Source organism: Saccharothrix sabaoui (assembly GCF_051756985.1).
GTDB lineage: Bacteria > Actinomycetota > Actinomycetes > Mycobacteriales > Pseudonocardiaceae > Actinosynnema.
This window is the reverse complement of the sequence record NZ_JBPKJK010000009.1, coordinates 1-57,671: the sequence shown is the minus strand read 5'-3', so window position 1 is coordinate 57,671 and position 57,671 is coordinate 1. Positions and strand designations below refer to the sequence as shown.

49 protein-coding genes, 1 tRNA gene and 1 pseudogene (1 of these 51 running past the window's edge) are annotated in these 57,671 nt (G+C 67.9%); 17 read left to right on the top strand and 34 right to left on the bottom strand.

Features of this window, described 5'->3' with window-relative positions:
• Window positions 1-160, top strand: the 3' portion of a protein-coding gene (locus tag ACR807_RS04725; protein ID WP_438919951.1) for an integrase core domain-containing protein. It extends 233 nt beyond the left edge of the window; 160 of the gene's 393 nt are visible here — the last part of the coding sequence; the start codon falls outside the window, past its left edge; the stop codon is at window positions 158-160.
• On the opposite strand, the gene ACR807_RS04720 is transcribed toward ACR807_RS04725, so the two are convergent.
• Window positions 157-390, bottom strand: a complete 234-nt coding sequence (locus ACR807_RS04720) for a hypothetical protein (RefSeq protein WP_438919950.1) — start codon at window positions 388-390, stop codon at window positions 157-159. The genes ACR807_RS04725 and ACR807_RS04720 overlap by 4 nt on opposite strands.
• A gap of 392 nt (window positions 391-782) precedes the next feature.
• Here ACR807_RS04720 and ACR807_RS04715 point away from each other — a divergent pair, with 392 nt between their 5' ends.
• The 6 genes from ACR807_RS04715 (at window position 783) to ACR807_RS04690 (ending at window position 6,186) form a co-directional block, all read left to right on the top strand.
• Complete coding sequence (locus tag ACR807_RS04715; protein ID WP_438919949.1) at window positions 783-1,103, top strand: hypothetical protein; 321 nt, start codon at window positions 783-785, stop codon at window positions 1,101-1,103.
• Window positions 1,100-1,732 carry a helix-turn-helix domain-containing protein gene (locus ACR807_RS04710; RefSeq protein ID WP_438919948.1) on the top strand — a complete coding sequence of 211 codons (633 nt, stop codon included), beginning with the start codon at window positions 1,100-1,102 and terminating at the stop codon, window positions 1,730-1,732. The genes ACR807_RS04715 and ACR807_RS04710 overlap by 4 nt, the downstream gene beginning before the upstream one ends.
• Window positions 1,729-1,935 carry a hypothetical protein gene (locus ACR807_RS04705; protein WP_438919947.1) on the top strand — a complete coding sequence of 69 codons (207 nt, stop codon included), beginning with the start codon at window positions 1,729-1,731 and terminating at the stop codon, window positions 1,933-1,935. The genes ACR807_RS04710 and ACR807_RS04705 overlap by 4 nt, the downstream gene beginning before the upstream one ends.
• Entirely contained in the window at window positions 1,932-2,921 is a 990-nt protein-coding gene (locus ACR807_RS04700) for a hypothetical protein (protein WP_438919946.1), read from the top strand. Before ACR807_RS04705 ends, ACR807_RS04700 begins: the two co-directional genes overlap by 4 nt.
• 806 nt (window positions 2,922-3,727) lie before the next feature.
• Window positions 3,728-4,906, top strand: a complete 1,179-nt coding sequence (locus tag ACR807_RS04695; protein WP_438919945.1) for a UPF0158 family protein — start codon at window positions 3,728-3,730, stop codon at window positions 4,904-4,906.
• A 665-nt stretch (window positions 4,907-5,571) separates the two neighbouring features.
• Window positions 5,572-6,186 (top strand): hypothetical protein, encoded by a 615-nt coding sequence (locus ACR807_RS04690; protein WP_438919944.1) that lies wholly within the window; start codon window positions 5,572-5,574, stop codon window positions 6,184-6,186.
• A 766-nt stretch (window positions 6,187-6,952) separates the two neighbouring features.
• On the opposite strand, the gene ACR807_RS04685 is transcribed toward ACR807_RS04690, so the two are convergent.
• From ACR807_RS04685 to ACR807_RS04625, 13 genes are all read right to left on the bottom strand, one after another.
• Window positions 6,953-9,868, bottom strand: coding sequence for a DUF499 family protein (locus ACR807_RS04685; RefSeq protein ID WP_438919943.1), 2,916 nt, complete (start codon window positions 9,866-9,868; stop codon window positions 6,953-6,955).
• The gene (locus ACR807_RS04680) at window positions 9,865-12,660 is read right to left on the bottom strand and encodes a hypothetical protein (protein ID WP_438919942.1); all 2,796 of its coding nucleotides are present in this window, start codon (window positions 12,658-12,660) and stop codon (window positions 9,865-9,867) included. Before ACR807_RS04680 ends, ACR807_RS04685 begins: the two co-directional genes overlap by 4 nt.
• Window positions 12,657-15,887, bottom strand: a complete 3,231-nt coding sequence (locus ACR807_RS04675) for a helicase-related protein (RefSeq protein WP_438919941.1) — start codon at window positions 15,885-15,887, stop codon at window positions 12,657-12,659. Before ACR807_RS04675 ends, ACR807_RS04680 begins: the two co-directional genes overlap by 4 nt.
• Window positions 15,888-16,400: 513 nt before the next feature.
• Entirely contained in the window at window positions 16,401-16,778 is a 378-nt protein-coding gene (locus tag ACR807_RS04670; RefSeq protein ID WP_438919940.1) for a hypothetical protein, read from the bottom strand.
• 78 nt (window positions 16,779-16,856) lie between these two features.
• Window positions 16,857-17,537, bottom strand: coding sequence for a hypothetical protein (locus tag ACR807_RS04665; RefSeq protein ID WP_438919939.1), 681 nt, complete (start codon window positions 17,535-17,537; stop codon window positions 16,857-16,859).
• 3 nt (window positions 17,538-17,540) lie between these two features.
• Entirely contained in the window at window positions 17,541-18,509 is a 969-nt protein-coding gene (locus ACR807_RS04660) for a thiopeptide-type bacteriocin biosynthesis protein (RefSeq protein WP_438919938.1), read from the bottom strand.
• Window positions 18,491-19,669, bottom strand: coding sequence for a lanthionine synthetase C family protein (locus ACR807_RS04655; RefSeq protein ID WP_438919937.1), 1,179 nt, complete (start codon window positions 19,667-19,669; stop codon window positions 18,491-18,493). The genes ACR807_RS04660 and ACR807_RS04655 overlap by 19 nt, the downstream gene beginning before the upstream one ends.
• Complete coding sequence (locus tag ACR807_RS04650; RefSeq protein ID WP_438919936.1) at window positions 19,666-22,761, bottom strand: lantibiotic dehydratase; 3,096 nt, start codon at window positions 22,759-22,761, stop codon at window positions 19,666-19,668. The genes ACR807_RS04655 and ACR807_RS04650 overlap by 4 nt, the downstream gene beginning before the upstream one ends.
• A gap of 81 nt (window positions 22,762-22,842) precedes the next feature.
• Window positions 22,843-23,034, bottom strand: coding sequence for an FxLD family lanthipeptide (locus tag ACR807_RS04645; RefSeq protein ID WP_233825285.1), 192 nt, complete (start codon window positions 23,032-23,034; stop codon window positions 22,843-22,845).
• Window positions 23,035-23,039: 5 nt separating this feature from the next.
• Window positions 23,040-24,344 (bottom strand): methyltransferase, FxLD system, encoded by a 1,305-nt coding sequence (fxlM, locus tag ACR807_RS04640; protein ID WP_438919935.1) that lies wholly within the window; start codon window positions 24,342-24,344, stop codon window positions 23,040-23,042.
• Between the two features lie 101 nt (window positions 24,345-24,445).
• Window positions 24,446-24,790, bottom strand: a complete 345-nt coding sequence (locus ACR807_RS04635; RefSeq protein ID WP_438919934.1) for a hypothetical protein — start codon at window positions 24,788-24,790, stop codon at window positions 24,446-24,448.
• The gene (locus ACR807_RS04630) at window positions 24,783-25,082 is read right to left on the bottom strand and encodes a hypothetical protein (protein ID WP_438919933.1); all 300 of its coding nucleotides are present in this window, start codon (window positions 25,080-25,082) and stop codon (window positions 24,783-24,785) included. The genes ACR807_RS04635 and ACR807_RS04630 overlap by 8 nt, the downstream gene beginning before the upstream one ends.
• 3 nt (window positions 25,083-25,085) lie before the next feature.
• On the bottom strand, window positions 25,086-25,643 hold the full coding sequence (locus ACR807_RS04625) for a DUF4254 domain-containing protein (protein ID WP_438919932.1): 558 nt from the start codon (window positions 25,641-25,643) through the stop codon (window positions 25,086-25,088).
• A 166-nt stretch (window positions 25,644-25,809) separates the two neighbouring features.
• Here ACR807_RS04625 and ACR807_RS04620 point away from each other — a divergent pair, with 166 nt between their 5' ends.
• Together ACR807_RS04620 and ACR807_RS04615 are read left to right on the top strand one after the other, a co-directional pair.
• Window positions 25,810-27,123: an NsdA family TPR-like regulatory protein gene (locus ACR807_RS04620; RefSeq protein ID WP_438919931.1), complete on the top strand. Its 1,314-nt coding sequence runs from the start codon at window positions 25,810-25,812 to the stop codon at window positions 27,121-27,123.
• Window positions 27,120-27,998, top strand: coding sequence for a phosphotransferase enzyme family protein (locus tag ACR807_RS04615; RefSeq protein WP_438919930.1), 879 nt, complete (start codon window positions 27,120-27,122; stop codon window positions 27,996-27,998). The genes ACR807_RS04620 and ACR807_RS04615 overlap by 4 nt, the downstream gene beginning before the upstream one ends.
• A gap of 33 nt (window positions 27,999-28,031) precedes the next feature.
• On the opposite strand, the gene ACR807_RS04610 is transcribed toward ACR807_RS04615, so the two are convergent.
• The 11 genes and pseudogenes from ACR807_RS04610 to ACR807_RS04560 all read right to left on the bottom strand — a co-directional run bounded on the left by ACR807_RS04610 (window position 28,032) and on the right by ACR807_RS04560 (window position 42,821).
• Entirely contained in the window at window positions 28,032-28,775 is a 744-nt protein-coding gene (locus tag ACR807_RS04610) for a hypothetical protein (protein ID WP_438919929.1), read from the bottom strand.
• A gap of 433 nt (window positions 28,776-29,208) precedes the next feature.
• The gene (locus ACR807_RS04605) at window positions 29,209-30,048 is read right to left on the bottom strand and encodes a hypothetical protein (RefSeq protein WP_438919928.1); all 840 of its coding nucleotides are present in this window, start codon (window positions 30,046-30,048) and stop codon (window positions 29,209-29,211) included.
• A gap of 23 nt (window positions 30,049-30,071) precedes the next feature.
• The gene (locus ACR807_RS04600; protein WP_438919927.1) at window positions 30,072-34,139 is read right to left on the bottom strand and encodes a PDDEXK-like endonuclease domain-containing protein; all 4,068 of its coding nucleotides are present in this window, start codon (window positions 34,137-34,139) and stop codon (window positions 30,072-30,074) included.
• Window positions 34,140-34,651: 512 nt separating this feature from the next.
• A pseudogene (locus tag ACR807_RS04595) lies at window positions 34,652-34,915 on the bottom strand (3'-5' exonuclease); the annotation flags it as partial.
• Between the two features lie 27 nt (window positions 34,916-34,942).
• Window positions 34,943-36,589 carry a UvrD-helicase domain-containing protein gene (locus ACR807_RS04590; RefSeq protein WP_438919926.1) on the bottom strand — a complete coding sequence of 549 codons (1,647 nt, stop codon included), beginning with the start codon at window positions 36,587-36,589 and terminating at the stop codon, window positions 34,943-34,945.
• Window positions 36,586-37,980 (bottom strand): ATP-dependent nuclease, encoded by a 1,395-nt coding sequence (locus ACR807_RS04585; RefSeq protein WP_438919925.1) that lies wholly within the window; start codon window positions 37,978-37,980, stop codon window positions 36,586-36,588. The genes ACR807_RS04590 and ACR807_RS04585 overlap by 4 nt, the downstream gene beginning before the upstream one ends.
• Window positions 37,910-38,590, bottom strand: coding sequence for an AAA family ATPase (locus tag ACR807_RS04580; protein ID WP_438919924.1), 681 nt, complete (start codon window positions 38,588-38,590; stop codon window positions 37,910-37,912). The genes ACR807_RS04585 and ACR807_RS04580 overlap by 71 nt, the downstream gene beginning before the upstream one ends.
• A gap of 390 nt (window positions 38,591-38,980) precedes the next feature.
• On the bottom strand, window positions 38,981-40,684 hold the full coding sequence (locus ACR807_RS04575) for a relaxase/mobilization nuclease domain-containing protein (RefSeq protein WP_438919923.1): 1,704 nt from the start codon (window positions 40,682-40,684) through the stop codon (window positions 38,981-38,983).
• Window positions 40,681-41,082 carry a hypothetical protein gene (locus tag ACR807_RS04570; RefSeq protein ID WP_438919922.1) on the bottom strand — a complete coding sequence of 134 codons (402 nt, stop codon included), beginning with the start codon at window positions 41,080-41,082 and terminating at the stop codon, window positions 40,681-40,683. The genes ACR807_RS04575 and ACR807_RS04570 overlap by 4 nt, the downstream gene beginning before the upstream one ends.
• A 1,258-nt stretch (window positions 41,083-42,340) precedes the next feature.
• Window positions 42,341-42,466, bottom strand: coding sequence for a hypothetical protein (locus ACR807_RS04565; protein ID WP_438919921.1), 126 nt, complete (start codon window positions 42,464-42,466; stop codon window positions 42,341-42,343).
• Between the two features lie 91 nt (window positions 42,467-42,557).
• Window positions 42,558-42,821, bottom strand: coding sequence for a helix-turn-helix domain-containing protein (locus tag ACR807_RS04560; RefSeq protein ID WP_438919988.1), 264 nt, complete (start codon window positions 42,819-42,821; stop codon window positions 42,558-42,560).
• A 103-nt stretch (window positions 42,822-42,924) separates the two neighbouring features.
• On the opposite strand from ACR807_RS04560, the gene ACR807_RS04555 reads away from it, so the two are divergent.
• Together ACR807_RS04555 and ACR807_RS04550 are read left to right on the top strand one after the other, a co-directional pair.
• On the top strand, window positions 42,925-43,512 hold the full coding sequence (locus ACR807_RS04555; RefSeq protein ID WP_438919920.1) for a hypothetical protein: 588 nt from the start codon (window positions 42,925-42,927) through the stop codon (window positions 43,510-43,512).
• Window positions 43,513-43,531: 19 nt separating this feature from the next.
• The gene (locus ACR807_RS04550) at window positions 43,532-44,701 is read left to right on the top strand and encodes a site-specific integrase (protein WP_498371966.1); all 1,170 of its coding nucleotides are present in this window, start codon (window positions 43,532-43,534) and stop codon (window positions 44,699-44,701) included.
• Between the two features lie 120 nt (window positions 44,702-44,821).
• Here ACR807_RS04550 and ACR807_RS04545 read toward each other — a convergent pair.
• The 7 genes from ACR807_RS04545 to ACR807_RS04515 form a co-directional block, all read right to left on the bottom strand.
• A tRNA-Pro gene (locus ACR807_RS04545) sits at window positions 44,822-44,895 on the bottom strand.
• A 180-nt stretch (window positions 44,896-45,075) separates the two neighbouring features.
• Window positions 45,076-46,194, bottom strand: coding sequence for a sensor histidine kinase (locus tag ACR807_RS04540; protein WP_438919918.1), 1,119 nt, complete (start codon window positions 46,192-46,194; stop codon window positions 45,076-45,078).
• Window positions 46,188-46,847 carry a response regulator gene (locus ACR807_RS04535; protein WP_438919917.1) on the bottom strand — a complete coding sequence of 220 codons (660 nt, stop codon included), beginning with the start codon at window positions 46,845-46,847 and terminating at the stop codon, window positions 46,188-46,190. Before ACR807_RS04535 ends, ACR807_RS04540 begins: the two co-directional genes overlap by 7 nt.
• A gap of 21 nt (window positions 46,848-46,868) precedes the next feature.
• Entirely contained in the window at window positions 46,869-48,278 is a 1,410-nt protein-coding gene (der, locus tag ACR807_RS04530) for a ribosome biogenesis GTPase Der (protein ID WP_438919916.1), read from the bottom strand.
• On the bottom strand, window positions 48,275-48,919 hold the full coding sequence (locus ACR807_RS04525) for a lysophospholipid acyltransferase family protein (RefSeq protein ID WP_438919915.1): 645 nt from the start codon (window positions 48,917-48,919) through the stop codon (window positions 48,275-48,277). The genes der and ACR807_RS04525 overlap by 4 nt, the downstream gene beginning before the upstream one ends.
• The gene (cmk, locus tag ACR807_RS04520; protein WP_438919914.1) at window positions 48,916-49,644 is read right to left on the bottom strand and encodes a (d)CMP kinase; all 729 of its coding nucleotides are present in this window, start codon (window positions 49,642-49,644) and stop codon (window positions 48,916-48,918) included. The genes ACR807_RS04525 and cmk overlap by 4 nt, the downstream gene beginning before the upstream one ends.
• Before the next feature lie 79 nt (window positions 49,645-49,723).
• Window positions 49,724-50,827 carry a DUF1015 family protein gene (locus ACR807_RS04515; protein ID WP_438919913.1) on the bottom strand — a complete coding sequence of 368 codons (1,104 nt, stop codon included), beginning with the start codon at window positions 50,825-50,827 and terminating at the stop codon, window positions 49,724-49,726.
• 18 nt (window positions 50,828-50,845) lie between these two features.
• Here ACR807_RS04515 and ACR807_RS04510 point away from each other — a divergent pair, with 18 nt between their 5' ends.
• The 4 genes from ACR807_RS04510 to ACR807_RS04495 all read left to right on the top strand — a co-directional run bounded on the left by ACR807_RS04510 (window position 50,846) and on the right by ACR807_RS04495 (window position 54,493).
• Window positions 50,846-51,328, top strand: a complete 483-nt coding sequence (locus tag ACR807_RS04510) for a cation:proton antiporter regulatory subunit (RefSeq protein ID WP_438919912.1) — start codon at window positions 50,846-50,848, stop codon at window positions 51,326-51,328.
• A 5-nt stretch (window positions 51,329-51,333) separates the two neighbouring features.
• A complete protein-coding gene (locus tag ACR807_RS04505; RefSeq protein WP_438919911.1) occupies window positions 51,334-52,515 on the top strand; it encodes a cation:proton antiporter in 1,182 nt (393 codons plus the stop codon).
• Between the two features lie 67 nt (window positions 52,516-52,582).
• The gene (locus tag ACR807_RS04500) at window positions 52,583-53,770 is read left to right on the top strand and encodes a S8 family serine peptidase (RefSeq protein ID WP_438919910.1); all 1,188 of its coding nucleotides are present in this window, start codon (window positions 52,583-52,585) and stop codon (window positions 53,768-53,770) included.
• 183 nt (window positions 53,771-53,953) lie between these two features.
• Window positions 53,954-54,493, top strand: a complete 540-nt coding sequence (locus tag ACR807_RS04495) for a DUF6319 family protein (protein ID WP_438919909.1) — start codon at window positions 53,954-53,956, stop codon at window positions 54,491-54,493.
• A gap of 73 nt (window positions 54,494-54,566) precedes the next feature.
• Here ACR807_RS04495 and ACR807_RS04490 read toward each other — a convergent pair whose 3' ends face one another.
• Together ACR807_RS04490 and ACR807_RS04485 are read right to left on the bottom strand one after the other, a co-directional pair.
• Window positions 54,567-55,523 (bottom strand): quinone oxidoreductase family protein, encoded by a 957-nt coding sequence (locus tag ACR807_RS04490; RefSeq protein WP_438919908.1) that lies wholly within the window; start codon window positions 55,521-55,523, stop codon window positions 54,567-54,569.
• Between the two features lie 5 nt (window positions 55,524-55,528).
• Window positions 55,529-56,332 carry an SDR family NAD(P)-dependent oxidoreductase gene (locus ACR807_RS04485; protein ID WP_438919907.1) on the bottom strand — a complete coding sequence of 268 codons (804 nt, stop codon included), beginning with the start codon at window positions 56,330-56,332 and terminating at the stop codon, window positions 55,529-55,531.
• A 127-nt stretch (window positions 56,333-56,459) separates the two neighbouring features.
• On the opposite strand from ACR807_RS04485, the gene fabG reads away from it, so the two are divergent.
• Together fabG and ACR807_RS04475 are read left to right on the top strand one after the other, a co-directional pair.
• Window positions 56,460-57,221 carry a 3-oxoacyl-ACP reductase FabG gene (gene fabG / locus ACR807_RS04480; protein WP_438919906.1) on the top strand — a complete coding sequence of 254 codons (762 nt, stop codon included), beginning with the start codon at window positions 56,460-56,462 and terminating at the stop codon, window positions 57,219-57,221.
• 1 nt (window position 57,222) lies between these two features.
• Window positions 57,223-57,671 (top strand): MaoC family dehydratase (locus ACR807_RS04475; protein WP_438919905.1); only part of this gene is annotated, 449 nt, incomplete at its 3' end.

Here is a 57,671-nt window from a genome sequence, read left to right as displayed (position 1 = left end):
CCGCTACGTCTCCCACTACAACCACCGCCGACCACACCAAGCCCTACAACTCACACCACCGCGACCAGACCGGCCGATCGCAGAGCCGGGCTACACCTCGACACGCCGCCGACCAGTCCTCGGCGGCCTGATCAACGAGTACGAACCCGCAGCCGCCTAACCGCAGGTCAGACCATATAGCCGACTTCTGGCACCCCACACGATCTGCCGCGCGATCGGACGTCCCGTCGGAATGCCGCCCATGATGGCCGCTACGCGCAGAACATCCACGCGGCCACCACCGGGCACCACCCGTGTTGACCGGTAGCGGCGTGCGCGCTGCTCGAAATCACCGACTGGAAGCACCCGGACAGCACCGCCGCGCACGTCGACCACGACCAGGAAGAACACCCGAACGGAGGACACGATTCGCTTTAGCCAACGCGACCCCATTTCGCCCCGCTCGATCCGATCCTCCCAAAATCCTCCCAAACCCCGCGTTACCGACCAGTACAGACCATTATGGACAGTCATCCCAAGATCGACACGAGCACGCGAAAAAGCCCGCTGACCTGGTCTTTCATCCAGATCGAGCGGGCTTCTTCAGACCGTCGGGACGACAGGATTTGAACCTGCGACCCCTTGACCCCCAGCGGGACAAGGGATGTCCACAGTGGCCCGTTCAGGTCCGTTGTGGCTGGTCGAGTCCGGCGGCAGTCCAGGTCAGGGCCTCCAGTCCGGCCTCGTCTAACAGGTTCGTGAGACGCCTGTGAGACGGGACCCGAGCACCAGAGGTCCTGTTCATGAGGAACACCATCCCTTTCAACGCGCCGAATCCGGCGTTCGTCGTGCCACTCCGACGTCCGCCGCGTCGCATCCGACCACCGTTCGATATGGACGGTCCTGGGCGCTTTGACGCCCCACAGGCGAGTGAGACTGCTGAGCAGTGGCGTGCTCGTCAGCACGCCGACCGAGTTGCCGCGCTCCTTGAGCCGCTGGACGGCATCGTTCTGGGCGAGCACGACCGGGACGTCGTCGAGTGGTTGGCCGACCGGGACACGTCGGTGGTCGGCACCGTCGCCAGCCTCTTCCACCGGGTCCGCGCCGTGGGCGGTGCTTGGTGAGCATCGAGGCGATCACCTGGGCGCTCAACCACGCCCCCATCCCCCGCGACCGACGCGACGCCTCATCGCTGGCCGTCGTCCTGCTGGGCCTGGCGAACCACGCCGACCCGTTCGGCCGCAACGCCTTCCCCGCCGTCTCCACGCTGGTGCGCTACACCCGACTGTCCGAGCGGTCGGTCCAGTACGCGCTGCGGGCGCTGGAGGAGCTGAAGTTGATCGACCCGTCCGACCCGACGATCGTCGCCGCATATGTGAAGCGCTCCGACCGCCGCCCGCGCGGATGGGACCTGGCCATGCACCGCGCCGAAAGGCCTGTGGACAACTCAGCGGACGAGGTGCAGAGTTTGCGCCCCGCTGACCAGCACAGGGTGCAAACGCGACCCCGCGGGGTGCAAGCAGCGACGGCACGAGGTGCAAACACTGCACCCGAACCGTCCTTTAACCGTACGAAGAACCGTCCTTCGCCGAGCGCGCCCGGTGGGCGCTCGGCGGTGCCGCCGGAGTGTGGGCAGTGCGACGCCCGCCCCGGTGACCCGGTCAGCGCCCGCGTGGTCTGGCAGGACGAGGACCGCACGCGGTCGGTGCCGTGCCCGCACTGCGCGCCGCGCCGGAGCGGGGGTGGCCGATGAGCCGCGTGCATCTCACCTACGCCGAGCCCGCCACCCTGGCGCACCCCTGCGGCTGGATCTCCCCGGCGCATTGCCTGGAGAACCGGGTGGCCGCCGAGCGGCTGCGTGATGCGACCAACCTGTTGTCCGGCCGCAACGCCGCCGCGCGCCGCATCTGGCGCATCGTGGACTGCCCCGGCGGGAACTGCGAGGTGCGGCGATGACCACCCTCATCCCCTTCCCCGAACCGGGCGACGACGACGTGCGGCGCGCCGTGACCGAACTGGAGAGGTACGTCGCCGGGCACGCCCCGGTCGTGTCCGATGCAGCCCCGGTCGTCGCGCCGCCGTCTGCCACCAGGCGGGTCCGGGAGTTGCGTGCCGAGGTGGACGAGGCGCACTCCCTGTTGGAGTTGCAGGCGGACGCCGCGCCGCTGCTGGTGGACACCGACCGGGTGCGCCGCAGCCGCAAACGCGCCGCCGAGGCCGCCCGACTGCACACGCTGGCCCAGGACCCGGCGGCACGGGCCTGGCAGGCCGCGCGGGTGCGCCTGGTACTGACCGTCGTGGCGTTGGTGGCGCTGGTCGGTGCGCTGGGCTGGTCGACCACGGGCGTGCACCACACCTTGACCCGGTCGATGACCGAGCGGGGCGCGGCGTGGTGGGGTGCGTGGGCGGTGGAGCCGGTGATCTCGGCGGTGCTGCTGGTGGTCGTCGGCGCACGGGCCTTCTTGGCGACTCGCGGCCGGGTGCTGCGGCACCGGCACCTGACGGTGGTCGAGTACGGGGCGCTGGCGGTGACGCTGACGTTGAACGTGTGGCCGTACCTGCCGTGGGTGTCGGTGCCGTGGGCGCGGTTCGACACGATGCAGCTCCTCGCACACGCCATCGGACCGCTGGTCGCGGTCGGCGCGGTGGCGGTACTGCCGGTGATCTGGTCCGCGTTCGCGGACCTGGACCACGGCCTCCCGGTAGGCCCTACCGCCGCACCTACCGGCCCGGGGTACAGGGAAAACGTCCTCGACACAGCAGCAGAACAACACGGCGCTACCGGGGATCGGGTGGCTCTACTGGTGAACCGTGCCCGGAGGTTGATCGCCTCTGGCCGGTTGCCCGCCGACCCGTCCGCGACCCGGCTGCGTGAGGCGCTGGGGTGCGGCACCGACACGGCCCGCGAGGTCCGCGACGCCCTGCGTAGGGGTGCCGCGTGAGCCTGACGCGGCAGGAAGACGACGTGGGTGGCGAGCTGATCCCGTTCCCGACACCGCCTCGCGCCCGGTGGGACGTAAGGCGGTGGGTTGACCATCGGGAACAAGCGATCACCTAACTGACCACGCGGGCGCATCGTGACCAGTCCGAACACACGTTCCGCCGCCTCTCCAGGGCCTTCGTGCTGCCACACCTTGACCACCAATCACCCAGCTGCGGTCACTCAGGCATCCGTGTCACGATCGCGCAACGCGACGCCTCGCAACTTCAGACGCGAGCACGCGCGGCGGGCTCGCGCGATTGACCTTTCACCGGACCAGGAGTTTCGGAAGCCGCCGTCGACGGATAGTGGCGATGCGGGCACCGCGCAACAGGATGACGACGCACCTGCGGCGATCCGTCCCAGGCGGGCACGCGACTGGCAGGTGCAAGAGTCAGAAGGTTGAGCGGGACAAAGGCTGAGTACGATCTTGAGAAGCAGAGGCTCGCAGCCTGCGGTTCGGGGTGTCCCCGCCTGCTTCGGACGGCAGCTTGCAGGGCCGCTGTGCAGCCCGTGGGCGATGAGCTTGACGTAACAGTCAACTATGCCTATCCTGACATCCGAGGACTGAGCGCCTACCCCTATCTGTAGGGTGGGCATACAGTACCTGCCGCATCAGTGCGAGCCGACCACTCTGGCAACGAGGGTGGCTGGCAGGGCCTGAGGTTCAAACGGCGGCAGGTTCGGACGGTTGTTCAGTTACTCCCACCAGGTCATGCCCCCAAGGCTTGATCTGCCATGCTCGCACGCGGAGCTGAGGAGTAGCGAGTGAACCCGGACGTCAACCCCGAGGGGCAGTCCAAAGCCAGCGGAGAGCCGGCAACCAGCGGTCCAGACGATCCGCTCGACAGCGTGCAAGCTCACCCAGTCAGTCCTGAGAGTGGCGAGGGCGTGCCCAACATCGGCACGTCTCTCGCCACCTCATCGGCGACTGTAACTTCTGGCGTCGAACTAAGCGGCATGCTGCCCAACTCTAACGACGACTCTACTGAGTCAACTCCCAAGCTGGTGGCCGACGCCACCGATGTCTTGCTCGATACTAACCCCGCTTTCGGCCTTGTCCAGTTGGCGGTGACGAACTTGCGTTCCCGCGGGAGAAGGACGACGGCTGCCGCAGTCAAGACTGAGATGCAAAGACTCTCTGCTGGGGGCTTTAGCGAGAGTGAATACGGCCACAAGAGCTTCCGACACTTTCTAGTGGCCGCAGAAAAGGCCGGGTTCATCGCGGTGCGCCTACCAGCTTACGGGAGCGGGCAGGATGCCGAAATAAGCATGCCGCAGGATGTGCAGCCGCCAGAGTCTTCGACTTCTTCGGTACGATCCATACGGCCGGACATATGGTCGACCTTTTTCGACTACCGTCCAGATATTACTCGCGTTTTCGATCTCCGAACTCATCGAGCGGCGAAGTTTCCGATTGATCCTACCTCACGTGAGTCGAGTGACGTGAGCGAACTTCGCACGCGATTCATGGATCACCCAAACGAATTCCTCGTTATCGAACCAGTTCAGATCGACGAGCAACTGGGCTGGATGAAGGCATTTGCGAGTGAAACGAGCGAACCTGAGCGCGCACTACTAGAGGATGCTCTAAAAAAAGAGAAGCCCCTCGCCGCATTCACGTCAATGGTTCGATCCAACACAAGCCTCACCGAACGTTGGAACCGCTTCAGGCTCGGACGAGTGACCGCTCGCGTCAAAGACTGGATGCAACAACACGGCCTTGAATTTGATCTTTACGATGTAGACTCTTTGACTGGGCGAAAACGCCAACGTGATCAAGGCGGAACCTTCGGTTCGGTGACAAGCAGAACCGATCGAACAACACCAAGGAGCGGCGTGGACTCCGAACAGGTGAGGGCACGCGTTCATCGTGCAGTAGCCCGCATGCCACTGTCCGAATTGCTACAATTGCGAATTCCAGTGGAGTACATACTGGAACCGTGAGCAGACTCATTGGATTTAGTCTGCGCAGTTTAGTTGCAGACTGCCGGATCCTGGACGCGGCACCTAGATTAGGTGGCCGCGAGCACCCCATTGGCTTGGGCATCAAGCTGAAGCACAAATGGGCTATCTCCGGTGAGTCGGATGTTCAACTACCTCGATCATCAGCGGGCCTGATGCGCGTCAAAGAGGCCATCAGAAGCCGACCTCTGGGCGTGGAGGACGATCTAAAAGAGGCCGCTTGGCGGGCACTTCTGGCAGACCCGGGCTTGGTCGTCCCTTTGCGGCCGCCTTCGCCGGAGGAGCTTCTTAACGCTGGAATCGTCCTACCGGAACCAAGTATCCGCCTTCGCCACATTGGATTAGCCACCGTCCTCTCCTCGGAACCAACTGCCGTGAGCCCTGCCGGCTTGGTAAGCGGAGCTCGAGTTGCAGTCGTGGCACGAGTAATCGTTATAGATGGCCCCCACAAGGGGGCATCGCCAGTAGACGCTTCGATAAGTGCACGTTGGGTCGACGAGACGTCTACATTCTCCGCAATTCTAGAGTCTCTGTGGCTTCGAGCCACACCTGCGGCCCAGCAACGTCTCCCTAGCGGAGTCGCACGCAAACGCATTGTAATTCTAATGTGCGACTCCGCGCCCTCCGATTTTAGTGAGGGATTGGTGGTGGACGGCTTGCGAGCCACATCTTCAGTGCTGGATTTCAACGCGCAGATTATCTTGAACCCTAGCAGCCAACGGCCGGAGCTGGCATTTCGCCTCCGCCACGAGCCGCCATCAGTTCTCGCAGTATGGAAGAATCGCGTTCATTCTGCCGAAGCATTTATATCTTCCTACCGGGAGGGCACCGCTCAGCCGCAGGTTGTCGAGCTTGAGGCGGATTCAGCGGCGGACTTTTCTCAAGAGCTACGCCGGGCATTGATCCGCATGCGGAGATTGAGTCCGGCGCTACTGCTACTCCAAGAGATTGACTCGGCTGAAGGCAACGCCGCAAAAGTGGTCGATCTCACGCTCGAAGATCCACCACTTCCTATAGATTCATGGACAAGCAAGAAGAAACACGACCGGTTCGGGCATTTCTATGAGTTCGATAAAGGCCCGCTGTGGTACTCAAAAGTCGTCGCAAGACAAGATCGACACGGCGGCTGCTACTTCAAGCTGCACCGAAGGGTTGGCGAGACGCTTGAGTGGGTGGCCAATCTTGGTCACGATGGGACTCCACTCCCCACTCACAAGGGCCCTGTAGGTAAGTCGATTCCTATGTCTGAACTCCACGGCTAGCGGGATAGCCTCGGCATGAGTTGAATAACCCAGCGGGCTTGCATGAGATGTGATGTCCGTTTTAGTGTGATGCACTGCCATCGGCTCCTCGACGATGATTAACTAGATGCCTGACAATGCTGCACCTGTCGACAACCTCGTCCGCGTAGGTGACGGACGGTTGCAGAGATGGTGTACGGAAGCGGTCGTGATCTCGAACAGTTGTCAATCAGCACGGCATGACGGTCGGCCTTGCTGCCCGACTGGCTTACCTGGGCGTGACCAACGCGTTCGGGTTGCTGGGCCTGCGGCCCATGAGCTATCGGGATAAGGACGCGGAGAGCCTCGCGCTGCGGCACCAGATCACGACCCGGGAGGGTTAAACGGGCAAGACTCGGCCGCGATTCTCCCCCGGCGACCGAGCGTTCTTCGCGATACCACTACCGGCTCTCAGTGGAAGCACTTCGTCGGTTCCGGGTGCCGGTAAAGCCCGGAGGCGGTGCTGCGCCAGCACCGGGACCTTCTCGCGCGCCGCCACGCAGCCAAGTCCTGGGGGTGTCAAAATACTGGACAATGCTGCTGAGCTGCGCCAACCGCGCACCATCCGCGCGTCAGGAACATGATCGTGAGGTGGGCGGCGAGCTGATCCCGTTCGGCGTACACCGCCTCGTGCCCCACAAGACACGAGACGGTGTACTCGGCCGCAGGGCGGATGCCGCACGATGCATCATCGAGTGGCTATCCAGCCAGGACTGGTATCACTTGTGGCTCGTCGCGCTCGTCCTGGTTAAAATTCGTCGTCCTCGACCGTAACCTGTGCGCCAAGCGTCTTGGCCTTCGCCTCGATGGCACCCTGCTCGCCTTCGGCAGTGACGAGGGTGAGGTCCAGGCTGAGCAATTGGTGATCGGCCTGGTTGGCTGGGTCGATGACCTTCCTCAATTCTTGGAGCAGCTGCCATGCCTGCTCACGGGCATCACCACTGGTTATGCTTTTGTTGGTCAAGCGCAGTCGGTACCGTTTATAGACGGTCGGACTGGGGGCGGGCGGCGTGGATTTCGGCTGCCGCCCGCCACTGGGCAACTGACCGCCACTACCTGGCAACTGACCACCGGTCCCAGGCTGCTGACCGCCCCTGGACCGCTCACCGCCACCAGAAGGCTGGGGTGGTGCCACCTGCTCGGCCTTGCGGCGGCGCAGCGTCTGGTTGATCGAGTTGATAGAGATTTGTGTGGAACCAGCTACGGCCAAGCGGTTGCCGTCAGCGTCGATCAGCTCCCAGTCGTCGCTGATCAGCTCATACAGGACGCGACGAATTTCGTCAGTGGAGGAAACCAACGGAAACGCCGGGTTCTTGTAGAACGACTGGACAATCTCGCGGAGGGTCAGTTCACGTCCGAAGTCGGCGAGCAGCGCGGCCAGGTAGCCCGCAGCCAGCCCGGTGGGCTGGGTCGCGCGTCCAGCGTCGACTAGCGCGGTCCAGACGTGGTCACCGTTGAGCGCCGTGCGACTGTCCTCGTCGAACCGCTTGAACTCCACATGCAGGTCACCAGCGCGCACCAGATAGGCGTAATGCTGGTAAGCCCGTTCGACGTCACGGCGCAGCTTTCCGATGGCCTCATCGTGCTTGCTGCGAGCCTCCCGCAGTTCGTCCTCTGTATCGTCGGTCAACTGCTTGATCACTTCACGCCATGCCAGCACCTCTGCGGCTCGCTTGAGCGCGACATCGCGCCGCTGAGTGTTCACGCAGGCGACAACACAGCTAGCGGCATTGTCCACGCGCAGAGGGTTGTCGCCGAGGCCGAGCAGGGCGGTGATGTCCTGCCGGCTGGCGGAGTCCTTACCGTTGAGCAACGTCCAGCGACGCGGGTCGAGCAGCACCAGCTGCGTCTGGGAGCTGTCGATGCCCTCGAACACCTTGTCCAAGGGTGCATCTTGGGCAGGCTTGTCAATGCGCACGAGGTCATCGAACCTGCCCTTGAAGGCCAGCTTGCGCGCTTGCTCCCAGACTAGGTCGCCGCGGGCATTCGGCGGAACGACCGCCATCGCCGCAGTGAAATACATGCGCAGGGTCTGCTTGATCGACAGGTGGTACCGGGCGGGTGCGTTACTCGGCGTAGTGACCTCGAGGGCACCAAGGCCGTCGTCGCCGGTGAGTTTGTTGAAGACCTCCTCGGCGGCAGGATACGGCGCGAGCGCGCCAGCCGGCCCGAAGATCGCCAACAGCAGCTCAGCCTTCGTGGCACCGCGGCGGGCCTGGCTGCGGCTTACGATCGAATAGCACAGCAGGGCAGTCGCCATTCGTACCGCAGGCGCTGGCTGGTCAACGGCGACGCCATCGCGACGTAATGCTGCATCGACGTTGACCGCGCGGCCGCTCCGGCCGTCAGTACTGGTGACATCGGTATTCGCCACGGCTCGGTAGCCCTGGATTGCGCGGTCGTTGCCGAGCAGCAGGCCGGAGGACAGCAACTGCTCGAGCGCGACAGTGAGCGGGATGTCCCCGACGCCGATCAGCGGCGGCGCCCACCGTCCACCCTTGTGCTCGCTGACCCAGTGCAGCGCGGTGCGAGCGAAGATGGCGACGGTGGAGCGGACCCGCTGGAAGCCGGAGACCTGCGACCACTCTTCGCGTACCAATCGCATCAACTCCGGGTGGAACGGGTAGCTAGCCGCCGCGCGCTCCTCGAAGCCCGGCAGCCCGCGATTGGCACCCAGTTTGTCGAACACCTGCTGACGCCAGGCCCCGTCGGCGGCGGCCGTGTACCGGCGAGTCAGGTCTCGAAGTGGCATCTCGCCGTCCGGCAGCTCGAACAGCCGGCGGCGAATGATCGCGGAAAAGTCCTGCGCCTCAGTGACGGCGACGGTCTGGCCGTTGCGCACTAGCCGGGCCCCGACGTAGTCGCGGAAGTCGACGGCCTGCGGCGGGTAACCGCGCTCGTCGAGTTCGGAGCGGATCATCACGACGACAAACGCCACCCAGGGAACGTCATCGCAAGCGTCCATCAGCGCATTAAGGAACGCCTTCTCACTCGGCATCGTGTCGATATGGGCGACGTCGGACAGCGCCAGGATATAGTCCATCAGCTCGTCGAGCAGGATCAGCACCGGCCGTCCAGTATCAGTCAGCGCCTGCTGCAAGGTTCCCTTGTTCGGCCCGCCGGCGATGTAACGCTGGTAGCGGTCCATGTCGCCGCTCACCAGAGCCCAGATGAACCGCTCAAACAGATTGGTCGCCGGGCCGAACACCTCGTTGGTGGCTCTAGGGCTGAAGTAGTCCGCAGTGAGCGTTACGGTGACCGCGTTGGCTAGATCGATCTCACCTGTGCTGCGCGCGGCCTCGGCGTGCACCTGTTGGCCCAAATCGGTGGCGAAGAACTCGTCGGGACTATTGACCATGTGGTACAAACCGACAAGGGCGTGGCTCTTGCCACCGCCCATACCCTGGTCGAGGTGAAACAGCGCGGGAGCGTCGGCATTCGTGCCCAGCCGACGGGCGACCCGGGCGAAGAACCCGACCAAGTTTGGAGTCGGCTCAGTAATGTCGCCGTAGTACTCGACCTTGCGGTAGGGAACGTCGACGGTTTGGTAGACGGCCTTGTGCAAGCTCATCTGTAACTCTCCGATGGAACCATCGGAGGTGCGCACTTCGGGCCGCAGCTCGAGGATATCCGCCCAGTGGGGTGCGGAGTTACTAGTGGTCACGTCTGGTCCTCCCCGAACGACAAGGCCAGTTGTGCCTGCGCGTCCGTCTCTGCCGCGGCGGTCGCGGCCACGTACTCGATCATGGTTCCGATGGTTCCGGCGTTCCGCTGGACGGCGGTAAGGGCCTTCGCAACTGGGTCGCTGGTCGGCAACTGGCGGACGATCTCAGCGACGACCGCCCACAGGTGGGCGTCATTGGCTGGCCGGTCGGCGATCGCTAGGACGGCTGCGACCGCCTCGGTGCCGCCGTCGTCCCATGCCTTCGCCATCGCACGGGCGACCTCGAAGCTCGAAGACCCGTGGCCGACCGCCTCCGGGCTGTCCAGACGCAGTTTGAACCCGCTCCTGCTCTCGGTCAGCAGCCCACGCATCTCCTCCAGCCGGAGATTGTCAGCCTGCGCAAGGAACCTGGCCTCACCCTTCGGAACGTCGGTGCGTCCGTGTAGGCGCTGCCAAAAGACTGCGAAGCGGGTTGGGGCGTCGAATGTCTCCAGCGGCAACTGGTCAAGCTTGAGCGCCGTCGCATCCCGGACTGCGGCGAGGGCCAGAGTGAGGTAACGCTCTAGGCCAGCCTGCTCACCGGTGGGCAACAGAACGCTGCTGTATCGGCCGTAGACCTCCATCGCTGGCCCATAGGCCGCCATCAACTGGTCGGTCAGCGCGAGACCGTCGGCATCCCATCCGCGCACGGCAGCCTTGACAGCCTCCGTCACCTCACGGTCGACCTGCGCGGCGGTAGCGACAGGGCGCACCGGCGCGGCGACCCGGCAGCCGATGGTGACAGTGACCTTGATGCTGGCGACACCTGTGTTGGACGTCTCGGTCCGGGATGGCCAGGCACTCGTTACGACGAAGCCAGCGTCGTGCAGCGCGCCCAGCAGGCGCAGCCAAGCGTCTGGGTCGGAATGCCCGAAGACAACGACGAGGTGCCCGTCGGGGCGCAAGACTCGCCGAGCCTCGTGGAAGGCCCTGGACAGCGACCGCTCGTAGAAGTCGCGATCGTGTCGGATGCCTCCATTGTAGACGCGGCGGACGATGATCTCGTCATCCTTATTCTGCAGGTCGGGAGCCACCTCGGTGCCGATGGTGTCAGCGAATAGGTCTGGCTGCACGTCGACGAGAGCACGTCGGAGCCAAACGTAGAAGAAGTCCGAGGCGTCGGAGTACTCGATCATGTCGTAATACGGCGGATCCGTCACGACTGCGTCTACCGTTCCGTCGCGGAACGGTAGAGCCATAGCATTCTCGCGCCGGAACCGGGCAGGCTTTCCGCGCCGCCTACGCAGGTGCGCCGCTAGCGGCGTCATGCCGGTCTGGGTCAAACCAGCCCAAGTTCCGGGCCCTTCCCCGATGCCAGCCTCGAAAAAGTCAAACTGGAAGGACAAGCTTGCTTCATTGGCAAAGAGGTCTCCGACCTGAACCCGGTTCTGCCCTGAGCCATCTGGTTTACCGTGAGGGCGCAGCCGCGCACCGCGTGTCGCGTAGCGAAGGCCGCGTACGAGGGTTGCTGCGGCGAAGGAAGCCAGGGCGTGCGCATACTCGGCCGAAATGCCAGCGTTGAGTATCTCTAGGTGGCAGGCGCGAATCTGTACGGCGAGAGTGCCGAACAGCAGGGTCTGCCGGTCACACATGAGCTGACCGTAGTTGGTGTAGCCGTAGCCGCTAGCCTGCACCGTATGCACGTTGCCCGTCGGGATGGCCTCATCGGGAACTGCGGACAGGTGCCCGACCTTCGGCAGCAGTTCGGGACGGGCCGACAGGGCTGCGGCCCGCTCGTCCGCGCGCAGTACCCGGAAGATCTTCTTGGTGTCGCCATCGTCCGCGGTGAAGTCTGCGGCGACCAACGGCTCGTCGACGTACTGCCCGACGAAGCCCTTAGCCTTCACCGTTTCCAGGCTGTGCACGTGGCTGCAGAAGGGGCAACGAGCGCTCTTGCCCTTTTTCCCTGCTGACGAGTAGGTCGGCTGTGCGACGGAAGGGCCCTCTACGACCTCAATCCTCCAGGCGTCATCATCGACGATCAGACTCATCGACTGACCAAGATCCTGCGTACGGTGGTAGGGGTGCCGTAGGACGAAACTGCCGATGAGGGGGAACCGGCGATGGCACTGGTCGCACGGCATGGAGACGGTCCAGAGGTAGCCCCACGGACGGCGGCCGTCCGAGTTGGCTGGGTAGAAGTCGGCCAGCGCGTCCCGCATCCGACGGCCGATTTCCTCGTGAAGCAACCGCGCGTCAGAGCCAAGGCGATCAGCATCCGTGAGGTCCAGCTTTGTAGGCGCATCGCTCTTGAACGGGAGAGACGGCTCCGCAGACCAGTCACGGATCGCCCAATCCGCAAGAAGGCGTCCGGCTAGGGTTGCAACTGGGCTCAAGTCGGTGCCGACGGCGGTTGCGCCGACCCGCGCAGCCTCGAGGGGGATGATGCCGCGGCCGGAAAATATGTCGACAACTACGGGCGTGCGGCCCCCGTAGTTGTCGAGGACACAGGCCTCTAATCGCTGGAAGGCGTCAGGGCTGCCGGAGCGGACGGCGTCCTCGACCCACTTTCGCAAGCTATCGTCGTTTGGCAAAAGCGTGGTCAGGACGGCAGCGCGCGCCTGCGCGATAGGACGCGAGGCGAACCACGGAAAAATAGCCTTCTCACTGCGACCGGAGCCAGTAGGCGTCCCAACGGCAGCGTCGACGGTGGTGCAGGGAAACCAATGGTCAATCAAACGTTCGCGCGTGTCACCGACGGTAGTAGGGCAGCCCGTCGCAGTAGTCGCCCGCTCGGTTTCCTCGGTGTTCACTCTTTGCCCTTCATCAGCCGCTTCAGGTCGGTAACCTTGATCTGGAACCGTTCTATGCGCCGCGGTCCGGCAGCCAGTTGCCCAGCCGGATCTTGCGCGCGCAGGACGACTGTGGGCCTGGTCGCGCAATCTGTCACTACGTACAACCAATAGTCCTCGCCACGCTGCTGAGCCTGCGCCCACTCATGCTGCTCGAGCCAGACGGCCTCGAGTCTGGCCTGAAAGCCTTTGACCTCAACTAGTCGCTGCTCGCCTGTCTGCGGATGGCGGGTGAAAAGGTCGTAGCCGACGCCAGCAGTCTGCCGGTCGTCAACGACGTAACCGAGCCTCTCCAACTCTTCCAACACGGTGGCGACCGCGACCGCCTCGCTGTCAGGGTCATAGCCGAGTTCGGTGATGCGGGAACCGGCAGCTACCTGGACCCAGCCGATGAGCCGAGGCGCGGCCCCCGTTACCTTGCCGATGTCCTCCAACTGCCGGAGCCGATCAATCTTGAGCGCGGCAAATACGTCACGCCGCTCGCGGCGGACCTCGGCAGGCAGTTCGTCGAGCTCATCGAGATAGCGGTACTCGACCTGGTCGAGCTGCTCGCGCGCCTTCACCACCCAGGCAGCGCGCTCAGCGCGAACGCGGTCGACCTCGCGAGATAGAGCGACCTGCGCCTGCGCCATGCCCTCGGTACGCACCGCTGGCGGTAGGCCAGCCGCCGGTGTGGACCCGGTGGTGTCCGGCCGCAACGTCATCAGCGATTCCCAGGCGATCTCGAACGCACCTGCGCCGGAGAACCGAATGAGCAGAGGGGCCTTGCGGCGGTGGCGGCGGACACCGTCATGCGCCTCCACCTCGGCGTCGTAGATGAGCAGCATGTATCCGGTCAGCGCGGCCGTGTCCACGAGGTGGCTGCCGCGGATGAGCTCGGTCTCGCCCTCGTGCAAGGCCAGGTCAACGAGCTCGGTGAACGGCTCCTCGGTCGGCCCGAGGACCACGACGTCATCGAGGCCCTCTGCACCGTCGTTGATCGCCTGACGTACCGACGCGCCGTCGGCAGCGACCAGCCGCTCAAGGCCACCACCGAGCGCGGGTGGCAATGGCCGCTTCGAGCTGACCTCACGGATGCCTTTCGCCGGGCCTGGGCCCAGTGCCCAGTCGCGGGCCCAAGCCAGTTGGTCGACGAACGCGTCCACGATGACCGGGTTGATCGCCTCCAATCGATCGGCGCGGAAGCGGGCCATCGCCTCAGCAGTGTTGGCTGGGGTGTGCAGACGGTCCTCATCGGCGACCAGTTCGCGGGCGGCGTCGAGCAACTCCTGCGCGCCTGGCACCGGTACGTACACGGCGGTGCTGCTGCGCTGGGCCTCGACCAAGGCGCGGCCGTAGTCGAAACCGGCGCGGGCGGCGGTCGCATCGAGCAGGTCGAAGATCCGGCCGTTCAGCGACTGCCCGGCGGTTTCGAGGTTCTGCAGCATGACTTCTTGGACGCGGCCCTCACGAGTAGCAGGTGCCACCAGGTGATAGATGTGCACCGGCTTCTTCTGGCCGATGCGGTGCAGCCGGCCCATCCGCTGCTCGAGGCGGACCAGCGACCAGGGGATGTCCCAGTCGAGCATCACGTGCGCGGACTGCAAGTCGATGCCCTCACCGCCGGCGTCGGTGCTGACCAGCACCTGGAACTGCCCATCGAGGAAACGTTGCTGCATTTGGTCACGTTCGCGGTGGCCGACCGCCCCCTCGAGGGTCTCCACGGTGAACCCGACCTCGGCGAACACGCTTGCCAGCCAGCGGGCTGTGTCGGCAAACTCAGTGAATACCAACAGCTGGCCCTCGCCAGGACGGATACCGTGTCGATCCATCAACTCCTGCGCCCGTAACCACTTCGTCGGCGGCACGGCGACAGCCTGCTCCAGCGTCTCCAGGACCGCAGTAATGCGCTTCAACTCCTCGCTCTTACCCTTGCTTCGGGCAGTGACCACGGTGTCCTCGGCCCGCTGCCATGCGTCTTCGTCGGCGACCTCGAACTGCAGGTCCACGCCAGCACCGATGAACTCCTCGGGAACCGGCGCATCGGTTCGGCCGCTGGCCGGGCCGCGAAGCGCTCCCTCTCGGCGACGGATGGTGGATGCGGCCGCGACGATCGAGGAGGCGGCGCGCTTGCCGTAGATGGACCGGGCCAGGGTGGCGTTCTCGCCGTAGAAGGTGTCGACATAGTCCATGACCGCCGTGTAGGCGGTCTTCTCCGGCCCAGTGAGGCCGACCTGAATGGTCTCGGCGTAGCGCGGCGGAAACAGGGCCCGGCCCGTGAGGTCCTTCAGCTCCTCCTTCATCCTGCGCAGGAAGGACAGAGTGCTCGGCCGTAACGCAGTGTCGTACTCGGTCTGCCGCGGATCCCAGGGATACAGCGTCGGGTCAAGGAGGTTGAGCAGGCCCCGGAAAAAATGCTCCTTGCCACGGTGGGGCGTGGCGGTCAGCAGCAGCAGGTGATGGGTACGGACCGACAGCTCACGGGCTGCGGTCAGGTATTGCGAGGTCGGGGTAAGCCGATGTGCCTCATCGAAAACAGCTAACGACCAGGATGCACGGGCACCGGCGACCTTGCGTCGGACGTCAGGGTTGTAGGTGAAGAGGTCAACCGAGACGACCCAAACGCTCACCCGTGGGTCGAGCTCCTTCGGGTCACGGGCCAGTTCGGGGGTGAGCCGATCAGCATCGATGGCGAAATAGCGCCGTAAGTCTCGGCGCCACTTCTCAACCAGGTGGGCCGGGACGACGATGACCGTCCGGCCTGGGATGAGGCCACGCCGAGTGCCCTCGGCGACGTACATCCCGGTCATGATCGTCTTACCGGTGCCGGGCTCGTCGGCGAGCAGGAACCGCAGCCGGGGCTGAGCCAGCATGTGGGTGAAGACGGCTTCGTCCTGGTGGGCATAAGGTCGAAGCGGTCGTGTGGCCAGCACAGCAGAGCGAATGCGCGGCACTGCGTACTGCATCCACCGGCCCCACAGCCCGGTCAGCGCCCGCTGCGGGTGACCACCGGCGTCGTTCATCGGCACGTGTGCACGAACCAGGTCCGCAGAGTCCAGCAATGCCTCGCCAAGCGAGCCGTCGCCGCGGCGGTACACCAAGTCGGCACCGGACAAGTTCCTCGTCGCGGCCACCACGGTGACCAACTGCCCATCTACAGTCACCTGAGCGCCCGGCTCCGGCAGTAAGTCGGCCTCTGCCTCCGTCACGGTGTCTCCCCCATCATCCCCGCAGCCAGGTACATCTACCAGATCGCCACCGCAGCGATTCCACCGGCGGTGGAATCGCCTGCCTGAAACCTACGTAGCGCTCCAGAGAGGTGCGTGATGAACGCATGATCACCACGCCGTCCTTGCGGCCGTTCAACGGCGCAGGGACTTCATCGGTCGGACGCTAGATCGTGCCGGGAGTACCGGTGAGCTGCTCACCTGCTGACCATCGCGCCCCGGTCGTGAAGTGTTGCACTCGAAGATCCAACCGATCCGATCCTGTGGAACCAACCAACCTCGGCGCGTGTGCGTCGTCTATAACGATGCAGCTGGTCAGCGCTGGTGTTCGGTTCGGCAAACCATGACGACGAGGGGGACCACCGGCGCGCAGACGGAGAAGTACGTAGCCGGTCATGCCACCGCCGTTCGTGGTCATCAGGCGGGAAATCGAGTTGCGCACCGAGGTTCATGTGGCGGGTTCGGGTGGGTACGTGCTCGATACCGCGGCGGCGGTCACGCTCGTATGTCTGGATGCTCCTGCTGCAGTAGCGACGTATGCATCACCTTGGCTGCGGCCTGCGTCGAGTCGAGCATGGACCTCAACAGATGCACCGGCAGCGTTCCGGTTCCCAAGCTAGAGGAAATCAGCAGGTCGGAGAGCGCTTCACGTTGCTCATTGGTCAAGTTCGTCTGTGTGTCGCGGTATCGGAGCACGTCGCGGGTGGCGTATCCGTCGCCAGTCTTGATCACTTCGTCGGCCACCTGGGCAAAGACGGCGTCGGCTGCCTCGGGATCGGTGGCGCTGGCGAGTGTGGTCACGGTCAGCCCGAGCTGGGCGCGGAAGGCCGCGTAGCCGGGCATCGGCTCTTGCCCGACGAAGTGCCCGATCATCGTGGAGATGTCTCGGCGTGCGGACACACCAGCCGTGCCGGTGCACATCACCTTCAGGCAGGAGGCGACCTGGAGTTCTCACGGCTGCACTGGCGTGCTTTCCGCCAGCGCCGCATTGGCCTCTGCACTTGCTCCCTTCAGGAAGTGGGCCACGATCGTGGCCTGCCGTCCCTCCATGAGGTGCAGCCCGACTCCTCGGTGGGCTTGCGCGTGGGCGACCGCATCGTCCCAGCGTCCGGCGAGGGTCAGCGCGCGGATTCCGTCCCCGACGAGGTGCAGCCACACCCATTCGCGCAGCTTGTGGTGCTCCTGGCGGGTGCCAATGAGGTCGGTCAGCGGCAAGGTCTGCCCGTCGACGACCAGGTCTGCATTGGACATGACGGCGCGGTACATCACCGTCAGCAGGTGCAGCGCCTGTTCTCCGTCGCTGGCGCGGATCTGGAGTCGGGCGAGGTTGAGAACGGGTTCGAGCATGTACCTGGCCTGGAGCACGGTGAGCGGGCGGTCAGCGGCACGGTAGATGTCGATGTGCTGCCAGCACAGGTCGCGGGCCAGGCTCGGCACGCCACAGTCACTGGCGATCAAAGCGGCCTTGTTCAGGGCGTGCGCCCCTTCGGCCAGGCTGTCGGTGCCCTGTTGTCCTGCTGCGTGGGCGATGTCGGCGATCTCCTGGACTCGGTCCGCGAGCGAGGGGCAGGCGGGGCGGGGCCTGCCGAGGAGCGGGAAGCGGCGGGCGGCGGCGAGCGTCGTGGGGTTCATGGGTCAGCTCCGGGGCAGCAGGGCCGCGGTCGCCGCGCGGGCGAGGATGCCCTGGCTGCCAGCCGACAGGCCGAACCGGTTCCAGTGGAAGATCAGTACGTGGGTGAGGATCGCGCGGGCTCCGCGGTCCAGGCGTCCTCGTGCGGCGGCGTCGCCGAGCCGGCGGCCGGCGTTCTGGAACGCGGCGAGCCAGGGCGCCGCGTGCTCGACCGCTCCACCGGAGGTGAACAGCTCGCTGGTCGGCAGGTCGTGGATCGACAGCAGGACGCGCACGTGGGCCGCCAGTTGCTCGATCCGTGCGGCGTCCGCATCGGCGGGTGCGGGCCGGAGTCGGGCGACCCTGTCGAAGACGTCGCCGCACTCGAACACGTCAAGGCCGGCGGCGCGCAGGAGACCGCTGAGCAGCAGGATCGACAGTTCGCGGCGGCCGAAGCCGGGGTCCTCGTGGCGCAGGTAGTCGAGCACGCCGCGCGTGTCGGCGCAGAACAGGTCGTGGGCGGCATCCATCCCGGCGAGGCCGCCGAAGGCGGCGGTCTCCGGCTCGTACACCGTCGGCCACCACCGCACGATGACCCCGGCCGCGGTCAGCTCGTCGAGCACGTGGTCGACAGCCGCGGTGTCCGCACCGTGCAGACGCAGCCGCCAGCAGGGATGTTTGCGCAGAAACCACCACCCGCCCACCGCCCCAGCGGCTTGGAGGTGATCCAGGAGCGGCCCGAGTTGCGCCGCACCTACGGCCTCGGCAGTGGACCAGTCGGGGAACTCGACGCGCACCTGGTACCAGTCGTGTTCTGCATGTCGTTCCAGCGCCGCGAGACCCGCCGCCTGGTAGACGTACACGGCTTCGTCGAGATCGGCGCGGTCCAAGCCGCTGTTCGCCGCAACGGTCTTCAGGTCGGTGCCCGCGAGCACGGCGAGCACACTGGCGGCGAGTTCGTGTGGCGACGTGGTGGTCAGGTGATCAGCAGACATGCGTCCCATCCCGTGTGCGGTGGCTCGGCGTATTGGGTGGTTTCCAGCGCCAGTCCCACTCCGGCGCCTCCGGTCAGCAGTCCGCCCTCGTCCGCCTGGTCGTCGAGCGATCGGGCGTGCCGGGCGAGCCTGGTGGCCAGTACGGAGAGGCGTTGGCCGATGGCGGGGTTCCGCGCGTCGCGGGCGGCCCGGTAGGCGGTCTGATAGACCCCGGCGATGCCGTGGCACAGGCCCGGTTCGGTGATCCGGTCGAGCTGCGTATCGGTCAGACTCGCGGCTAAGGCGTCCTCAGCGGCGTCCTGGCGTCGCGGGTCGTCGGTGGCGATGGCGGCGAGTTGTTGAGCGCGGGCGATGCCGACCGTGCCGTAGCACCAGGACGGTCGGCCCGGTCCGGGTTGGGCGGGACGGCCGGTGCGCAGTTCCTCGCGGGTGATCCACTGCGGCCACCACGGTCCGTCCGCCGAGTCCTGCCGCCACCGGTCGAACCAGCCGTTCAGGACGGCGATCGCCTCGTGTTGGCCGTCGACCACGCAGCCGTGGGTGGTGGCGACGGCGAGCAGGGCAAGCAGCCCGGCCGCGCCGTGCGCCATCCCGAAGTTCGCGTGCCCGCCGGGGGTCGGCAGGATCTCGTCCGGGTCATGGGCCACCCACCACCCCGGCAGTGCGACGCCGTCTTGGTGACGCGGCCCGGTCAGTGCGACCACATACCGCAGGATCCCGGCGAGGACGTCGCTTCCGGGGTTGTGGCGCACCAGCAACGCACCGATTCCGGTCAGCCCGTAGAAGAGGTCGAACTCGGCGAACGTGGTGGCCTCGCCGCGCTCGATCCTGCCCGCAGCGGTCGCCAGACGCCGATGAGCCAGGCGCAGCACGTGCTCGTCCAGTACCTCGCAGGCCGCGCGGTAGCGAGAATGCCTGTCAGAGGCGGTGTGCAGCACGAACGCGATCGCCGGTGCCCCGTAGTACAGACCAGCGTGTTCGGCGGCGTCGATCGGCCCGCACGTCGCTTGCCGGATGTGGGACCGGGCGGTCTCCCAGCTTCCGGAGCCGGTCCAGGCTCGCTCGATGTGCAGCAGCGCCGTCCCGGCCGCGCCTCGGGCCAGGGATTGACCGGCCGCTTCGTCGGCGGTGAGCGTGACCGCGCCGGGGTCGGAGTTCATCGGGCACCGGCCAGGGCGAGGCGGCGCAGCGCGGCGCCGCGGGCGAGTCGGCCGGTCTCCTTCTCGAACGTCGGATCGACGCCGACGGCACGGACGTGGTGCTCGTGCAGCAGTGTGCGCAGCACGGTGCCCGGATCCCGTTGTTGCTGCGTGAGCGCATGGTGGTAGGTTGTCAGCGTGGTGTCGCGGGCAGTCCAGGCCGCAGCGACCGCCTCACCGCCGGGCAGGGCGCGGACGGCTCGATATCCGTCGTCAGGGTCGGTCAGATCGAGCGCGTGGTCGCGCAATGTCCGGTCCAGCGGGCCGTGTTCCCTGCGCAGGCATCCGACGAGCGCCCGGTACCCGGTCTGCGGGTCGGGGGCGAAGGACGCGGCCAGGTGTGCCATCGACGCGGCGGCCAGTGCCTGGGCGGGAATCCCGGATGCCTGGGCGGTCGTGATCTGTGCGATGGCGGCCGCGGTGTCGGCGGTGAACATGTCCTCGGCGGCGGCCAGCGCCGGGCCTTCGCCGTAGCGAGCGAGATGCTGCGGGTGGGCGGCGAGGGTGAGCTGGCACGGAAGACCCCGCGCGTGCAGGTCGGCCGCAAAGGCGGCCACCCTGGCGGCGACCAGCCCGTACTGTTCGGGGTTGGTCAGGCGCAGCAACACGGCCAGGTGCTGATCGGATTCGGGTCGGATCATGTCGCGGTGCCGTCGTACCCACCACGGCCCGACCAGACCGTCGAGGCTGTCGACGAACGCGGGCAGGTGGCCGGTGAGGATCTCGTCGAACCGCGCGGGGTTGCCCACCAACTGCGCGTGCACGATGGCGGAGCCACCCGGTCGAAGGACCGCACCGGGTGCCGCAGTTGCCGGAAGCGGCCGTGAGACCGGGGTGGTCGCGATCATCGGGATCAACAACTCCGCCGGACGCCCGATCCAGCCCTGGCCGTCGGGCGGGCCGTCTTCTTGCAACTCGATCCGCTCAGCCCGCTCCACCTGAGCCCGAAGTAAGGCGCGGTCCAACTCCTGATCGAGGTCGAGCGGCAGGCGCAGCTCACCGTGGCACAACACGACTCGTGCCGGTACCCGCCACCGCTGCCGCCAGGAACGCAGCGAGTCCTTCTGCCAGCCGGATAAGTCTGAATCGCTGAGGGTCCAGCGGGCAGCGGAGAGCACCGTGCGCCGATACCGGATGCGGGGCACGTAGGGCAGAGTGCGGGCGGCGCCGAGATCGAATCCTCGGAATACCGCGTTGCGCGCGTCGGCGACCTCAGCGAGGAACCGGGCCAGTGGCGGACTCTGGACGGTGGTGTCCAGGGCGTGCGGAATCCGGGGGATCACCCGTCGGCCGGTGGAGCGCTGGACCAGGTACATCTGGTCGGCGTCGGCTGTGACCGCCAGGTCGTCCACGCTGATCACGCCGAGATGCGGGTGTGCCGGGTCGGGATATTCCGAGAGTGGTACGACGTCCGGGAGTAGCGGCTGGACGCGCACCACGTTCTCGTTGTGCGGGCGGCGTGGCGGAAACGACAACTGCACGGCGATCGTCTCATCCTGCGCCGCGGTCTCGGCTTCCGCGGCGTAGGTAGAGGCCAGTCGTGCGCGGTCGGCGTCGTCGAGCAGGTGGGCGAACCGTGCGGCCATGCTGGTGGGGATGCGCGGTGCGGCCGTAACCCGAAGTTGGAAATCGTCTCGGTCGATCGCCTGGGTCGAGGCGGCGTACACCGCGACACCGAGCTCGACACGCTGCGGCGCGATGATGTCGGCGTGCTCCCCGACGGTCAACGCCTCGATGTCCGTGTCGGTCAGCGTGATCTCCTCGGCACCGTCCACCGTGGCCTGCTGAACCAACGCCATGAGGGCGGCGTCGCGTTCGGTCAGCATCCGCCAAGCAGGCCTGGCACGTGGCGCACCGAGGTACCCGGCCGGGTAGCCGAGCCCAGAGTCGGCAATCAACTCCCGCACCGGCACCAGCGCACCGGGACCGTAGCGAGCACGGAACCGGGCGTGGTAGTCCAACCAGGCCGCCGAACCGAACGGCTGAGTGCTCATCCGCAGCAGAACACCGGCGGCGACCGTCGCCTCGATCAGCACCCGCTCGGGGACGGTGATCCTCGCACCCAGCCGCACGTCGGCGGCGAACACGTGACTGGTGTCGGGGACCAAGGCGGTCATCTGCGTACCGAGGGCCGTCCGGATCCCGGTGGCCCGCACACGGTCAGTGGTGCTGTTGTGATCAGCAAGGTGGGCACTGATCCCGTCGAGTTCACGCATCAGCCCGGCAACGTCGGGCAGGTCCTCTCCACCGGCCGCACGTAGCGCGCGGACCAGGTGGGACAAGGCGTCAACGGTCGTCATCGGAGGGCGAAGGCTTGTGATCAACAGGCCGCCGTCGACCAGGCCGTGCAGTAGTGCATGGATCTTGTCCGGGGAGGCGGACGGGAACCGGGCGGTCATCTCGGCGGCGAGCGCGTCGAACTGAATCGGCGAGCCTGCTGCGGTCAGCGCGAACTGCACGGGCCGGATGAGCCGTACCGAGGACTCCCGCAGCGGTCCTGGGGTGGAGGCACCGACCTCAGCCCGGCGGTGCACGATGACGCGGCCGTCGCGCACGATCCTCGCGTTGTCGGCCATGACCGTCAGCCGCGGGCGCAGGCCAGGATGCCGTTCGAGCCGGTCGATCAGCGTTGTAACCCACTCGGCGTCCGCGCGTAGCACGGCCCGGTGCCCACCGCCCACCTCGGCCTTTGCGGGTCCGATGGCGGCGGCGGTGATTCCGGCGAACAGTCCGAATGGGGTCGCGCGCCGCTGCCAGCGCAGTAGGTAGGACGCCACGGAGACGATGGCGCGGCGCAGCTCCTTCACCGGCTGTGGCCCGGCACCCGTGTCGAGGAGTTGGTCGAGGCGGGCACAGAGCACCGGGCTGGCCAGGTGCAGCGCCTCGCGTACCTCTCGGCGCGCCCACACCTTCGTCAACCATGCCCGGCCCTCCTGCTCGACCGCGGCGGGGTCGGACAGGTCCAGGTGCGTCGGAGGGTCGAGGTCGCCGGGGTCTGTGGTGGCACGGACCAGGACGAGGCTGGTGTGCCGGTAGCGGGTGGACACGGTCATGGTGATCGGCTCTCCTCGCCCGGTCGGCTGGCCGCCGCCGTCGGCGCCCGAGGGTTCGGGCGCCGACGGCAGAGGGCTGGGTCAGAACGGGTCGTTGGAGCCGGTGCTGCACGCGCTGGTGCCGCAGGTGTTGCCGCAGCCGTCGCTCGTGTCGCACATCATGATCACGAGCTGGGTGGTGCTCTCCACGACGCGCATGTCGAGCTCGAACTCCGCGTCGTCGACGGCGGAATCCTCAAGGTCCGGGCTGTCGACGGTCAGCGTTGGCGACATCGGGTTCACTCCTCATCTTCGGGGTTGTGCAGGGCATCCGGGCCGGCTGCGGTGTTCGCCGCCTGCGGCCAGGAGATCGTGACCAGGCCGTGTGTCTTCTCCAGCACCGCCGCGCCCTCGTCGATCCGGGTGCGGTCACTACCGGTCGGCCAGTAGGCGAACGTGGGTGCCACGTCACGGGACTGGCGGTCCCACGCCTGGATCTGTTCGACCATCGCGGTGGCGGCGGTCTCGCCGTGTGTTCCGTAGGCCCGCGCCCCGAACTCGACCCCTGCGCCGTCCAGCGCCGGGCGCACCGCCAGGTAGGCGAAGGAGTCGCCGCGCACGACCCCGAAGGGGAACCAGCTCTTGCGTTCGGCGGCCAGGTCGGTGCCCTCGTCCACGGCCAGCTTGCAGAAGCCGGGCAGGAAGCCGGCGAACCACAGGTGCAGGTCGGCGAACGACACGCCGTGCTTGACCGTGACGCCAGACCAGACCTCGGTGCGCTCCGTGGCCAGGACACCGTCCAGGAGGCTCATGTCCTGCGGCACGTCGCCGTCGAAGCGGAGCTTGAGGTTGTGGCCGTGCGCGTCGGGGAGCAGGAAGATTCGCTCGTCGTGCGCGCCCGATCCCTGCATCGGGACGAATCCGCACACCTCAGCCGAGGTGCTCACCAGGTGGTCACCTTCGCGGCGGAACGCGATCGAGCGGGTGATGCCGTTCATCCGCAGCGGGACGACGATCGCGCCGTTCTCGGACAACTGGTCAAGCCAGGTCGGCGAGAGGTCCCACGCCCCGACCGTCACGAGGATCGCGTCGACCGGTTCGTGCAGTTCGGGCACAGGGTTCTCGGCGTCGGCCTGGACAACCGTGACCCGGCTGCCGTATCCGGTGGCGTCCAGCAGGACGCAGGCCCGATCGGTCACCTCGGGGTCGATGTCCACGCTGACGACACGCCCGCGCGGACCGACGACCTCGGCCAGCAGCGCGGCGTTGTAGCCCCCGGATCCGATCTCCAACACGCTCATGTCGGGCCCGAGCCCGGCCTGCTCGATCATCCGCGCCTGGATGAATGGCGCGCTGGTCGAGGAGATGATCACGCCGTCCTGGTCGGTCTTGATAGCCACCGAGTCGGCGGCGTTGTAGGCCACCTCCAGGGGCGTGCCTTCGGGGACGAACAGGTGCCGAGGCACCGTGCGGAATGCCCGCTCCACGACCGGTGAGGTGATCATGCCGTCCGAGAGGAGCTTGTCCGTCAGGGCGTTGCGGATCTCGGTCGCCCTGTCGGAGTCGGTGGACGGGCCGGTGTTGTGGTCTCGCGGTGTGTTCACCTGGTCACCTTTTCAGAGGGTTCTGCTGCGCAAGTGCGGCTCGCGGACGAGGTCATGCGACCGGAGGAACGCGCCGCGTCGGGGGCGGCGCGTCCGTCCGGTCAGGAGGCCCCCAGCACGGCGACGGACGACCGCCGATCGGCTGCCGCGTGCCGACCGGTCGCGGCCGTGGGAGGGCCGTCGGTGACCAGGTGCTGGTGGGCGGTGGTCCACACCGTGCACGGTGATCTCCGTGCACGGAACTGGCCGGAGCACTGCCGACAGCGGCCGCGCCCGTCGAGTGCGTGCTGGTCGAGCAAAGCGCGCCATGCGGCGGTAAGACGGGCGATCTCGGAGTCGGCCAACGCCGCACGGCATCGGAGGTCGCCCTCGCCGACCAGGGCGTCGAGGTAGTCGAGGTGGTCGAACACGGCCTTGTGCATGGCCGTGAGCGGTGCTTCAGCCATTCGAGACCTCCTCGGTGGGCCAGGGCTGTTGCTTCGTGGTGGCTGGTGGCCACAGCCGCGAGTGGAGGTCGACCGGCACCAGGTCGGCGAGCCGGACTCCGGCGGCGATCACCAGGTGCGCCGCGTCGTGGAATGGGGGACACGGCCACGACCGAGCGGAGCAGATCGGGCAGAAGAGCTGTTGACCAGTGGAGGGCAGGTGGGTGGTGAGTTCGTCGATGGCCGTCGCGACGCGGCCGACGGGGCTGTCGACTGCCACGACGACGGCGACGACATCGCGTGTCCCGTCCACGTCTCATGCCGCCACGTCGTGGTCGGTGAGCGCCTGGTAGATCGGCAGTCGGCGACGGCCGCCCAGCAGGTCGGTCACCAGGTCGTCGTAGCCGATGCACAGCTCTCCCAGCCGGTGCAGCGCGAGCTTCGCCGGATCACGCGCGGCCGGGTTGTCGTCCTCGGCCAGCAGCCGGGACCGGACCCACGCCGCGGCCAGGCGGTCAACCAAATGCCCCAGGCTCTCGGTGTGCAGCAGCCGCGCGCTGGATTCGCCGAACTGCCTTCCCGCCCAGGCGTCAATCCGCTCGACCAGCACCGATCGGGTGACATCGTGGTCGTGAATCGCACGGAGGGCCGCCGCGGCCACGTGGTCGTCGCCGCGCGGGTCGCTGATGATCTGCTGGGCCTCGGCGCGTGTCCCATTCTCGGTACCCAGGTCTGCCGCCAAGGCCAGCACCGGGTGCAGGCCGTTGACCTCATGAGGACTGCTGAAGGAGCGAACCACCAGCGACGCACGCGGGATGACGCCGGTTGCGGCGGTGTTCGCCGTTCCACCCTGCTCAAGCGCGGTCTCCGTCATGCCACCAACCGTGCCCGCGATCCGCATTGCTGCGGACACCAGGAACCGGGGATGTCAAGGGGAGGATTCGGGGAGGGTTGCAATCCTCCCCATTCGCGGAGCAGTACCCGTTTCGTCACGTTGCGTGTCACGATGGCCCTGGTCACACCCATGGGAGGCCGGACCAGTGCCCACGGCAAACGATCAGCTGCGGCAGGCGCGGGAACGCACCGCCTCGCCCACACAGCCCGGCGAGTGCCTGTCCCGGCAAGAGCTTGCCGACCTGGTCAACGCCTACATCTGGCGTCATTACGAGCGGAAGGTAGAGCTCGACGCCAACTACCTGGGCAAGCTCGAACGCGGCGACATCCGTTGGCCCGGAGCGCTGTACCGCGAGGCACTGCGCGTCACCCTGGGTGCTTCCAGCGACGCCGCGCTCGGCTTCAGCAACCGCCGCCGCACGGTGGTAAAGCTGGCAACCGTGGACCGAAAGCAATTCCTGCGCACCGCCGCCCTCGGCGTCGGCACCCTCGCGCTCGCCCCGGTCGCCGCCCTGCTGGAGGGCACCCAGCCGACTGCGGCTCCCGCCCGCATCGGGCAGACCGAGATCGACCAGATCCACACCGCGGCACGCGTGTTCGCCGGGTGGGACCACACCTACGGCGGTGGCCTGGCCCGCGAAGCCGTCCTTGCCCAACTCCGGTTCTCCGCCGATCTGCTGGAAGCCAGCTACCCAGCCAGACTGCGCGGCCCTCTCCACAGCGCCGTGGGCTATCTCGCCCATACCTGCGCCTTCATGGCCTTCGACGCCTACGCCCACGATGACGCCCGCCGCGTGTTCCAGTTCGGCTTGGCCTGCGCCGAGGAGGCGCAGGACTGGCACCTGCGAGCCAAGATCCTGTCTTCGATGGCCCGGCAGGCGATCTGGGTCGGCAAGCCCGACGAGGGCCTGACGCTGACCGAACACGCTTTGGTCCGCTCCGACCGGCTCACGGCGACCGAGCGGGCGATGCTGCACACCGCCCACGCCCGAGCCTTGGCGAAGATGGGCCGCGTCCGGGAAACGCTGATCGCGGTCGGCATCGCCGATGATCACTTCGCCCACCGCAACCCGGCCAACGACGCGTCGTGGATGGGCTACTACGACGGCGCCCAACATGCGGGCGACACCGGCCACGCCTTGTTCGACCTGGCCGTCCAGGGCCGCTCCCCCGCAGAAGCCACGACACGGTTCTCCACGGCGGTCGCCGGACACACCGCCGCCTACGCCCGGTCACGCACGATGTCGCAGATCAAGCTGGCCTCGCTGACGATGGCCACTGGCGACCCGCGCGAGGCCGCGGTGATCGGCTCAGCGGCACTGGACGCCGCCGGGACCATCCGCTCCAACCGCGCCGTGGACGACCTGCGCGAGCTGGCTCGCTACGGCCAACGACACCGGGCCATCCCCGCCGTGGAGGCCCTGCGGCACCGCATCACGACCCTGGTGGTGGCACGGTGAGCGATGACCATTCGGCCGTGCTGGCCGCCGCCTGTGTAGAGGTCGGCCTCGACCACACCGACGCCGAGCCGATCCGGCTGGGCGAGAACGCCTTGTTCCGTCTGCCCGGCGGCGTCGTGGCCCGCATCGCCCGGCCCGGCCAGCTCGCCGCCGCCACTCGTGAGGTCCGCATCGCGCAGTGGCTTGCCGAGCACGAGATCCCGGCCGTCCGGGCGTTGAAGGACGTCGTCCAGCTGGTGCAGGCGGCGGGCAGGGCCGTGACCTTCTGGGAGGAGCTCCCTCCCCACCGACACGGCACTCCCGCCGAGGTCGCCACGGCGATCCGCCGACTCCACGACCTCCCCGTCCCCACCGACCTGCCCATCGGCGACCTTGACCCGTTCGTCCGGCTCGCCGAGCGCATCGACGCGGCCACCACGCTCACCGACGAAGACCGGACCTGGCTCCGCGAGCACCTGGCGTCGCTCCAGACCCGCTACGCCACCCTGCCTCCCGGCCTGCCGCGCTGCGTCGTGCACGGCGACGCCTGGGTCGGCAACGTGGTGGCCACCGACGACGGCCAGGTGGTGCTGCTCGACCTCGAACGCTGCTCCGTCGGCCCACCCGAATGGGACCTCGTCAGCACCGCCATCAAGCACACCAGCTTCGGCTGGATCACCGCAGAGGACTACCGGGACTTCTGCGACCGCTACGGCCACGACGTCACCGCATGGGCCGGCTTCGACCTGCTCCGCGACATCCGCGAACTGCGCATGGCGCTGTACGTCGCCCAACGCGCAGCGGAACACCCCGTGGCACGTGAGGAGGCCGCCTTGCGCACCGATTGCCTACGAGGTCAGGTGCTGCGGCCCTGGGCGTGGACCCCAGCGCTCTGAGCGGCTGAACCGGAGAACCTACCCACAGCTCGATCAGGAGTAGCGCTCACGTTCCTTCCAGGCAGCGTAACTGCCCAGTTCGTCGTGGAGCACCTCGTAGAAGTCAGCGCGCAGGCTGTCGAGACTCGGTGCAGGTCCTGAGGTGGCAGAGCTCAGCAAGGCGGGCAGCGGCCAGGTGAGCAGTTCCCCGTGCCAGCCGCAGTAGACCGCTATCGCGTCCAAGTGGAAGGTGTCGAACCGGTCGAGCAGCACGTAGCCGAGTAGCTGCCGCAGCCACGCAGCTACGTCTTCGTCGGTGGGTTCAACGGCGAGCTTCACATCGACCAGGGTTCGTCCGATCACCAAGTCGACCACGCCATACCCGCCCGCCAGTTCTGGTGCGACGACCACCTGCTCCCCCAGCTCCTGCAGGGCTTGGCGGCCACGCTCCAGGTAAAGAGTCCAGCAGTGCTTCAGTGCATCGAGGAGCTCGGTGTTGCCATCGGAGTCGTCCACTTCGGTCGCCATGCTGGCGAACAGGGAGCGACGCTCGTCCACTGTGCGCCTGGTCCCCCAGCGGTGCATGGGTTGCCTGAAGGAGTCCAGGGCCAGGCAGTCCAAGAAAGCAGCACTCTGGTCCTCGGCCGAGTCCGTCGGACGGCGGGCACGTTTCCAGTGGCGCAGCACTGGATCCGCAGTACCGTTGGCAGGCAGGGTGCCGACTGGAGCGTGCTCGAACCCGACCGCGGTGAGCAGCGCCGTGCAACGGTCGGCCGAAAGATAGGACAATTCCTGCAACCGTGGTGGTGTACTGGCCAAGTCGAGACCGATGCGCAGTTCCAGTGCCCACCCCGCACTATCTCGTCCATGACGCGGTGCTGGGATGTCGTTCCGGGCTGCAGATGCCAATACCTTGGTCCACTGCCCGAGTACCGGGGCGCGGTGCGGCAGGCGATCATCGAGGAACCTAGACAGGGGTGTTCCTGCGTACTTGGCCTGTTCTTGGATGCCTATGACGACGCTCCCTGTTCATTCGACTGACCGTGCGGCGTCGGCGTTCGACCTCCGCACACTGACCTGCGCCGAGGATCGCAGCACTGTGGGGACAAGCGGGATGCGCCCGTCCCACACAGTGCTGGCGAAGTCTCGGACTGCCTGGGTGAAGGCAGTCCACGTGCCGCCTGCCCACACCGGGGAGGCGGCACGTCTACGACTGGACCAACGCCGCCAACTACACGGTTACCTCGTCCGCGCCTTGGGAGACCACCAGCTTGTCGAGGTCGTTCAACAGTGCCTGCACCGGCGGCCAGCACATGGCGACTGTGTCGGCGTCCGGGGTGAAGTCGGTCTCGAACTGCTTTCGCGGGTGGATGTAGTTGCGGAATTCCCTTACGGGACGCATGAAGTCCTTCGCGTCGAGCTGCACCAGGCCTCGATCATGAGCGGTGTCGAGGAGCAGTTCGAGACCTGCACGGTCGGCCCTGATCTTGCCGTTCCGACCGGTGAACCCTTCTCGCACCAACTCGGGGTAGTGGCCGGTCAGCACCGAGTAGAGCAACCCTTCAACGAAGCTGCCGATGCCGAAGAGCGCGAGGAGGTACGAGCCGCTGGCCTCCGCGAACTGACTCTCTCTTACTCGCGAAACCAACATCTGGACCAGCTTCTCCTCACGGATCAGCTTGCGCAGCCGTTGCTCCACGTCTTCAACGTGGAGCACCACCTTGGCCGTGCCGTTGCTTCCCAGCTCTCCCACCACCGGTCGACCACCGACGTAGTTGACTTCCAGCCTCTCCAGCTCAAGCACCTCATTGATCGATCGGCGGACGTCTTCGGCTCCCGTCCTGCCGTCCACATACTCGATGGGATCACACAGTCGGCACAGGAACCGCTCGATGTCGGTTCGCGCGTTCTCTCGTTCGGTCAGGGCGTCGACCAGCCAGCTGACCTTCGACGAGCCGTCGTAGTCAGGCGGGTCGATCCAGCCGGCGTTGCGGAGGAGTGCTTCAACTTCGCGTCCCGTGCGCTCGTACGGACCACCCTGGTCGACCACGATCCGGGCGAGCCGCTCCACAGTCTTGGGGTCTAGCGGAAACATCATGCTCCCTGTCCGTCAACGAGCTGCTGAGCGCGCACCAGGGCGTTGCCGATGCGCTGTTGCATCTTGGTCGTGCGCTTGCGGAAACCGATCTCGTCAATGGCTTGGTCGATGCGGGCGTCGCGATCGGCCAGCAACCGGTCGGTGAGCAGCCACAAGCACAGCTCGACCAACTCGCGGTCGGAGTAGTCGTCGATCTTCGACCGTCGCGGCTCCGAAAGGAACCCTGGGCGAGGACCGCGTTCGATGACGGGCTGGTGCGGCTTCTGCGGGGGCGCGGTCGTCGCAGGAGAAGGAGCGATGTCGCGTTCCGCGTCGAGCATGGCCTTCTCCCAGCTCTCCACGATCATCGCGGTCTGCGTGGCCCGATCGCGGAACCACTCACTCGCCCACACGCGGTGGAACCGCCAGCCGAGGCGTTCCAGGTGCTCCTGTCGGAGCCTGTCACGGTCACGAGCGCTGCCCAACTGGTGGTAGGTGTCGCCATCCGCTTCAACGGCCAGCACCATCCGGCCGGGCTGGTCACTGTGCCCCAACGCGAAGTCGATCCGGTAACCGGCCACACCCCACTGCGGGGTCACCGGAACGCCGGCATCGACCAAGGAGTCATGGATGCTCCGCTCGAAGCCGTTCATCTCCTGCTTGCCCTGCGCACCGACGAGGCCCAGCGATCCCCCGTTGTCCGCGAACTCCAGGTACTGGCGCAGCAGGTCCGCTCCGACGCTGATCCCGGTCGTGGACATGTCGAGCGGGGAGAACGAAGCGACGATGTCCACCCGCTTCCGCGCACGTGTGATCGCCACGTTGAGGCGCCGTTCTCCTCCTTGCCGGTTGAGCGGGCCGAAGGCGGTCATGTGGAGTCGACCGTTGATCGCCTTGGCGGCACCGAGGCTGAAGATGATCGCATCGCGCTCGTCACCTTGGACTTGTTCGATGCTCTTGACGAACAGGCGACGCCCCGCGCCCTGCATGCGTCCGTTGAACTCAGCCAGCTCGTCGTGAGCGGCGGTGGCTCGGCGAAGAGCGAGTTCGACGCGTTTGGCGTGATTGCCACCCATGGTGATGACACCAAGGGTGTCCTCGGGATTGGCGCGGGCGTGCGCCAGCACCAGGTCGACAACCTTCTCCACCTCTGCCTCGGCAGATCCGTCACGGCCTGGTGCCACCCTGCCGTCGACTTGGTGCAACGACAGGGGGCTTACCGTCTGGCAACCGGGGAAGGTGATGAGCTTCCCCTGGTAGAAAGCCTTGTTGGAGAAGGCGATCAGTCTCTCGTCCTGGCTTCGGTAGTGCCACTCCAGCATCCGGGTGTTCGGGATGAAGGCGCTCAGGCAGGCGAGGATGGACTCGAAGTCACGAACCTGCGGCGTATCGGCCTGCTCGTCATCCTCGTCGTTGTCCGAATCGCCGCCGCTGAGAGCTGTGCGGAACCAGGCGCTGGGCGGCAGTTGACGCTCGTCACCCGCGACGACGAGCTGCTTGCCGCGCATGATGGAAGTCATCGAGTCCTGCGGTTCCACCTGGCTCGCCTCGTCGAAGACGACCAGGTCGAACAGCCGCTGCGCGGGCAGGAGCCTGCTGACCACGATCGGGGACATCGCCCAGCACGGGCGGGCGGCGAGCAAGACGTCCGGTGCCTTGGCGACCAGCTTCCGCAGGGGCATGTGGCCCCGCTTGCGCTTCGCCTCGGCACGGACCACGTCGTTCTGGTCCGGGTGCGCGTCACGTGCTTCACGCAGCCTCTCGGCGACGCGCCGGCGCACGCGCTGGGCGTTGAGCTGGAAATGCGAGGTGTCGAACTCCCGGAACTCGGACACGACGTGCGAGTGCTGCAGCCCCGCGAACTGCCCCAGGTGCGGGATGCGCACCCGGTACTCGTCGAGCAGGGAGCTGTACCACGAGTAGCGGAACATCGTGCGCGCGAGTTCGGCGTCCGCGTTCCGCTCCACCAGGACGTCGAGAAGACCGCCCATCCCCATCTCGACGAGTCGATCGGTCAGCTGGTTCAGCATCGGAACTTGGAAGAGGACGTCCCGCTCCTCGATAAGCCGCTCGACGCGCGCTGTCACCTCTTCCTCCGACCACTGGTCGGGTTCGGTCAACTGCGCACCCATCGCCACGGCAGCCAACTGGTCGCGGGCCTTGGCAATCTCATCGAGTGTCTTAGCGAGACCGACGACTTCTTGGGGTGCGCCTCCTCCCACCGCCATCTCCTGCCATCGGTTGCGCTGAGCGAGCGCTGCACTCAGGTCCGCGTGCAGGGTGCGCCGGTTGCACTTCCCGGCCTTACGGAGCGCTGCGGCCACCTTGCGGACCTTGTACCGCCGCCACCAGTTCAGCTCCCGTGGATTGGCCGATCGCCACTTGCGATCACCCGTGGCGAAGCAGTAGTCCTCGAGCCCTTCGCCGAACACGTCCTTCTCGAACAAGGTCAACGTGCCCTCAACCTGGCGCAACAGCTCCAAGACCCGTTCCCAACCGGGCAGGTCCGTAGGGCGTTGGAAGCCCACTTGGCCGATGAGGCGACGCATCTGGTTCTGCGCCTTCGGCCAAGTCTTGCCGTGCAGCTCGTCGAGCTGCACGACGATGGCTTGCATCTGCTCATCCGTGCGGATGTCGGACTGGGACCACGCCGACTCGCCACGGTGAAAGCGCAGTCCACCCGAGTTGATGAACCTCGTGAGGTCGTCTTCGACTCGCCGAACCGTGTCGCCGTGCAGGTCGCGCAGAGCGGTACCGCGGAAACGCACCGGATTGCTGCTCTTGGGTGACAGGGCGAGGAGGTTGTCGTAGAGGGAGAACGCCTTGATGCCCCACGGCTCGATCGCGGCGTGCAGGGCCCGGTCGTGGTGGAGCAGGTGGTCACGTTTTTCGGTCAGCCGCTCGTGCAGGCCGTTGACCTCTGCGGGCGGCTCTTTGCTCGCTCTGTCCAGCGACTCGGAGACCTGTTGCGCGACCTGCCGCTTGTCGAGCTTCTGCTGGTGGAGGTCGAACACCAGGTGTCCCAGGTCGACGTGCTCCAAGCGGTTGGTGACCGCCTCGATCGCGGCTCGCTTCTCCGCGACGAACAGTACGCGCCACCCTCTCGCCGCCGCGGCGGTGATGATGTTGGCGATCGTCTGGCTCTTGCCGGTTCCCGGCGGCCCTTGGATCACGACGTGCTGCCCGTCCATCACCGCGTTGACAGCGCGCTGCTGGGACGAGTCCGCGTCGAGGACGAGGAACTCGTCCCTGAGGACAACCTGGTCCGGCTCGACCGGTTGGTGCCCGCTGGCTGTCTCACGGAGCTGACGCCTGGCCGGTTCGTAGCCCGCCGTCGCGGCGATGACGTCGTGCGATGACAAGAGCTCGGCACAGTCCTTCAGCTCGCGCACCATCGGCAACTTGTCGAAGCTGAAGGTGCTCGCGAACAGCCGCTCCTCGAACTCGGCGGTGCGTCCGTGTTCGGACACGAGGTCACTCAGCGCCCGGTACACGAGTCCAGCGTGCGTCGAGCGGTCATCGTTCGCCTCGATCATGGCGTTCAGCTCGTCGGTGAGCTGCTCGACGTCGAGGTCGATGCCGTGCTGGCGGTTGAGCGCGTACAGCAGCACCGGGTTGACCTCAGGGGCTCCGACCAGCTCAAGCACGTAGTCCGTCTCCGCAGCGGTGCGGGGTGTGATCGTGAGTGGTTGGAGGACAAGAGGCGCCCGCAGGGGCTTGACCGGCGTCGTGCCCTTGGTCGACGTCGGCTGCAGCAAGAAGAGGCCGTGGGCCAACTTGCCCACGTCATCGACGCCCTGCTCCTCCTGGAAAGTGAGCATCCTGCGGCGCAGGTTGCGCGCGCGCTGGCAGGCGGCCGCGTGTGCCTCACCGGAAGCCACCAACGTGTCAAGCCTGGTCTTGCGGCCTGAGAGCAGCTGCGCAGTGAATTCAGGAGCGGCCTTGGCCAGGTCGAGGCTCCAAGTTTTGCTGTCGCGGTAGTACAGCAGTGTGTTGTTGGGACCGAAGTCGATCAGGTCATCTGCCCACGACTCTGCCTTGGTTTTTACGAGATCGATCCGAGCACGGTCGGCACCTATCGCCACCTGCCCTTCCCCCTTCGAACGCTGCGATCGGCGCGAACACCGAGCCCGCAGAGCACTGGCGAGCCGACCAGTATGCCGAAGGGGGCAGGCCAGGTCAGCGCCCGTTCAGGGCATCTACAGGTGCACGATCGGGGCGATGCGATACCCAGAGTGGAACACACCATCCAAGAACATGCCCCAATCCGTATAATTGCGGAAACTACAGAATTCGCGTATTTTAGCAGTACCGAGAGCCGGAGCGAAGCTTCAGTCACACCCGAAATAACCGGTAGGTGCCACCCAGTGCCTCGCCCTCCGCAATCTAGGTGAAGTCGCTCAACGCCATTTCCTTCAAGCACTCAACCGCTTCGACATCCCAGAAAGTGCATTCATTGGTCAGGTTCCTGAAACTGGAGTCCCTCGCGACCGCTAATCGCGATCAGGTGTCTGACCAGCCGGTCGGGGCGTTGCCGGACGCTCCCAGACTGGCATGGAGTTTTCTACAACAAGCGGATCTTGACCATCGTGCATAGCTATCCCTGATCAATCTCTGGAACGCCGCCGCTGTCAAGCATCGCGAAGAACTCCGCAATGCCGCCGGTACGGGCGTGCTTGGTTGTCGTCGTGAAGATCAATGGTTGCGCGGCCCTGGAGAGTCCGACGAAGAAGGTACACGTGGCTTCGTCAGGGTCTCTGTTGTATGCCCACCATTGCTGATCATCAAGGCCGAGAAAGAACACGGTGTGGTACTCCAAGCCCTTGCTCCGGTGAGCAGTCAGCATGACGACGGCGTCTGCGCACTCGAACTGGTTAAGTACACCGCCCTAGTCAGTAGCCAATCCCATAACTGCACCGAGGCGTTCCCGGAAGGCAGTGATCGTGACGTCGAGGTCCTCGCTGGGCGACGACGACTTCACATAGCGACGGAGCACCTCAGCGTCGAGAAGGCTGAGCAGGTGCTTCACCGTGTCAGCCGCCGAGGTTGCAACCGGTGGGTTGATCTCGAGCCAGTTGCGTAGGAGGGCGATCAGTTCGGACAGGGTCTCACCGACTCGGCGCTGAGCTGCTTCGTCGCCGATCGCGCCGTGCATCCTTTCCATGGACATCGACACGGCGCGCCAGACCGTGGCCAAACCGCGCCGCTGGTTAGCCAGAAGGAGGAGGCCAATCAGGAGTTGCGCTGTCCCGTTCTTCAGCAGGTCTTGCAGCCGCATCTCGCCCACTTGCGCGTCATCGTTGCGCACCCTGATGTCATGAGCAGCAAGACGAACTCGGAACCGTGACTCGAAGTCGGAGACCTTCTGCCGAACGATCAACGCATAGTCCTTGGGCGCCCGGCCTGAGCGAGCCATATCCTCCGCCATCCAGGCGGCGATGAACGCCGCCTCACGGTCGAGGCTGCTGAACATCCAGAGTTCAGCCGATTCCGCCTCGCCCTCGGCTACCTTCGAGACGGCTGGCACGCTGTTTGCATCCAGCCTGCTGGCGATGACGTGCTGCAGTTGTACGAGCGAGTGACTGGAGCGGAAGTTCCACGTCAGCGGGTAGGGAGTGGCGTCGAAGGCGGCTGTGAAGTGTTGGATCGCCCTCGGAAGTGCGCCTGCCCAGCCCATGATCCGCTGCTTATCGTCGCCGACAGCGGTGACCGCCGGACCGTGACTAAACACGGACTCAAGGAAGGAGAACTGAGCACTGGTCGTGTCCTGGAACTCATCGACGAAGACAAACGGGTAGGTGATGCGCAGAGCACGTCGCAGTTTGGGAGCCGATCTCACGAGCAGTTCGGCAAGCCGATTGAGCATGACGAAGTCGAGGGACGCCTTGCCTGGCCGGAGGTAGCGTTGCCGCCACCATGCCATGGCCGCGTACGCGATACTGTCCGCCAAGTCGCGCTCCGTTAGGACTACAGGGAGATTCCAGCCACCTACCACGTCGGTAACGAAGCGGTTGGCAGTGATGCTGGCGAGGTCCCTGCGCATGTGGTGCGGCGCTGTCGAGAGCAGGTCGATCAGGACGCTGTCGATCTGGAAACGTGGGACGAAGTTGATCTCGTAACCGTCGTCCATGCGCCAACTCGACGGTAGGGCTGGCGCGAACCGGTCCACGAGCCCCTTGGTGAAAGCGTCGAAGGTCATCGAGACGAATCGATCGGCATGCTCGGGCACACGTGCGGCGACCCGCCGGCCGAGATTTGCCGCAGCGTCCCGCTTGAACGAGATCGCCAGGATCCGCTGCGGCACTGGGCAGAGCCCTGTCTGTAACAGGTAGGCGGCTCGTTGTGCGAGGAACTCGGTCTTGCCCGCGCCAGGCCCGGCTACAACTGCAACGTTGTCAGTGTCCCTTAGCGCTTGCCACGCGGCTGGCTCGAGATCGTCGATCCCGATGGGACGCCAGGGCTCGACCGGAATCGACCTGCCGGGGTACAACGTCGGTGAGGTCACCTCGTGGAGGTCGTCAGCGCCAACACTCATAGTCCGACCTTGTCGCGGACGTGTGCCACAAGGGCCTTTACTACCTCCGGTGCGCAGGCGTTGAGTTCGCTGTCCTCGAGGCGACCAAGTGCCTGTAGGTGACTACTCGGCTTCGACCTGGACAGGAACAGGTACCGATACCAGCGCAGCCGCTCACGCCGGTCATCGTCACTCCAATACGACACCTTGGCACCGACATCGCCCAGGACGGCAACGGCTGGGTCGTCAGCGTTGGGTCCGCGGTCTGCAGACTCGAGGTGCGTGTACGCGGCTTCGAAGTGCTCCAGCATGACGTAGTCGAGATCGAGCGGCCCAGCGAAGAAGACACCGAACTTTCGGAGATGCTTCAGGACTGGGTCCAAGTCCTCGATCGACAGACCGTCGCCGATGTCTGCGATCTCGTCATAGCCGTCCAACTCGGCCAGCGGAGCGACCTTGGCATCCTCAAGACGTTTGCAGGCGTCGCGCAAACGGGCCGGACCGGCACCCGTTTTGCCGTAGTCCAGGTCCAGCAAAGTCGCGTGCGGAATGCCGAGGTCGTTGAGCAGTTGCCACATGTGGTTAGTATGGCGGCCGCCGAGCGGGACCATTGCGATGAACGACGGATCGAGCTGAACCCCGAAGGCTTCTGCGATGCGGGGTATGACGATCTGTTCGGTGTCACCTTCGCCCAGCACCACGAACCTGGCGAAGTACAACTCCGGATGAGCACGCACGGCCTCGCGCACGTACTTCCCGGCGTCGGTGCGACTAGCGGGAAGAGTGATCTCGCGAACGGTCGCGTTCGCCGTCGAGGGCTCCATGCGGAAGTAGCGGACGTTCTCAGGACGTATGCGGGTCAGCACGCTTGCAGAGTGACTGGAGATGATCGACTGCGTCGCACTAGTACCGCTGAGGTCCTGCAACTGCTTGACGATCCGGGAGAGGAAGAAGGGCGAGAGGCTATTCTCGGGTTCCTCAACGGCGATCAAGGTCAAGTCGGGAAGCCTTGCTGCGTTCAGCGTGAAGTCCGTGACGTGGCGTCCGTCGACCAGTGCCCCCTCGACATCGAGGGCCGCCGCCGCAAGCGCCAGGTGCAGCAGTGACCGCTGCCCGTCGCTCAGCAGACGCGCAGGGCGCGGATGGCCGCGGTGATCAGGCTCGAAGACCAGTTCCGAGTCGCGGACCAACTGGTCGAAATCATCGTCGAGCAGTCGCAATCGAGGTTGCGAGTGCGGATTCGTATCATGCAGTTGCTGCCACCGCGAGGTCAGAGCGGACTCGACCGCCTTCACCACCGGCTCGGCCGCGAACCGGTCTGCTACAGCGACCGCATGCTCGTTAACCAAGTCTCGCAGCTCTGCCGACCATTGCGCAGCGCGCCACAGCCGACTCCGCAGGAAGCTGGTCACCTGCCGTGCACCATCTCGTGACGCCGGGACGTAGATCATTTGAATGCGGCTGCGCTCGGCGGGGGGGAAGTACCGCGAAATCTTCTTCGCCGTATTCTTCCACGAGGGTACTGACGATCATGCGGGCCTCGGAGATGGCGCCCTCAGTCGTGCCGTCATCTACCCATTCAGCTTTCAGCACGATCCTGACCTTGAGGTCACCGTCCTCGGTAGCAGCCATCCGCTCGAAGAAATCCGGAATCGCTCGGTGCTTCGCGCCCAGATGCTCCAGCTCGGTCGCGCCGCTCGCCCCGTCGATCTCGCCGTCGCCGTGATCCGCGTTATCGTCAGCTTCGTCATGTCCGAGTTCAGGGAAGGCCAACACCACTTCGATCATCAGGTCACGAGTGGCTGGTCGCACAGTTTCGTCGGCCGGAACGTGGAAGTCGTCCAGCCGCAGCGCCCGCTCCTGTCCCGTGACACCGAACAATCGCAACAACGCTTCGCAGGCAGCGGTCTTGCCGGAGCCGTTGGTGCCGATGAAAGCGGTCAGACCTTCATCGAGGCAGATAGTGGTCCGCCCAGGACCGAAGCACCTGAAGTTGTCAAGCACCAGACTCTGTATGAACATGCTTCACTTTCCGGGCTAGAGCTACGCCTTGACGGCCCGTCACTCGTCTTACGAGTGATACGTCCATCGCGATGGTGACTGTTCGCGTTAGTCAACTCGCACATTAGAGGCATCCATTCACCCGTTCAGAGCAGCCCTGTAGCTGTGTGTCACCAACTGTTGACCCAGAGGCTTCGCTCCGAAATCGATGCTCCGATGCTGGTTGGTTCGGACCTGACCACCGACTCGACGCACTAGCCAGCAAGGCCAATAAGGTCGCTGCGACCGCTTCGCCAGCAAGACGCCCACACCCTGGCCGATACCTGTACGCACCTAGTACAAGGGTGTCGACCTGTCGGTCTATGTCAGGCGTGGCCTCACATCTCCGCCTGTCGCCCTAAGCTGCCTGGATCATCGAGAATGCCGTGTGCGTCCAGCCGACCCAGGCAAGGTAGGTCGCTGCAGTCTTGCCGGTTTGCTGCCAGGAAGCGGCGTTGGACTCGGTCTAGCTACGGCGGGGGTGATCGTGTTGCTCAGTTGGTGACGCGTCGGCTGCTCGACTGGGAGTTGATCCCGGGCCGGGTGCTTGCTCAAGACAGAGATGGCGCCGTTGAGCTGGTGACGAGCGGCCTGGCGGATGGCTCGGTGTTCAGCGATCACGTGCAGCGCCGTGATGATGCTCAGGACAGCGACTACGACTGCGGCCAAGATGATCGGCGTGATGTCGCGAACCTGGGCAGCGATGCGGGTGGCGTCGCCCAGCAGCCGCAGTGCCTCCTTGGCGGTGATAAGCGAGACCGACGAGCGGTTGGCATCCGGTGACGCAGCGGGACTGGTTGTCAGGGCAGGGCGGAACTGTGCCGCACGGGTGAGCTGGTCGTAGACCTTCTCCAGCAGCTGGTGCGGGTCGTGGAACCGCGCCACGGCTACTAGGTCAGCGGTGCGCTCGACAAACAGATGCCAGGTGCGTTGGTCCAAATCCGGCGCCGAGACAGTGCCCTCTGCGGTGCCAGTAGCGGCCTCCACCGCAGCGCGGGCCCGATCCAACTCTCGACGCAACATCTGCTCGCTCGTTCCGCTGCGCCGGTCCTGCGGGCCGACAGGTTGGTCGGCGATGTCACGCCACAGCGTCTGCTGTCTGCTGACGGGTAGTGGCCTGGCGTCGGTCCAGCGGGCGCGTAGCCGCGGCAAGGACAGGTCGCGGCGCAGGGTCGACCCGGCGAACCACAGCGGCTCGGGTTCTGGGAGGCCCTGCTCGGCGGCTTGCTGCTCGGGCCGCAGTGCGACTTTGTAGCCGGTGACTGGCCCAATCTCGGGGTAGGCGGCGACCAGCACGCCACGGCGGCGCAAGCCCAGGACGAACCCGACCTCGTTAGCAGCCTCGGCGGCCTCAGCCGTGACGAGGTCGCGCAGTCGGTCCCGTTCAGTGCGCTGCCCGTTGGTGTCCGCACGTACGAGTTCGACGCGCGAGGTGGCTTTGGAACGACCCTCGCCAGCCGGGGCGGTGCGCGTCCAGCCGCGCTCGTCCTCAACCTGGCGACACCAGTCGCGCCACCGCAGGAAGTCGCGGTGCAGGTTGGCCACCTGGCCGTCGCCTAGCACCACGTTGACCACGACGTGGACGTGGTCGTTGCGCTTGGTGGAGAGGCCGTGGTGGACCGCGACCCACCGGCAGCCGCCCTGACCGTCATCATCGGCGCCCAGGCCCAGGGCGGCGATGCCGGACTCGACCAGCTCCCGCCACACCTCGTCCGGCAGCCGCTGCTGGGTGGGATGCTCTCCGTTCTTATCGGCGTGCGCCTCGGGCTGGGGCGGGTAGCCGGCGGTGGCGACGTCGGCGGGCGGGATGGACAGGACCACGTGATAGACGTGCCCGTCCGGTAGGTCCACCTGATGTCCGGTCATAAGGGCGTCCAGTTGCTGAGCCAGCCGTGCGCGTCCTGGGGCGGTGGTCGCGTCCTCTCCCCAGGACCCGCCGCGTACCCAGTCGGGGTTCCACGCCGCCACGACGTGCGGGTCACGGTGCTCGTTGGAGCGACCCCGGCCGAACAGGTAGCGCAGCAGCCCCAGGGTGTTGGAGCCGCGCTTGCCGCGGCCCGCGACTTCGGCGATCACCGCCCGGCCCCTCGGTGCTGGTCCACTGCACCGAGCACCCGGTACAGCTCGTCCAAGACCCGCTCGTGGTAGGCCAGCACCGCCTGCAACTGCTGCGGACCGACGACGTGGCCGCTATTGGCCTGGCGGGCGAGTTGGTTGAGCGCGCTGCTCGATCGGGACAACTTCACCGCAGCGGCTTCCCACTCGGCTACCCAGTGCCGCTGCTGGTGTAGCGACCAGCCGTCGGGCTCGCGCAGTCCGCACTCGACCAGGTACAGCGGCACCGACAACCCGGCCACCGCCGCCCTCGCTGCCAACGCGGCCCGAACCTTGATGGTGGTGCGGATGTTGATCCGGGTCTCAGCGCCTCCGCGCACACGCCGCTGCCGACGCACACCCTGCTTCCTCGTGCTCATCGTTCCCCCCGAAATGACAGGCGGGCTCTCCGGAGCCCGCTCACTCTCAACGTCGAACGACTGGCTGGAAAGTGCCAGCTTTGCCTTGCCGATCTGTGACCCGCGGAGTCGGTGCAGTCCGTGCAGCGCCCTCGTGAGGTCGAGCCGGGCGCGATGACGATGAGGTCGGCGCCGACTTCGCGCGCCACGTCCCGGTCGGGCTCACTGCCGCGCCGGCCACCGTGCAGCCCACGCTCGTCGCCGACGGCACGGGAGTGCCTCGGTCGATGGCGCGTGGGCTGCGCGGTGAGCCGGTGGCGTTTGGTCAGGACGCCCTTCGGGTGTCCTGATCTCTAGCTTGCTACGGCGGCAGATGGCCGCCTTCGTGCTGCGAAGAGCGCACGAAGGGAGCGAAGGTAGTGGCGTCCCCTGTGCTGCTCCCTTCGCTCCTTGGGTGCTTCCTTCGCGCCCTCTCGGGTTGATCCGCCATACCCAGCCGCCACCGAAGTCGGCCTTACCGGAGCGGACTTTGGCTCCGGCCTTGGCACGCTTCAAGGCGTCTTTGGAGAAGCCAGCCCGGTGTCCTTCGGCCAACAACTCACGCACCAGGGCCTCACCGCCGCGCCCTGTCAGGTAGTCGATGAGCCATGCGGCAGCGTCCACCCGCTCGTCCCGTCGTCGTGAGCGGAGCGCTGGAGGAGGTCAACGACCGAGGCCGTCGAGGCCCCTGCCAGACGATCCGAACGACCGTGGTCTCCCCTCCGTTGTCGGCCATGACGGGGGCGGAGATGCTCCCGTAGGACAGCGACGGGACGGTCGACACCGACACCACATTCGACTTGATGACCGACAGGACGTAGTTGTAGTCGTCCTCCGCGGCGAACCCAGGGCGTGCCGACGACCTACCTGTAGGCCCGGCACCACTGATGGCGTCGACCGGATCGACACCCGCCGTCGCCTTCCGGAAGTGCCCGATGCCCAGGATGGTCGTGCCGTCTGCTGCGCCAGGAGCCTCAACTTCTCCAACTGCGAACGCACGATGGAGTTGTCGTTGAGCTGTCCCGTGGTCAGCTTCGCCGTCAGGTCCCCGACGATCGCGCTCTTGCCAATGCCAGGTTTGCCGACCCGCAGGGCGACCTCGCCGACGGGTAGGTAGTCCCGCCACACGAACCGCGTCTGCTTGATGTCGACCTCGCGCACCGACCTCACCCGCAGGCGCCGGGTCGGTGGTTCGTCGTGCGCTCCAGGCAGAGCTTGTCCCCCGAACTCAGTCATGGCGTCAGTCCTCGGCGGACAGTGCGCGCACGAGCGACTCCGTGATCACCATGATCCGGCCGCCGTACTTGGCCACCTTGGCGGGGAACTCGTCGCGGGCGACGAGGTCGTACGCCTTGCTACGGCTCATCCCGAACGCTGTCGCCGCGGTTGACACGTCCACGGCCGGTGGCCACGTCGCCTTGATCTCCGCCAGGGTCGGACGTCGCTTGGCTTCCTGCCTACTGGCCATCGGATTCGCCCCCTCGCTGCTTCCGCTCGACCAAGCGAGCCAGGAAGGCGTGGTAGGCAATGATGTTGCGGCCACGCGGCAGTCTGTCCCCCATCTCCCAGCGGTGCACCGTGGACGCCGTGACTTCGCAGTCGTGCGCGACCAGCGATTGGCTGAGCCCGGCATCGACGCGGAGCCGCCGTGCTCTACCAGTGCGAATCCAGTTTTGAAGCTCGGCGGAGCGGTCCGCCAGAGTCTTCCCCCCGTTAGTCATGCCGACCACGTTACGCGAACGGTCTTTACTCATGCCGCACCCATGGCATACCTTGTTGGTCATCCAAGGCACTGACGATGAGGGGGGTGCGTATCGTTCTGCCGTGCCTCGCCTACCGAAGAACTTCCGGATCGCCTGGGTGTCGGTCGACGTGTTGCCGCCTGATGGCTACCTGGCTCTGACCCCGGACAGCGCCATCCCGGTTCGCTTCCAAGCCAACTTCGTGCTGGACGAGCCGGACGTCGCGGCAACGATGGAGTTGTTCGTCGGCCCCGACCTCCGGCCGGTCGTGCTGTCGATGACGGTGAAGGCCAAGGCGACGGCACCAGTCACGACGGGGGTCATGAGGCAGATCCTCGTCGACCAGATGACACGTGCGGCGGTCGAGAAAGCCACGGTGCCCGCATCCGTGCGGGACGAGTGGCTGGCGACCCTGCCCCCTGGATTCCAGCCGGTCGAGCAGCGTGAAGCCTCGTTGCCGAACGCGGATGAACGCGTCCGCAACCAGGCCGATGACGACGCCCGGCGCGCGGCGCGGATCTACTCCGACGCCGTGGCAGCAGGCAACAGGGCACCCGCGGTGGCCGTGGCCAACGTGATGAACAGGTCGCGGACGCAGGCTGCGCGGTACATCCGCAGGGCCCGGGAACTCGGATTGCTGCCCCCTCTGGGCTCATCGGAGGAGGCCTGAACTAAGGAGCTGCAAGCTCGTGGGGGACCCGATCAAGAAGATCGAGTTGAAGGACGGTACGACGAGGTACCGGTTCGTGATCGACATCGGGCGTGACCCGGCGACCGGCAAGCGTAGGCAGTTGACCAAGACCTACGGCACCAAGAAGGAAGCCCGCGCCGAGTACGCCAAGGTCAAGCACCAGACCGACGAGGGGACGTTCGTCGGGCCCGACAAGACCACCGTGTCGGCCTGGCTGGACACCTGGTTGAAGTCCACGACGGTCGACGTCGAGAAGGCCACCGCAGCCAACTACGCCGACGCGCTGCTGCCGGTGCGCGAGCGGCTCGGCGGGAAGCGGCTTCAGGACGTCACCGAAGAGGACGTCGACGAGCTGGTCAGCTGGATGCTCACCTCCGGCCGGAAGCGCGGTGGGAAGGTCGGCAGCGGGCTCAGCGTCAGGTCCGTGCAGCTCACGCTGGGGCGTTTCAGGTCATCGTTGAACGTGGCGATGCGGCGCAGGTTGGTCGTCCGCAACGTCGCCCAATACACCCAGATCCCGCGCGAAGCGCGGCGCAAGGCGGCGGCTATAGCGGCCTTGCGGGTGCCCTGGAGTGAGACGGAGGTGAGACAGTTCCTCGCCGCGATCCGCGACCACCGACTTCACGCGCCCGTGCTCTTGGCGCTGATCGGGATGCGGCCCGCCGAGGTCTGCGGACTGCGATGGTCGGCCGTTGACCTCGACGCGGGGACGCTGTCGATCGAGCTGACGCGCACGCTGGTCGAGGGTGAAGTCGAGGAGAAGGGGCCGAAGTCGGAGAAGGGCAAGCGCAAGCTGCCCCTGCCCACACCTCTGCACGCAGCGCTCAAGGCGTTCAAGGCCAGGCAGGCCGCGGAGGCGATGAGGGCCGGTGAGCTGTACGAGCGGTCCGGGTTCGTGCTGGTTGACGAGCTGGGGCACGCCTGGAAGACCGATCGACTTCGGCGGGCGATTCACAAGCTGATGGACCAAGCCAACGTGCGGAAGGTCCGGCCGTACGACGCTCGGCACGCCTGCCTGACGTACCTGGCGACGTCCGGTGTGCCGGACGTGATCGTGAGCGCCTGGGCGGGCCACGCGGATCTCAGCTTCACCAAGCGGGTGTACATCCACCCGAACGTCGAGCACCTGAGGCAAGCAGCCGACCAGCTCGGCGAACTCCTGGGCTGAAAGAAGCAGTACGAGCGTTCGTGAGAAATTGTGAGACGACGCGCCCTCAAACAGAATCAGGGCCTTGTCTCACCGTAGTGATCCAAGGCCCTGACCTGGGCTTTCGCCGTACTTCGACCGTCGGGACGACAGGATTTGAACCTGCGACCCCTTGACCCCCAGTCAAGTGCGCTACCAAACTGCGCCACGTCCCGGCCGCACCCCCCGTTGTGGGGTGCTCGCATAGCTTAGCGCACCCGCAACGGGGCCCCGACGCGGGCCCCCGACTTGGTCTTGCGGGGGCTCCTACCTGCGAAAAAGCGGAGGCCCGGTGGCTGGCGGATCCTCGTCGGCTTTTCTCGGTCGGTGCCGATCCTCCGGTCGGCGTTCGTCCACTACGCGGTCGCGTGGTCGGTGGCGCTACCGCCTTTGGCCGGGTCGTCCGCGTCGACTTTCGGGTGCCCCGTCGGCAGGGCCGCCTCCAGGGTGAAGCTGCCGTCGGCCCTTGCCGTGGTGGTCAGGGTGCCTCCCAGGAGGCTGACCCGCTCGGAGAGGCCGTGCAGGCCTTCTCCGCCTCGGTCTTGGGCGGGCACTGGGGCCGGCGGTGGGCCGTTCCGCACCTTGAGGTGGAGGTGGGAGTCGGTCGCGGTCACGTTGATCTCCACCGCTGCACCGGGAGCGTGTTTGGTCACGTTGGTCAGGGCTTCCTGGACCACTCTGTAGGCGGCTCGGCCGATCCCCGGCGGTGGGGGTGGGCTGTGGTTGGCGTAGGTCACCACCAGTCCTGCTGCTCTGGCTCGGTCGACCAGGGACGGCAGGCCCTCGAAGCCCGGGGCGGGCTCGGTGTTCAGGAGCCCCAGGGCTGCTCGCATCTCGGCCAGGGACTCCTTGGCCAGCGCACGCAGGCGACGGGCGGTGTCCCTGGTGGGTGGGTCGGTGGTGGTGGCGGCCAGGGCTGCCGCCTCCACGGCTATGAGGGTGGCGTGGTGGCCCACGGCGTCGTGGATCTCGCGGGCGATCCTGGCTCGTTCCGCGGACCTGGCCCCGTCCTCCCTCGCCTCCAGTTCGGCGGTCCGGGCCCGGTGCGCTTCGGCGAGGCTCGCGGTCAGTTCGCGCCTGGTGGTGATGAGGGCGCCCAGTGCCGCGGGGGCGCCGGACATGAAGAGGGTGAACGCGTAGGTGAGGAGGGCGGCACCCGGTGGGAGGCCCTCGCGGACCACGACGAAGGTGGCGGGGACGGCGGTCGTGAGGGTCACGCAGGCGATCACCAGCGGGGGCTTGGAGGTGCGGCCCGCGCGGTAGAGGGCGACGACGGCGGGGGGCCACCCCAGGCCGCCGACCAGGGCGGGGAGGCAGAGGACGACCGCTGCGGTGGGGCTCCGGCGGCGCAGCGGGAGGAGGAGGCACGCGGCCAGGGCGGTGGGGATCGACCAGCTGAACGGGACGCCCTCGGCCATCAGGACCATGGCGGCCGGGACGGTGACCGCCAGGAGCTCGACGAGCAGGGTCACCACGCGTCACGCACCTGGTGGGCGATGAGGGCGGCCTGGACGCGGTTCTCCACGCCGAGCTTGGTGAGGACCGTGGAGACGTAGCTCTTGACGGTGGCCTCGCTGAGCCCGAGGGACCTGGCGATGGCCTGGTTCGAGCGGCCGGAGGCGAGGAGGGACAGGACCTGGCGCTCGCGGGCGCTCAGGCCGTCCAGGTGCGTGGGTTCGCGCAGGCCGCGGGCGCGCAGCTTGGGCAGCAGGCGGGCGGTGATGCGGGGGTCGAGGACGGCGCCGCCGGCGGCCAGGTCGAGCACGGCGCGGACCAGGGCTTCCGGCTCGGCGTCCTTGAGCAGGAAGCCCTGGGCGCCCAGCTCCAGGGCGGTGGCGACGTAGTCGTCCAGGTCGAACGTGGTCAGCACGGCCAGGGCGGGCGGCGCGGACCAGGCGAGCAGCACCTTCAGCGCGGCCAGGCCGTCCATGCCGGGCATCTGCACGTCGACCAGCGCCACGTCGGGCCGCACGCGCCGGACCACGTCGAGCAGCCCGGCGCCGTCCGCCGCCTCGCCGACGACCACGACCCGGCCGTCGGCCTCCAGCAGCGTCCTCAGGCCCCGGCGCAGCAGCGGTTCGTCGTCAGCGAGGACCAATCTGACCGGCACGTCGCCAGGCAACCGCATTCCGCCTGCCGGAGCAACCGATCACTTCTTGGCGCGCTTCTCCCGGACCCGGACGGAGATGCGGACGGGGCTGCCCTCGAACCCGAACTCCTCGCGCAGCCTGCGCTCGACGAACCGCCGGTAGCCGGCCTCCAGGAAACCGGTCGTGAACAGCACGAACGTCGGCGGCCGGGTGCTCGCCTGGGTGGCGAACAGGACCTTGGGCTGCTTGCCGCTGCGCACGGGCGGCGGGGTGGCGGCGATGAGGTCGTTGAGCCAGGCGTTCAGCCGTCCGGTGGGCACGCGGGTGTCCCACGAGGTCAGGGCGGTGCGCAGGGCGGGCGCGAGCTTGCGCACGGCGCGGCCCGTCAACGCCGAGATGTTCACGCGTTCGGCCCAGGGCACCCGGACCAGGCCGCGCTCCAGCTCGCGGACCATCGCGTGCCGCCGGTCCTCGTCCACGAGGTCCCACTTGTTGAACGCGAGCACGCACGCGCGGCCGGACTCGACGACCATGGTCAGCACCCGCAGGTCCTGCTCGCTGATCGGCTCGGACGCGTCCAGCAGCACGATCGCCACCTCTGCCGACTCGATGGCGGCCTTGGTGCGCAGCGACGCGTAGTACTCGGCGCCGGACGCGAAGTTGACACGCTTGCGCAGGCCCGCGGTGTCGACGAACCGCCACGTCTCGTCGTCCAGCTCGACGAGCGAGTCGACGGGGTCGACGGTGGTGCCCGCGGTGGCGTCGACGACGGACCGGTTCTCCCCGGTCAGGCGGTTGAGCAGGGAGGACTTGCCGACGTTCGGCCGGCCGACGAGGGCGACCCGGCGGGGGCCGCCGCGCTGGGCCTCGAACGTCTCGCGGGGCGTCTCGGGGAGCGCGTTGAGGATCGCGTCGAGCATGTCGCCGGAACCGCGGCCGTGCAGGCCGGACACCGGGATCGGCTCGCCGAGGCCCATCGACCACAGGGACGCGACCTCGGCGGCGAGGCGTTCGTCGTCGACCTTGTTCGCGACCAGCAGCACGGGCCGCTTGGAGCGCCGCAGCAGCTTCACGGCGGCTTCGTCGGTGGTGGTCGCGCCGACCGTGGCGTCCACGACGAACACGATGGCGTCGGCGGTGGCCATGGCCAGTTCGGCCTGCGCGGCGACGGAGGCCATCATGCCGGTGGCGTCGGGCTCCCAGCCGCCGGTGTCGACCACGGTGAACTTGCGGCCGTTCCACAGCGCGTCGTAGGCGACCCGGTCGCGGGTCACGCCCGGCACGTCCTGCACGACCGCCTCGCGGCGGCCGATGATGCGGTTGACCAGGGTCGACTTGCCGACGTTCGGCCGGCCGACCACGGCCAGCACGGGTTGCGGGGTGGGCCCGCCGCCCTCCTCGTCGAACGTGTCGTCGTCGAGCGCGGTCCAGTCGGACTCGTCCGCCCAGGTGCCGTCCAAGTCCGTCATCGAACTTCTCCTCGCTGGCTGTCGAGCTCGGCCACCAGCGTGGCCAAGCGGTCGCGGACCTGCTCGGTGGCCTTCACGAGCGCCTGCCGACCCTTGTCGGCGGGCAGCTCGAAAGCCTCACCCACGAGCACGTCCACCACGGGCCGGAACCTCCGTCGGGTCCCGGCGGGGCGCAGGGTGCCGCGGCACGCCACGGGCACGACGAGCGCACCGGTCGAGCGGGCGAGCCACGCGGCGCCCTGCTGCGCCTCGCCCACGTCCCCCGCGCCCCGGGTGCCCTCGGGGAACACGCCGACCACGCCGCCGTCCCGCAGCACCTTCTGCGCGGCGAGCAGCGGCGTGCGGTCGGGTTCGCCGCGGCGCACGGCCAGTTGGCCGATCGCGCGCAGGCCGGTGCCCACGACGCCCTTGAACATCTCCTGCTTGATCAAGAAGACCACGCGGCGGGGGAAGGCGCCGAGGAGGATCGGTCCGTCCACCATGGAGCTGTGGTTGGCGACGATCACCACCGGGCCGGTGGTCGGCACCCGGTCCGCGTGGTGCACGCGGACCCGGAAGGGCAGGCGGAACGGGTAGCGCGCGATCCACCGGCCGACGTCGTGCAGCCGGGGCAGCGCCCCCTCGGGGAGCGGGTCGTTCACCCGTGCACCCGTCCGCTCGGCTGGGCCAGCAGGCCGCGCCCGTCGACCAGGTCGAGCAGCGCGGCGAGCACGCCGGCCAGGTCGAGGGAGGTCGTGTCGAGGACCACGGCGTCGTCGGCGGCGCGCAGCGGGGACACCGCGCGGGTCGAGTCGTAGGTGTCGCGGCGGCGCACGTCGGCGAGGGTGGCGTCCAGGGTGGACGCCCGGCCGGACGCGGCGTCCTGCTTGGCGCGGCGGGCGGCGCGGGCCTCGGCGTCGGCGGTGACGTAGACCTTGAGCGCGGCGTCGGGCGCGACGACCGTGCCGATGTCTCGGCCCTCCACGACGATGCCGCCCGCCTCGTCGAGCGCGGCGGCGATGACGCGGCGCTGTTCGGCGACGAGCAGGGCGCGCACCTCGGCGACGGCGGAGACCGGGGAGACCGCGAGGGTCACCTCGGGGCCGCGGATCTCGGCGCCGACGTCCGCGCCGTCGAGGTGGGTGGTGGAGCGCTCGGGGTCGGTGCCCTGGACGAGGGAGGCGGCGCGGGCGACCCGGGTCACCTCGGCGGTGTCGGCGAGGTCGACGCCGGAGCGCAGCACGGCCAGGGTGAGGGCGCGGTACATCGCGCCGGTGTCCAGGTAGCGTGCGCCCAGGGTCGCCGCGAGCCGGCGCGCGACGGAGGACTTGCCGGTGCCGGAGGGACCGTCGAGGGCCACCACGCCACGCAGCTGACCGTGTCCCACGGGGGTTTCCTCCTTGAGGGGGCGGTTCGTCAACCTCCAATTGTGCCTGGTGCGGGGCGTCACACCAGCATCGGCCCGGTCAGGGGCGCGCCAGGTCGGCCAGCAGCAGCCCGCTGCGCGGCTTCGGGGTGAAGTACGTGCTCTTGCGCGGCATCCGGTGGCCGGCCGCGTGGACGGCCAGCACGTCGGCCACCGGCACGGGTGCGATCCGGACCACGGCGTCGACGTCCACCGGCACCGGGTCGGTGACCGGGCGGACCCGGGGGCCGTCCAGGCCGAGGGCCCGGCGGAGCAGCACCTCCTCGACGACGGCGTGGTCGACGCCGCCCCCGACCGGCAGGACCACGCGCACGGCCGCCGCGCCGGCCACCACCACGACCACGCCCGGTGACGGCGGGGTGGCCGGTTCGACCGGGGTCACCTCCAGGCCCGCCGCGCGCCACGCCGCGACGAGGTCGTCCAGCCGCAGGCCGGTGCCGGTCAGGGCGCGGTGGATGGGGCCGACCCGCAGGGCGGGGCCGGCGGTGACGAGGGCCAGCAGGCCGTCCAGGCCCGCCGACGCGGCCACCCGGTGGTTGCCGTCGGCGACCAGCAGCGGGTGGGCGCCGGCCGCGGTGAGGAGGGCCTCCTGGTGCTCGCCCGGCCCCACCAGCCACAGGCGGTGCCGCCGGCCGCCGGGGTCGACGACGGACGCGGCGGGCTCGCCGTCCACGGCGCCGACCAGGTCGGTCAGGCCGCCGTCGTCGACCGGGACCAGCATGGCGGCGCTGGTGGCGCAGCCCAGTTCGGCCAGCACGCGGGCGCGTTCGGCGACCACCTCGGGGTAGACGTCCTCGGTGTGCCCGGCGGCGGCCGGGTCGGCCACGCACAGCAGGCCGTGCGCGGTGCCGTCCGGGCCGTCCACGCGGTAGGGGGCGACGACGTCGCGCACCTCGCGGTAGGCGGTGCCGCGCAGCCTGGCCAGCTCGGCGCGGGCGCGCGGGAGGGCGTCGAGCAGCGACTCGCCGGCGGCGAGGGCGGCGGGCGTGCGGTGCGGGTGCTGGACCGCGAGCAGCGTCCCGGGGCGGGCCCGCGCGAGGGCGGCCACGACGCGCTCCGGTTCGGCGAACTCGTCCACGTCGGGGCCCGGCACCGCGCCCCGGACCACCCAGCCCCTGCTGATCGCCCTCACCCGTCGGATCACCGGACTATGATCGATGACATGAACGTCGAGGTCACGCCGCTCCCCGGAATCGGCACCCGCCAGGACTTCATGATCCGCGCGGGCAGGCGGATCGGGGTGATCACCTACCGCGACGGCAAGTTCGAGCTGATCGTGTCGCACCCCGACGACCCCGACGGGTGCGCCGCCTCCATACCGCTCACGGCCGCCGAGGCCGGCACGCTCGCCGGCCTGCTCGGCGCACCGCAGCTGGTCGCGCACCTGGAGGAGCAGCACCGCGACGTCGCGGGCATCTCGACGCAGCAGTTCCCGATCGTGCCCGGCTCCCGGTTCGACGGGCGCCCGCTGGCCGACACGGAGCTGCGCACCCGCACCGGCGCGTCCATCGTGGCGGTCGTCCGCGCGGGTTCCGTCCACCCGTCGCCGCGCCCGGACTTCGTGTTCACGGGCGCCGACCTGGTCGTGGTCGTGGGCACCCGCGAGGGCCTGCACTCGGCCGGTGAACTGCTGGGGAGTGGCTGAACACCTTGCACAGCACAGCCATCGCGCTGATCCAGCTCGGCGCGGTCTTCTTCGGTCTCGGCCTGCTCGGCAAGATGGCCTGGCGCATCGGCATCTCGCCCATCCCGCTCTACCTGATCGGCGGCCTGGCCTTCGGGCAGGGCGGCCTGGTCCCCCTGCACGGCATCGAGGACTTCACGCACATCTCCAGCGAGATCGGCGTCATCCTCCTGCTCCTCCTGCTCGGCCTGGAGTACTCGGCGGCCGAGCTGATGACCGGCCTGAAGCGCTCGTGGACGGCCGGGCTGCTCGACATCGTGCTGAACGCCGCGCCGGGCGCGATCGCGGCGATCGTCCTGGGCTGGGGCCCGGTGGGCGCGCTGGCGATGGCCGGCGTCACCTACATCTCGTCCTCGGGCATCATCGCGAAGGTCCTCGGCGACCTGGGCCGGCTCGGCAACCGGGAGACGCCGGTGGTGCTGTCGGTGCTGGTCTTCGAGGACCTGGCGATGGCGGTCTACCTGCCGATCCTGACCGCCGTGCTGGCGGGCGTGAGCTTCGCGGGCGGCCTGACGGCGGTCGGCATCTCGCTGCTGGCCATCACCGTGGTGCTGGTGATCGCGCTGAAGTTCGGCCGGTACGTGTCGGCGATCGTGGACAGCCCGGACCCCGAGGTGTTCCTGCTGAAGGTGCTCGGCGCGGCGCTGCTGGTGGCCGGCCTGGCCTCGCAGCTCCAGGTGTCGGCGGCGGTGGGCGCGTTCCTGCTGGGCATCGCGATCTCCGGGTCGACGGCGGAGAACGCGACGCGGATGCTGGAGCCGCTGCGGGACCTGTTCGCGGCGATGTTCTTCGTGGTGTTCGGCCTGAACACGGACCCGGCGTCGATCCCGCCGGTGTTGGGCCTGGCGGTCGCGCTGGCGGTGGTGACGACGCTGACGAAGGTCGCCACGGGCTGGTGGGCGGCGAAGCGGCAGGGCGTCGGGCGGATGGGCCGGGCGCGGGCGGGCGCGGCGCTGGTGGCGCGCGGCGAGTTCTCCATCGTGATCGCCTCGCTCACGGTGGCGTCCGGCGCGGTGGACGGGCAGCTGGCGGCGCTGGCCACGGCGTACGTGCTGCTGATGGCGGTCCTGGGCCCGGTGGCGGCGCGCGTCGTCGAGCCCCTGGTGAAGTTCACCCGAAAGCGTGGTAACGAGCCGGCGGCGGTCTGACCTGTATCCCGGGGCTCGGCGGTGACCTCCTCATAGCGTCTGCCGCCGAACCCCGGAGGGGGTCGCCATGTCAGAACCAACGGGCGCCGAAACCACGGGCCGCTACCTGGTCCTCCTGGAGGACAGGTCGGCCGCGGCCGGTGCACGGGAGATGAGCCGGGTCGCGGGCATCACCGCGGCCAGCACAGCCGACCACGCCACCACGGCCGAGCTGGCCGCCGCCGACGGCGTGATCTTCCAGGACCTCGGCATCGCCGTCGTCGACGCCACCCCCGACCAGGTCGCGCGGCTGTCCCGGGCCGCCGAGGCACCGGGGCCGATCACGGTGGTCGAGGCCGAGCGGGTCGTGCGGGCGTACGACTCGGTCGACACCGGCCAGGCCGCCGCGGTCGACGAGTCGGTGTTCACCTGGGGCCTCCAGGCGGTTGGCGCGAACCTCAGCTCGGCCACCGGCAAGGGCGTCCGGGTCGCCGTGCTGGACACCGGGTTCGCCGTGGACCACCCCGACTTCGCCGGGCGCGCGGTCATCACCAACTCGTTCATCAGCGGCGAGACCGTCGACGACGCGCACGGCCACGGCACGCACTGCGTCGGCACGGCCGCGGGTCCCCGCACGCCGCTGTCGGGCGGGCCGGGCTACGGCGTCGCGCACGAGGCCGAGGTCTACGCGGGCAAGGTGCTGTCCAACGCCGGTTTCGGCTCGGACAGCGGCATCCTCGCCGGCATCGAGTGGGCCATCGCGAACGGCTGCGCCGTCGTCTCGATGTCGCTCGGCGCGGCCGTGCGGCCGGGCACGCCGCACTCGCTGGTCTTCGAGCAGGCGGCGACGCGCGCGCTGGCCAAGGGCACGCTGATCATCGCCGCCGCGGGCAACGAGAGCAGGCGGCCGGGGTCGGTCAACCCGGTCGGCCACCCGGCGAACTGCCCGTCGATCCTGGCCGTGGGCGCGGTCGACGTGCAGCGGGCCGTCGCGTTCTTCTCCTGCGGGACGGTCGACGCGGTCGGCCAGGTCGACCTGGTCGGGCCGGGCGTCGACGTCTACTCCAGCTGGAACCGGGAGGACGGCGCGCTCGGCAGGCACAAGCGAATCCAGGGCACGAGCATGGCCACGCCGCACGTCGCGGGCGTCGCCGCGCTCGTCGCCGAGCGGCACGGTGCCCGCGGGTGGGAGCTGTGGGCGAGGTTGGCGCAGTCCGGCCGCCGGCTGGGCCTGCCCTCCACGGACGTGGGCGGCGGGCTGGTGCAGGCACCCTGACGCGGGGCCCTGACTCCACGAGGCGGCCCGCCAACCGGCGCAAGCGATTGCGGCGGTCGGCGGACCGCCGCGCGCCGCCCGCGTGACCGACCCCCTACGCTGTGCGGGTCGCTCGACCCACTGTCGAACACGTGTTCTATGCTCACGGGTCGAGCCGGACGCGCAGAGAGGACTACCGAGATCGTGCAGGCGGACACGCTCGTGGAGCAGGAAGACAAGGTGGACGCCGTCGCGCCCGCCGCACCCGTGCAGGAGGACGCGCCCGTGCCGCAGGAACAGCCCGAGCCCGTGGTGAAGGCCGACAGCGCGCCCGCGGTCGTGAGCGAGCCCGAGGCCGAGAAGCCCGCGGTCGAGGCCAAGGCGGAGCCGAAGCCCGAGCCGAAGCCCGAGCCCAGGACCGAGGACGCCGAGGCCAAGCCCGCCGCGAAGCGCCCCAAGTCGACGGCCAAGAAGACCCGGACGGTCGAGCTGACGCTGACCGTCACCGGCACCGCGGACGGCGACTGGCAGGCCGACCTGGTGCACGGCACCAAGCGGGTCGTGCAGGGTCTGACCATCTCGGCCGCCGCGGTGGCCCGTGCGGCCAAGGAGCTGCACGAGGACATCTCCGGCGGCATCGAGGAGGTCATCGAGGCCGCCCGGTCCCAGCACCGCACCCGCATGGAGGAGCTGGAGGCCGAGCTGGCGAGGGTCAAGGCCGCCCTGGCCGAGCTCAGCGACTGAGCTGACGAAGCAGGTCCGGAGGGCCGCCCGCGCACCGCGTGGGCGGCCCTCCGGCGTCGGGGGCCCCGGGGGGCTAGCGCGACGGGTCGAGGACGAGCTTGCCGGTGCTGCGCCGCGAGCGGAGGTCCTCGTGGGCGCGGCGCACCTCGGACAGGCCGTACTCGCCGCCCGGCACGGCCCGCAGGTCGCCCGCGAGCACCAGGTCGAACAGCTCGGCCATGGCGCGGTGCACGACGCGGCCGGGCAGCGCGAACGCGTGCGGCAGCCACATGCCGGCCACGGCGGTGGAGCGGACGAGCAGCTTGCCGGGCGGGATCGGCGACGGCTGCTCGCGGCTGGCCATGCCGTAGAACGCGAGCCGGCCGAACGGCGCGAGCGCCGCGACGCTCTGGTCGGTGACCGCGCCGCCGGTCATGTCGAGCACGACGTCGACGCGGCGGCCGTCGTTGGCCTCGCGCAGGGCGGCGGTCATGTCCGGCGCGGTCGAGTCGACGGCCACGTCGGCGCCGAGGTCGAGGGCGAGCTTGCGCTTCTCCTCGCTGCTGGCGGTGGCGATGACGCGGCCGGCGCCCCACTTCTTGGCCAGCTGCACGGCCAGCGTGCCCACCCCGCCCGCGGCGGCGTGCACGACGACGCTCTCCCCCGGCTCCAGGTGGGCGCTGCGGCGCAGCAGCAGCCACGCCGTCGCGCCCTGCACGACCATGCTCAGCGCGGTCAGGTCGTCCACGCCGTCGGGCACGTCGAACGCGGTCGCCGCGGGCACGACGGCCTTCTGCGCGTACCCGCCGCCGCCCGAGGTGAGGGCGACGACGCGGCGGTCGCCCGCGGTGCCGACGACCTCGCCGCCGGGCACGAGCGGCAGCTCCTGCTTGGCGAGGTAGGAGTTCTCGGCCTGGTGCGTGTCGGCGTAGTTGAGGCCCGCGCGGCTGACCTCGACGAGGAGTTCACCCGGTCCGGCGACGGGGTCGGGCAGTTCGACCTCGGTGAGGACCTCCGGTCCGCCGAACTCGGTGATCTGGATGGCGCGCACGGGTGTCAGCTCTCCTCGGGGACGTCGGACGTGGTCAGCGGGTCGCGGGTGAAGCTGATCCGCTCGCCGCTCGCGGTGCGGGGGCCGGGCGGGTTGGGGAAGGTGAACGGGGCGCTGGGCCGGCCGGCCTGCACGAACCAGCATTCACCTGGTTGGCCGGAGCGCAACACGGAGATGAACGCGTCGACCACGTCGCCCACGTCCATGATGGGCATGCCGGCGGCTTCCAGGGCGTCCTTGACGCCGGTGACGATGTGGGTGTCGGCGAACGACGGGCAGACCGCGTTGACCGTGACGCCGTCGGCGGCGAGCACGGGGCCGAGGCCGCGCACGAGGCCGACGACCGCCGCCTTGTTGGCGCCGTAGAGGGGGTCCATGGGCATCGCCATCAGGCCGGCCATGCTGGCGGTGGCCACGATGCGCCCGCCGCCGCGCGCCTTGAGCGCGGGCAGGGCGGCGTGCACGCCGTACACGACGCCGTCGAGGTTGACGCCCATGACGGTGCGGTACCGCTCGACGTCGAAGTCCTCGAAGGTGAAGCCGGTGGCGATGCCCGCGTTGAGCACGGCGATGTCGAGGCCGCCGAAGCGCTCGACGGCCAGGGCGACGGCCGCCGCGCTGTCCCGGGGGTCGCGCACGTCGCAGCGGGTGAACACGCCGTCGACCTCGTCGGCCACGGCCTCGCCGCCCGCCTCGTCGACGTCGGCGAGGACGACCGAGGCCCCGGCCGCGGCGAGCCGCCGCGCCACCCCCGCGCCGATGCCGTTCGCGGCCCCGGTGACCAGTGCGACCTTGCCCGAGAACTCCACCGCGCCTCCTCTGGCGACACATTCCGACCAGTCGGTATGGTTCTCCTGACGCGCTCTGGCGTCAAGGCGACCCCACGAGTAGGTTACTAAGCGGTTGCTTAGGCCCGCAGATCAAGGAGGACTGACCGTGGCCGAGACTGACGCACGAGTGGCGATCGTCACCGGTGCCGCGCGGGGCATCGGCGCCGCCGTGGCCACCCGGCTCGCGCGGGACGGGTTCGCCGTCGCGCTGCTCGACCTGAACGAGGAGAGCTGCGCCGACGCCGTCGGGAAGATCAGGGCCGCGGGCGGCACGGCCCTCGCGGTGGGCGTGGACGTCAGCGACAGCGCCGCGGTCGAGACGGCCGTGCAGCGCGTGGCCGACGAGCTGGGCCCGCCGGTCGTGCTGGTGAACAACGCGGGCGTGCTGCGCGACAACCTGCTGTTCAAGATGACCGACGACGACTGGGACACGGTCATCGGCGTGCACCTGCGGGGCTCGTTCCTGATGAGCCGCGCGGTGCAGAAGTTCCAGACGAAGGCGGGCTGGGGCCGGGTCGTGAACCTGTCCAGCACCTCCGCGCTGGGCAACCGGGGCCAGGCCAACTACGCCGCCGCCAAGGCCGGCCTCCAGGGCTTCACCAAGACCCTGGCCATCGAGCTGGGCAAGTTCGGCGTCACGGTCAACGCCATCGCCCCGGGCTTCATCGCCACCGACATGACCGCCGCCACGGCGGCCCGCGTCGGCGTGGACTTCGAGGACTTCAAGAAGGGCGCCGCCGCCGCCATCCCGGTCGGCCGCGTGGGCACGCCCGAGGACATCGCGCACACCGCCTCGTTCCTGGTGAGCGACGGCGCCGGGTTCGTGTCCGGTCAGGTCATCTACGTCGCCGGCGGACCGAAGGACTGACATGCGGGTATTCGCGAACCTCGACGAACTGGCCGCCGCCAAGGGCGAGCACCTGGGCTTCGGCGACTGGCACGAGATCACCCAGGACGAGATCAACCTGTTCGCCGACGCCACCGGCGACCACCAGTGGATCCACGTCGACCTGGAGAAGGCCGCCGCCGGGCCCTTCGGCGCACCCGTCGCGCACGGCTACCTGACCCTGTCGCTCATCCCCATGCTGGTGCGCGACGTCTACACCGTGCAGGGCCTGAAGATGGGCGTGAACTACGGCCTGAACAAGGTCCGCTTCCCCAGTCCGGTCACGGTCGGCTCGCGCGTGCGGGCCGGGGCGGAGCTGACCGAGGTCGCCGACACCGCGCAGGGCAAGCAGGCGGTGGTGAAGGTGACCGTCGAGATCGACGGCCACCCCAAGCCCGCGTGCGTCGCCGAGACCGTGGTGCTGCTCGTCGC

Coding starts and splice junctions, on each gene's coding strand:
- ACR807_RS04580 (WP_438919924.1), bottom strand. CDS start 38,590: ATGTTCATACAGAGTCTGGTGCTTGACAACTTCAGGTGCTTCGGTCCT.
- ACR807_RS04700 (WP_438919946.1), top strand. CDS start 1,932: ATGACCACCCTCATCCCCTTCCCCGAACCGGGCGACGACGACGTGCGG.
- ACR807_RS04645 (WP_233825285.1), bottom strand. CDS start 23,034: ATGTCGCCAACGCTGACCGTCGACAGCCCGGACCTTGAGGATTCCGCC.
- ACR807_RS04650 (WP_438919936.1), bottom strand. CDS start 22,761: ATGACCGTGTCCACCCGCTACCGGCACACCAGCCTCGTCCTGGTCCGT.
- ACR807_RS04715 (WP_438919949.1), top strand. CDS start 783: ATGAGGAACACCATCCCTTTCAACGCGCCGAATCCGGCGTTCGTCGTG.
- ACR807_RS04565 (WP_438919921.1), bottom strand. CDS start 42,466: ATGAGCCGTAGCAAGGCGTACGACCTCGTCGCCCGCGACGAGTTCCCC.
- ACR807_RS04500 (WP_438919910.1), top strand. CDS start 52,583: ATGTCAGAACCAACGGGCGCCGAAACCACGGGCCGCTACCTGGTCCTC.
- ACR807_RS04665 (WP_438919939.1), bottom strand. CDS start 17,537: ATGAACCCCACGACGCTCGCCGCCGCCCGCCGCTTCCCGCTCCTCGGC.
- ACR807_RS04705 (WP_438919947.1), top strand. CDS start 1,729: ATGAGCCGCGTGCATCTCACCTACGCCGAGCCCGCCACCCTGGCGCAC.
- ACR807_RS04535 (WP_438919917.1), bottom strand. CDS start 46,847: ATGCGGTTGCCTGGCGACGTGCCGGTCAGATTGGTCCTCGCTGACGAC.
- ACR807_RS04625 (WP_438919932.1), bottom strand. CDS start 25,643: ATGACGGAGACCGCGCTTGAGCAGGGTGGAACGGCGAACACCGCCGCA.
- ACR807_RS04570 (WP_438919922.1), bottom strand. CDS start 41,082: ATGAGCACGAGGAAGCAGGGTGTGCGTCGGCAGCGGCGTGTGCGCGGA.
- ACR807_RS04510 (WP_438919912.1), top strand. CDS start 50,846: ATGAACGTCGAGGTCACGCCGCTCCCCGGAATCGGCACCCGCCAGGAC.
- ACR807_RS04670 (WP_438919940.1), bottom strand. CDS start 16,778: ATGATCGGGCACTTCGTCGGGCAAGAGCCGATGCCCGGCTACGCGGCC.
- ACR807_RS04655 (WP_438919937.1), bottom strand. CDS start 19,669: ATGAACTCCGACCCCGGCGCGGTCACGCTCACCGCCGACGAAGCGGCC.
- ACR807_RS04635 (WP_438919934.1), bottom strand. CDS start 24,790: ATGGCTGAAGCACCGCTCACGGCCATGCACAAGGCCGTGTTCGACCAC.
- der (WP_438919916.1), bottom strand. CDS start 48,278: ATGACGGACTTGGACGGCACCTGGGCGGACGAGTCCGACTGGACCGCG.
- ACR807_RS04590 (WP_438919926.1), bottom strand. CDS start 36,589: ATGAGTGTTGGCGCTGACGACCTCCACGAGGTGACCTCACCGACGTTG.
- ACR807_RS04660 (WP_438919938.1), bottom strand. CDS start 18,509: ATGTCTGCTGATCACCTGACCACCACGTCGCCACACGAACTCGCCGCC.
- ACR807_RS04560 (WP_438919988.1), bottom strand. CDS start 42,821: ATGACTAACGGGGGGAAGACTCTGGCGGACCGCTCCGCCGAGCTTCAA.